The 47,681-nt window shown below is 72.0% G+C and carries 47 protein-coding genes, 2 tRNA genes and 1 riboswitch; of the genes, 20 read left to right on the top strand and 29 right to left on the bottom strand.

Annotated features, from left to right (window positions below; genetic code table 11):
* Positions 1-60 precede the first annotated feature (60 nt).
* From AC0AIB_RS12230 to AC0AIB_RS12245, 4 genes are all read left to right on the top strand, one after another.
* Positions 61-876, top strand: coding sequence for a hypothetical protein (locus AC0AIB_RS12230; protein WP_328341526.1), 816 nt, complete (start codon positions 61-63; stop codon positions 874-876).
* Between the two features lie 94 nt (positions 877-970).
* Complete coding sequence (locus tag AC0AIB_RS12235) at positions 971-1,855, top strand: transglycosylase SLT domain-containing protein (RefSeq protein ID WP_465096685.1); 885 nt, start codon at positions 971-973, stop codon at positions 1,853-1,855.
* A gap of 336 nt (positions 1,856-2,191) precedes the next feature.
* On the top strand, positions 2,192-2,545 hold the full coding sequence (locus tag AC0AIB_RS12240; RefSeq protein WP_328341530.1) for a nitroreductase/quinone reductase family protein: 354 nt from the start codon (positions 2,192-2,194) through the stop codon (positions 2,543-2,545).
* Between the two features lie 67 nt (positions 2,546-2,612).
* Positions 2,613-4,451 carry an NHL domain-containing thioredoxin family protein gene (locus AC0AIB_RS12245; protein ID WP_465096686.1) on the top strand — a complete coding sequence of 613 codons (1,839 nt, stop codon included), beginning with the start codon at positions 2,613-2,615 and terminating at the stop codon, positions 4,449-4,451.
* A gap of 36 nt (positions 4,452-4,487) precedes the next feature.
* Here the strand turns inward: AC0AIB_RS12245 and AC0AIB_RS12250 are convergent, their stop codons facing one another.
* From AC0AIB_RS12250 to AC0AIB_RS12260, 3 genes are read right to left on the bottom strand one after another with little or no spacing between them, the layout of a single operon-like run.
* Entirely contained in the window at positions 4,488-5,237 is a 750-nt protein-coding gene (locus AC0AIB_RS12250) for a LamB/YcsF family protein (RefSeq protein ID WP_328341533.1), read from the bottom strand.
* Positions 5,221-6,129 (bottom strand): 5-oxoprolinase subunit C family protein, encoded by a 909-nt coding sequence (locus AC0AIB_RS12255; RefSeq protein WP_465096687.1) that lies wholly within the window; start codon positions 6,127-6,129, stop codon positions 5,221-5,223. Before AC0AIB_RS12255 ends, AC0AIB_RS12250 begins: the two co-directional genes overlap by 17 nt.
* Entirely contained in the window at positions 6,126-6,737 is a 612-nt protein-coding gene (locus AC0AIB_RS12260) for a 5-oxoprolinase subunit B family protein (RefSeq protein ID WP_465096688.1), read from the bottom strand. Before AC0AIB_RS12260 ends, AC0AIB_RS12255 begins: the two co-directional genes overlap by 4 nt.
* A 107-nt stretch (positions 6,738-6,844) precedes the next feature.
* Here AC0AIB_RS12260 and trhA point away from each other — a divergent pair, with 107 nt between their 5' ends.
* A complete protein-coding gene (gene trhA / locus AC0AIB_RS12265; protein ID WP_328341539.1) occupies positions 6,845-7,522 on the top strand; it encodes a PAQR family membrane homeostasis protein TrhA in 678 nt (225 codons plus the stop codon).
* A 76-nt stretch (positions 7,523-7,598) separates the two neighbouring features.
* On the opposite strand, the gene AC0AIB_RS12270 is transcribed toward trhA, so the two are convergent.
* Positions 7,599-7,889, bottom strand: a complete 291-nt coding sequence (locus AC0AIB_RS12270; RefSeq protein ID WP_328341541.1) for a DUF6458 family protein — start codon at positions 7,887-7,889, stop codon at positions 7,599-7,601.
* A 124-nt stretch (positions 7,890-8,013) separates the two neighbouring features.
* Here AC0AIB_RS12270 and AC0AIB_RS12275 point away from each other — a divergent pair, with 124 nt between their 5' ends.
* The gene (locus tag AC0AIB_RS12275; protein WP_328341543.1) at positions 8,014-8,550 is read left to right on the top strand and encodes a SixA phosphatase family protein; all 537 of its coding nucleotides are present in this window, start codon (positions 8,014-8,016) and stop codon (positions 8,548-8,550) included.
* A 21-nt stretch (positions 8,551-8,571) separates the two neighbouring features.
* Here AC0AIB_RS12275 and AC0AIB_RS12280 read toward each other — a convergent pair whose 3' ends face one another.
* From AC0AIB_RS12280 to AC0AIB_RS12295, 4 genes are all read right to left on the bottom strand, one after another.
* The gene (locus AC0AIB_RS12280) at positions 8,572-8,841 is read right to left on the bottom strand and encodes a DUF6458 family protein (protein ID WP_067300694.1); all 270 of its coding nucleotides are present in this window, start codon (positions 8,839-8,841) and stop codon (positions 8,572-8,574) included.
* Between the two features lie 395 nt (positions 8,842-9,236).
* On the bottom strand, positions 9,237-11,093 hold the full coding sequence (locus AC0AIB_RS12285) for an acyl-CoA dehydrogenase (RefSeq protein WP_465096689.1): 1,857 nt from the start codon (positions 11,091-11,093) through the stop codon (positions 9,237-9,239).
* A gap of 115 nt (positions 11,094-11,208) precedes the next feature.
* Positions 11,209-12,336 (bottom strand): PP2C family protein-serine/threonine phosphatase, encoded by a 1,128-nt coding sequence (locus AC0AIB_RS12290; protein ID WP_328341548.1) that lies wholly within the window; start codon positions 12,334-12,336, stop codon positions 11,209-11,211.
* 87 nt (positions 12,337-12,423) lie between these two features.
* A complete protein-coding gene (locus tag AC0AIB_RS12295) occupies positions 12,424-13,077 on the bottom strand; it encodes a septal ring lytic transglycosylase RlpA family protein (protein ID WP_328341550.1) in 654 nt (217 codons plus the stop codon).
* A gap of 184 nt (positions 13,078-13,261) precedes the next feature.
* Here AC0AIB_RS12295 and AC0AIB_RS12300 point away from each other — a divergent pair, with 184 nt between their 5' ends.
* Entirely contained in the window at positions 13,262-13,813 is a 552-nt protein-coding gene (locus AC0AIB_RS12300) for a phosphoribosyltransferase (RefSeq protein ID WP_328341552.1), read from the top strand.
* Between the two features lie 17 nt (positions 13,814-13,830).
* On the opposite strand, the gene AC0AIB_RS12305 is transcribed toward AC0AIB_RS12300, so the two are convergent.
* Both AC0AIB_RS12305 and AC0AIB_RS12310 read right to left on the bottom strand, forming a co-directional pair.
* Complete coding sequence (locus tag AC0AIB_RS12305; protein WP_328341554.1) at positions 13,831-14,712, bottom strand: LLM class flavin-dependent oxidoreductase; 882 nt, start codon at positions 14,710-14,712, stop codon at positions 13,831-13,833.
* A gap of 425 nt (positions 14,713-15,137) precedes the next feature.
* Positions 15,138-15,211: transfer RNA gene (locus AC0AIB_RS12310), tRNA-Gly, on the bottom strand.
* Positions 15,212-15,445: 234 nt separating this feature from the next.
* On the opposite strand from AC0AIB_RS12310, the gene AC0AIB_RS12315 reads away from it, so the two are divergent.
* Positions 15,446-16,483: a zinc metalloprotease gene (locus AC0AIB_RS12315; RefSeq protein WP_465096690.1), complete on the top strand. Its 1,038-nt coding sequence runs from the start codon at positions 15,446-15,448 to the stop codon at positions 16,481-16,483.
* Positions 16,484-16,560: 77 nt separating this feature from the next.
* On the opposite strand, the gene AC0AIB_RS12320 is transcribed toward AC0AIB_RS12315, so the two are convergent.
* Positions 16,561-17,115, bottom strand: a complete 555-nt coding sequence (locus AC0AIB_RS12320) for a pyridoxamine 5'-phosphate oxidase family protein (protein WP_328341558.1) — start codon at positions 17,113-17,115, stop codon at positions 16,561-16,563.
* A gap of 416 nt (positions 17,116-17,531) precedes the next feature.
* Between AC0AIB_RS12320 and dcd the strand changes: the two genes are divergently transcribed.
* Positions 17,532-18,110 (top strand): dCTP deaminase, encoded by a 579-nt coding sequence (dcd, locus tag AC0AIB_RS12325; protein ID WP_328341560.1) that lies wholly within the window; start codon positions 17,532-17,534, stop codon positions 18,108-18,110.
* Between the two features lie 63 nt (positions 18,111-18,173).
* On the opposite strand, the gene AC0AIB_RS12330 is transcribed toward dcd, so the two are convergent.
* From AC0AIB_RS12330 to AC0AIB_RS12355, 6 genes are all read right to left on the bottom strand, one after another.
* Positions 18,174-19,214 (bottom strand): C40 family peptidase, encoded by a 1,041-nt coding sequence (locus AC0AIB_RS12330; protein WP_328341562.1) that lies wholly within the window; start codon positions 19,212-19,214, stop codon positions 18,174-18,176.
* A gap of 12 nt (positions 19,215-19,226) precedes the next feature.
* Positions 19,227-19,363, bottom strand: a riboswitch (cyclic di-AMP (ydaO/yuaA leader).
* A gap of 154 nt (positions 19,364-19,517) precedes the next feature.
* Positions 19,518-20,519: a C40 family peptidase gene (locus tag AC0AIB_RS12335; RefSeq protein ID WP_328341564.1), complete on the bottom strand. Its 1,002-nt coding sequence runs from the start codon at positions 20,517-20,519 to the stop codon at positions 19,518-19,520.
* A gap of 177 nt (positions 20,520-20,696) precedes the next feature.
* Positions 20,697-21,701, bottom strand: a complete 1,005-nt coding sequence (locus AC0AIB_RS12340; protein ID WP_328341566.1) for a hemolysin family protein — start codon at positions 21,699-21,701, stop codon at positions 20,697-20,699.
* Positions 21,694-23,034 carry a hemolysin family protein gene (locus AC0AIB_RS12345; protein ID WP_328341568.1) on the bottom strand — a complete coding sequence of 447 codons (1,341 nt, stop codon included), beginning with the start codon at positions 23,032-23,034 and terminating at the stop codon, positions 21,694-21,696. Before AC0AIB_RS12345 ends, AC0AIB_RS12340 begins: the two co-directional genes overlap by 8 nt.
* 127 nt (positions 23,035-23,161) lie before the next feature.
* Positions 23,162-25,378: a (Fe-S)-binding protein gene (locus AC0AIB_RS12350; protein ID WP_465096691.1), complete on the bottom strand. Its 2,217-nt coding sequence runs from the start codon at positions 25,376-25,378 to the stop codon at positions 23,162-23,164.
* Positions 25,379-25,674: 296 nt separating this feature from the next.
* On the bottom strand, positions 25,675-25,941 hold the full coding sequence (locus AC0AIB_RS12355) for a cell division protein CrgA (RefSeq protein WP_328341572.1): 267 nt from the start codon (positions 25,939-25,941) through the stop codon (positions 25,675-25,677).
* A gap of 229 nt (positions 25,942-26,170) precedes the next feature.
* Here AC0AIB_RS12355 and AC0AIB_RS12360 point away from each other — a divergent pair, with 229 nt between their 5' ends.
* From AC0AIB_RS12360 to AC0AIB_RS12375, 4 genes are read left to right on the top strand one after another with little or no spacing between them, the layout of a single operon-like run.
* Entirely contained in the window at positions 26,171-26,977 is an 807-nt protein-coding gene (locus AC0AIB_RS12360; RefSeq protein ID WP_328341574.1) for a DUF881 domain-containing protein, read from the top strand.
* Positions 26,974-28,485: a class E sortase gene (locus tag AC0AIB_RS12365; protein WP_465096692.1), complete on the top strand. Its 1,512-nt coding sequence runs from the start codon at positions 26,974-26,976 to the stop codon at positions 28,483-28,485. Before AC0AIB_RS12360 ends, AC0AIB_RS12365 begins: the two co-directional genes overlap by 4 nt.
* A 5-nt stretch (positions 28,486-28,490) precedes the next feature.
* Positions 28,491-28,769, top strand: a complete 279-nt coding sequence (locus tag AC0AIB_RS12370; RefSeq protein WP_328341579.1) for a hypothetical protein — start codon at positions 28,491-28,493, stop codon at positions 28,767-28,769.
* A 4-nt stretch (positions 28,770-28,773) separates the two neighbouring features.
* Positions 28,774-29,424 (top strand): aminodeoxychorismate/anthranilate synthase component II, encoded by a 651-nt coding sequence (locus AC0AIB_RS12375; protein ID WP_328341581.1) that lies wholly within the window; start codon positions 28,774-28,776, stop codon positions 29,422-29,424.
* Positions 29,425-29,491: 67 nt separating this feature from the next.
* Here the strand turns inward: AC0AIB_RS12375 and pknB are convergent, their stop codons facing one another.
* The 7 genes from pknB to AC0AIB_RS12410 all read right to left on the bottom strand — a co-directional run bounded on the left by pknB (position 29,492) and on the right by AC0AIB_RS12410 (position 38,551).
* Positions 29,492-31,303, bottom strand: a complete 1,812-nt coding sequence (gene pknB / locus AC0AIB_RS12380) for a Stk1 family PASTA domain-containing Ser/Thr kinase (protein WP_465096693.1) — start codon at positions 31,301-31,303, stop codon at positions 29,492-29,494.
* The gene (locus AC0AIB_RS12385; protein ID WP_465096701.1) at positions 31,300-32,787 is read right to left on the bottom strand and encodes a serine/threonine-protein kinase; all 1,488 of its coding nucleotides are present in this window, start codon (positions 32,785-32,787) and stop codon (positions 31,300-31,302) included. The genes pknB and AC0AIB_RS12385 overlap by 4 nt, the downstream gene beginning before the upstream one ends.
* A gap of 1 nt (position 32,788) precedes the next feature.
* Positions 32,789-34,294 (bottom strand): peptidoglycan D,D-transpeptidase FtsI family protein, encoded by a 1,506-nt coding sequence (locus AC0AIB_RS12390; protein WP_465096694.1) that lies wholly within the window; start codon positions 34,292-34,294, stop codon positions 32,789-32,791.
* Positions 34,291-35,670: an FtsW/RodA/SpoVE family cell cycle protein gene (locus tag AC0AIB_RS12395; protein ID WP_328348983.1), complete on the bottom strand. Its 1,380-nt coding sequence runs from the start codon at positions 35,668-35,670 to the stop codon at positions 34,291-34,293. The genes AC0AIB_RS12390 and AC0AIB_RS12395 overlap by 4 nt, the downstream gene beginning before the upstream one ends.
* A gap of 140 nt (positions 35,671-35,810) precedes the next feature.
* Positions 35,811-37,265, bottom strand: a complete 1,455-nt coding sequence (locus AC0AIB_RS12400) for a PP2C family protein-serine/threonine phosphatase (protein WP_328341587.1) — start codon at positions 37,263-37,265, stop codon at positions 35,811-35,813.
* Positions 37,262-37,750 carry an FHA domain-containing protein FhaB/FipA gene (locus AC0AIB_RS12405; protein WP_328341589.1) on the bottom strand — a complete coding sequence of 163 codons (489 nt, stop codon included), beginning with the start codon at positions 37,748-37,750 and terminating at the stop codon, positions 37,262-37,264. Before AC0AIB_RS12405 ends, AC0AIB_RS12400 begins: the two co-directional genes overlap by 4 nt.
* 6 nt (positions 37,751-37,756) lie before the next feature.
* Positions 37,757-38,551 (bottom strand): DUF3662 and FHA domain-containing protein, encoded by a 795-nt coding sequence (locus AC0AIB_RS12410; protein WP_328341591.1) that lies wholly within the window; start codon positions 38,549-38,551, stop codon positions 37,757-37,759.
* Positions 38,552-38,779: 228 nt separating this feature from the next.
* On the opposite strand from AC0AIB_RS12410, the gene AC0AIB_RS12415 reads away from it, so the two are divergent.
* The 4 genes from AC0AIB_RS12415 to AC0AIB_RS12430 all read left to right on the top strand — a co-directional run bounded on the left by AC0AIB_RS12415 (position 38,780) and on the right by AC0AIB_RS12430 (position 41,648).
* Positions 38,780-38,865, top strand: a tRNA-Leu gene (locus tag AC0AIB_RS12415).
* A 112-nt stretch (positions 38,866-38,977) separates the two neighbouring features.
* Positions 38,978-40,051, top strand: coding sequence for an NAD-dependent epimerase/dehydratase family protein (locus tag AC0AIB_RS12420; protein ID WP_328341593.1), 1,074 nt, complete (start codon positions 38,978-38,980; stop codon positions 40,049-40,051).
* A complete protein-coding gene (locus AC0AIB_RS12425) occupies positions 40,048-40,854 on the top strand; it encodes a WecB/TagA/CpsF family glycosyltransferase (protein ID WP_328341595.1) in 807 nt (268 codons plus the stop codon). Before AC0AIB_RS12420 ends, AC0AIB_RS12425 begins: the two co-directional genes overlap by 4 nt.
* Before the next feature lie 173 nt (positions 40,855-41,027).
* A complete protein-coding gene (locus tag AC0AIB_RS12430) occupies positions 41,028-41,648 on the top strand; it encodes a hypothetical protein (protein WP_328341597.1) in 621 nt (206 codons plus the stop codon).
* Here the strand turns inward: AC0AIB_RS12430 and AC0AIB_RS12435 are convergent.
* The 3 genes from AC0AIB_RS12435 to AC0AIB_RS12445 all read right to left on the bottom strand — a co-directional run bounded on the left by AC0AIB_RS12435 (position 41,616) and on the right by AC0AIB_RS12445 (position 43,243).
* The gene (locus AC0AIB_RS12435; protein WP_328341599.1) at positions 41,616-42,017 is read right to left on the bottom strand and encodes a hypothetical protein; all 402 of its coding nucleotides are present in this window, start codon (positions 42,015-42,017) and stop codon (positions 41,616-41,618) included. The genes AC0AIB_RS12430 and AC0AIB_RS12435 overlap by 33 nt on opposite strands.
* A 153-nt stretch (positions 42,018-42,170) precedes the next feature.
* Positions 42,171-42,392: a DUF397 domain-containing protein gene (locus AC0AIB_RS12440; protein ID WP_328341601.1), complete on the bottom strand. Its 222-nt coding sequence runs from the start codon at positions 42,390-42,392 to the stop codon at positions 42,171-42,173.
* Entirely contained in the window at positions 42,362-43,243 is an 882-nt protein-coding gene (locus AC0AIB_RS12445) for a helix-turn-helix domain-containing protein (protein WP_328341603.1), read from the bottom strand. The genes AC0AIB_RS12440 and AC0AIB_RS12445 overlap by 31 nt, the downstream gene beginning before the upstream one ends.
* A gap of 638 nt (positions 43,244-43,881) precedes the next feature.
* Between AC0AIB_RS12445 and AC0AIB_RS12450 the strand changes: the two genes are divergently transcribed.
* Positions 43,882-44,166, top strand: a complete 285-nt coding sequence (locus AC0AIB_RS12450; protein WP_328341605.1) for a hypothetical protein — start codon at positions 43,882-43,884, stop codon at positions 44,164-44,166.
* A 101-nt stretch (positions 44,167-44,267) separates the two neighbouring features.
* Complete coding sequence (locus AC0AIB_RS12455; RefSeq protein WP_465096695.1) at positions 44,268-44,786, top strand: hypothetical protein; 519 nt, start codon at positions 44,268-44,270, stop codon at positions 44,784-44,786.
* A gap of 112 nt (positions 44,787-44,898) precedes the next feature.
* Here AC0AIB_RS12455 and AC0AIB_RS12460 read toward each other — a convergent pair whose 3' ends face one another.
* Both AC0AIB_RS12460 and AC0AIB_RS12465 read right to left on the bottom strand, forming a co-directional pair.
* A complete protein-coding gene (locus AC0AIB_RS12460; protein ID WP_465096696.1) occupies positions 44,899-45,678 on the bottom strand; it encodes a PASTA domain-containing protein in 780 nt (259 codons plus the stop codon).
* Between the two features lie 144 nt (positions 45,679-45,822).
* The gene (locus AC0AIB_RS12465) at positions 45,823-46,500 is read right to left on the bottom strand and encodes a PASTA domain-containing protein (protein WP_465096697.1); all 678 of its coding nucleotides are present in this window, start codon (positions 46,498-46,500) and stop codon (positions 45,823-45,825) included.
* A gap of 113 nt (positions 46,501-46,613) precedes the next feature.
* Here AC0AIB_RS12465 and AC0AIB_RS12470 point away from each other — a divergent pair.
* The coding region (locus AC0AIB_RS12470) for a hypothetical protein (RefSeq protein ID WP_465096698.1) at positions 46,614-47,681 on the top strand (1,068 nt) is incomplete at its 3' end.

Raw genomic sequence — 47,681 nt, forward strand, 5'->3', positions numbered from 1 at the left:
ATCCGGCGGCTACACCGCCCCGATCCCGGGGCGGTGCCGAACTCTCGACAGGAGAACCGCGTGTACCAGCCGAACGGTACGAACGCCCCGGGTGCGACGCCCCATCGAGGACGGTCGAGGCTCGTCGGCCGGGTCCTCGCCGCCTTCGCCGTCACCGCGTTGGTCCTGGTGGGCACGGCCTCGCCGTCGTTCGCCGGCATCAGCGGCTACAGCGTGGCCGGTACGGGCGGCGCCGGCCTGACGGTGCGCACCAGCCCGTACGACGCGAACGCCGGCTCGGTGGCGCTGCTCGGCGACGGCACCGGGTTCGTCGCCGAGTGCGCGGTACGCGGGCGCAACATCTCCGGCAACTCCGTCTGGCACAAGATCAGCTACCCGGCCAGCGGCTGGATCAGCGACTTCTACACCAACACGCCGGGGTTCAACCAGTACCTGCCCGGTGAGCCGGAGTGCTCCACCACCCCGCCGCCCACCGGCACCCGGGAAGACCGCGCGCTGGCCTGGGCGCGGTCGGTCATCGGCCAGGCGTACACCAACGGGGACCTGGGCGACTCCAACCACCAGTGGGACGGCTGGTGCGACAACTTCGTCGGGCACGCCTACGGCCGGGCCGCCAGCGGCTACGCGTCCGCCATCGTGCACTACAACTCGCTGAGCGCGCGCGGCCTGATCCGCACCACGGGCACCCCGCCGGCCGGCGCACTGGTCTTCTACGCCGCAGCGTCGATCAACGGGTACTACGGCCACGTGATGCTCTCCGAGGGCAACGGCAACTACATCACCTCGGCGGCCACCGTCCGCCGCGTCACGCAGAGCTGGCCCGGTGCGCCGTACCTCGGCTGGTCCTACGCCGACCCGGAGTGGACCGGGCGCTGACGCCCCCACCCGGCCCGACTCCCCCCGGTCGTCCGCCGAGAGGATCACGATGCGTCTCCCCCTTCCGCTCCCCGCACTCCGGCACGGTCGCCGGGTGCGACTGGCCCTCGGCCTGGCACTGGTCGCCGTCGTCGGCGTCAGCACCGTGCCCACCCCCGCCACCGCCGCACCCTCCACCGCCGCCCGCTCCGCCTCGGCGCAGCGCCCCACCGAGCAGGCTGCGCCGGCCCCCCGCCCCGCCGACCAGGCCAAGACCGCTACCCGGCCGGGTGACCAGGCTCAGCCCGCCAGCGTCGGCGGTCCGGCCACCGGCGCGAAGGCTGGCCGGGTCAGCCTGGCCGCCACCGGCATCGACCTGTGTGCGCAGGTCGGGTACGCCGCCGGGTTCCGGAACAACCCGCTGGTAACCGCCGTGGCGGTGGCGATGGCCGAGTCCTCCTGCAACCCGTCGGCGGTCGGCACCAACGGCCCCACCGCCGGCTGCCCCAGCGGCTCCCGGGACCGCGGGCTGTGGCAGATCAACAACTGCTACCACCCCACCGTCACCGACACCTGCGCCTACAACGCCCAGTGCAACGCCAACGCCGCGTACAGCATCTCCAGCGGCGGCAGCAACTGGCAGCCCTGGTCGACGTACAAGAACGGCGCGTACGCCGGTTACCTGTCCGCCGCGCAGGCCGCCGTGGCCCGCCTCGGCGGCGGCGATCCGCCGGCCGGCGTGACCGGCACGATCCTGGCCAACCCGTCACTCAACATCCGTACCGGGCCGGGCACCACCTACGGCGTCGCCGGCTCCGTCAACTACGGCGCCACGGTGAACATCTCCTGCTACACCTTCGGCGAGTACGTCAGCGGCGGCTACTGGCCGTCGTCCACCTGGGACCGGATCACCAACCCGGCGACGGGCGTGACCGGCTACGTGGCCGACACCTGGGTCGACACCGCCTACGACGTGAAGACGATGGTCGGCCCCTGCTGACCAGCTGTTGAGGCCGCGCGGGCAGGGTCGGACCCCTCCCGCGCGGCTCCGTCGTGACCGCTGCCCCTCCCGCACGGCGGCGGCGACCCACACCATGTCCCTGGCGGGCGCGGCGGCGACCCACACCTCGCCCCTCGCAGCGCGGCGGCGGCCCACACCGTGTCCGGAGAGCGGTATGCCTGACAGGCATAAATATGACTGACAGGCATACCGATGTACGCCGGTATCACTCCCCGGCCCCATGTCGCCGGTAGTCGCGGCTCTCGCTCACGTTCCCGGGGACCGGTCGGTGTTACGGTCGGCGTAGAGCTTTCCTATCGACGACGGAGGGCCCGGATGGGTCATCGAGGATCGTTCCCCTCGGGGTTCGCGCGGACGTTCAACGCCCGGGTCATGGCGCTGCGGTCGTCGCCACGCTGGGGGCGGTTCCTCCGGCGGCACCTGGCCGTGGTTACCTACACCGGTCGCCGTTCCGGGCGGACGTTCAGCACGCCGGTCGCGTACCGACGGGCCGGCGATGCGGTGGTCATCCAGGTCGCGATGCCCGACGCCAAGCAGTGGTGGCGGAACTTCCTGGGCGCGGGCGGCCCGATCTCTGTGAACCTCGATGGGGTCGACCGGGCCGGGCACGCGGTGGCCCGCCGGGACGACCGGGGCCGGGTCACCGTCACCGTCGACCTGACCCACTGACGACGGCGACCGTCGTCCGGGTCACGATGCGCGGCCCGGCCACGAGCGACGTGGCAGGCTGACAGGCATGGGAACGACACCGCGCGTACGGGCCCCCGAACTGCGGGGCAGGCAGTGGCTCAACACGGGTGGGCGGGAGCTGAGGCTCGCCGACCTGCGGGGGAAGATCACCCTGCTCGACTTCTGGACCTTCTGCTGCATCAACTGCCTGCACGTCATCGACGAGTTGCGCCCGCTTGAGGAGAAGTACGCCGACGTGCTGGTCGTCGTCGGGGTGCACTCGCCGAAGTTCGAGCACGAGAAGGACCCGGATGCGTTGGCAGCCGCCGTCGAGCGGTACGGCGTGCACCACCCGGTGCTCGACGACCCCGAGCTGGACATGTGGCAGCAGTACGCGGCGAAGGCGTGGCCCACCCTGGCGGTGGTCGACCCGGAGGGGTACGTGGTCGCCACGATGGCCGGCGAGGGACACGCCGAGGGGCTGATCCGGCTGGTCGACGACCTGATCGCCACCCACCAGGCCAAGGGCACCCTGCACCGGGGCGACGGCCCGTACGTGCCGCCGACACATGCGGAGACGACGCTGCGCTTCCCCGGCAAGGCCGTGCTGCGCGACGGCGGAAGCCTGCTGGTCTCCGACTCGGCCCGGCACAGCCTGGTCGAGCTGGCCCCCGACGGCGAGACGCTGATCCGGCGGATCGGCTCCGGTGAGCGGGGTCGGGTCGACGGGCCGGCCGCCTCGGCGGGCTTCGCCGAGCCGCAGGGGCTCTGCCTGCTGCCCCCGCACGTCGCCGAGGTGGCCGGCTACGACCTGCTGGTCGCCGACACCGTCAACCACCTGCTGCGCGGCGTACGCCTGGACACCGGCGAGGTGACCACTGTCGCCGGCACCGGCAAGCAGTGGCGCTCCACTGTCGACGACCACGCCCACGACGCGCTCTCCGTCGACCTCTCCTCCCCCTGGGACCTGGCCTGGTACGACGACAAGGTCATCGTGGCGATGGCCGGCATCCACCAGCTCTGGTGGTTCGACCCGATCAAGCGGACCACCGGCATGTACGCGGGCACCACCGTCGAGGCCCTGCGCGACGGCCCGCTGCCCGAGGCGTGGCTGGCCCAGCCGTCCGGCCTGTCCGTCTCGGCCGACGGCGCGCGGCTCTGGGTGGCCGACAGCGAGACCAGCGCGATCCGTTTCGTGCAGGACGGCGTCCTCGGCACCGCCGTCGGGCAGGGGCTGTTCGACTTCGGGCACGTGGACGGGCCGGCCGACCGGGCGTTGCTCCAGCATCCGCTGGGGGTGTGCGCGCTGCCCGACGGTTCGGTGCTGATCGCCGACACCTACAACGGCGCGGTCCGCCGCTTCGACCCGGCGACCGGCCAGGTCGCCACGGTGGCCGACGGGCTGGCCGAGCCGAGCGACCTGGTGCTCACCGCCGACGGCGGGGTGCTGGTGGTGGAGTCGGCCGCGCACCGGTTGACCCGGCTCGCCCCGGGCGCGTTGACCGCCGCCGGGGCGGACACGGTGGACGGTCCCCGGCACCGGCTGGAACGCCGGCCCACCGAGGTCGCCGCCGGTGAGCTGACCCTCGACGTGATCTTCACGCCGGCCCCGGGGCAGAAGCTGGACGAGACGTACGGACCGTCGACCCGGCTGGTCGTCTCGGCCTCGCCGCCGGAGCTGCTGGTCGAGGGGGCCGGCACCGGCACCGAACTGTCCCGTCGACTGGTGGTCGACCCGGCCGTACCCCAGGGGGTGCTCCAGGTGACCGCCCAGGCCGCCACCTGCGACGCCGACGTCGAACACGCCGCCTGCCACCTGACCCGGCAGGACTGGGGCGTCCCGGTGCGGGTCGTCGACCACGGCGCGACCCGCGTGCCGCTGGTGCTGCGCGGCCTGGACACCTGAGGCCCGGTCACCCGCGCAGGCAGCGGCCGGCAGCGGTCAGGCGAACGGGATGGGGGTGACCCCGGCGTCGATCAGCGCGGCCCGCACCAGGGCGGCCGAGGCGACCGCGCCGGGGCTGTCCCCGTGCAGGCAGATCGAGCTGACCGGGCACGGCACCACGGTCCCGTCGACCGCCACCACCGTCCGCTCGGTGGCCATCCGCACCGCCCGGACGGCCACCTCCTCCGGGTCGGTGACCAGCGCGCCCGGTGCGGTACGCGGCACCAGCGCGCCGTTGGGCAGGTAACCCCGGTCGGCGAAGCCCTCGGCGACCACCCGCAGTCCCGCGCCGACGGCGAGCTGGGCGAGGGTGGAGCCGGGGGCGCACAGGATCGGCAGCTCGTGGTCGTACCCGCTGACCGCCGCGACCAGGGCGGCGGCCTGCACCTCGTCGGTGGCCGCCGCGTGGTAGAGCGCGCCGTGCGGTTTAAGGTAGCGGACCCGGGTGCGGGACGGCCGGCAGAACGCGTCGAGCGCTCCGAGCTGGTAGGTGACGTCGTCGCGTAGCTCGTCGAAGCCGTACGCGATGTGCCGGCGGCCGAAGCCGGCCAGGTCGCGGTAGCCGACCTGCGCGCCGACCGCGACGCCGCGTTCGACGGCGGCGGCGCAGACCCGCCGCATGGTCGACGGGTCGCCGCCGTGGAAGCCGCAGGCCACGTTGGCGGAGGTGACCAGGTCGAGCAGCGCCTCGTCGTCGCCGAGCCGCCAGATGCCGAATCCCTCGCCGAGGTCAGCGTTGAGGTCCATGGAACCTCACCGTAGTCCCCGGTCGGGCCTGCGCGAGCCCGGTCACGTCGTCCACCACCCCGATCACCGGGTAGCCGCCGGTGGTCGGGTGGTCGGCCAGGAAGATCAACGGTTGGCCGTCGGCAGGCACCTGCACCGCGCCGAGCACCACGCCCTCACTGGGCAGCTCACCGGCCACCGCACGGGGCAGCGCCGCGCCGACCAGTCGCGCACCGACCCGGTCACTCACCGGACTCACCGTGTACGCCGTGCCGCGCAGCAACGTCAGCGCGTCGTCGGTGAACCAGTCGGCGCGCGGGCCGGGGCGCAGGGTCAGCCACAGCTCGTCCGGCACCGGCCGGGCGACGGTGAAGTCCACCGGCGCGGGTGGACCGGCCGACGGGCCGAGCGGGAGCAGGTCGCCGTCGCGTACCGGAGGCGGACCGAGGCCGGAGAGGGTGTCGGTGGACCGGCTGCCGAGCACCGGCGCGACGGCGATCCCGCCGTCGACCGCGAGCCAGTTGCGCAACCCGTGCCGGGGCGGCCCGATCCGCAGCACCGCCCCCGCCGGCACCGCCAGCGGCCGACCCACGTCACCGGGGCGGTGGTCCACCCGTAGGTCGACGTCGGCCCCGGTCACCGTCACCGTGCCGGCCCGGTTCAGCCGCAGCTCACACCCACCGAGGGTCAGCTCCAATCCGGCGGCGTCCGCCGGATTGCCGACCAGCCGGTTGGCCAGCGCCAGCGCCGCCGGATCGAGCGCCCCCGACCGGGGTACGCCGAGGTGCGCCCATCCGGACCGCCCCAGATCCTGCACCGTGGTAAGCGGTCCCGCCCGCCGCACCTCGATCACCCCACCGGTCGGCCCAGGTGGCTGCCCCGCCCGGCGGGTCCCGGTCCCCTCCCCGGTCACCCGGTCACCAGCCGGACCCGGGTGCCGGGGGTGAGGGTTGCCGGCGGGTCGGCGGCCACGTCGAAGAGGGTCAGCGTGGTCCGCCCCACCAGCAGCCAACCGCCCGGCGAGGCGGTCGGGTAGATCCCCGCGTACGGCCCGGCCAGGGCCACCGAGCCGGCCGGCACCCGGGGGCGCGGGGTGGGCAGCCGGGGCACCGCGTACTGCGGGGGCAGACCGGTCAGATAGCCGAAACCGGGGGCGAAGCCGCAGAACGCCACCCGGAACTCGGTGCTTTCCAGGCGCTGCACCACCTGGGGCACGGTCAGCCGCCAGTGGTCGGCGACCAGGGGGAGGTCTTCCCCGTCGTACACGGTGGGGACGTCGACGGTGGCGACGGTGGCCGTGGTGGTGACCGGCTCGGGGGTCCAGCCGGTGATCCGGGCGGCCGTCGACTCCGGGTCGGGCACCCCGTCGAGCAGGACGGTGCCGGCGGCCGGGACGATCTCGGCGGCGCTCAGCTCACCGACCTCCCGGCGACGCCACAGCTCGGCCCGCCACTGCTCCACCTGGCCGGGGTCGTCACAGTCCAGCAGCAGGGCGTGCCGGCCCACGGGTCGCATCCGCATCCCGCCATACTCCCCGATCGATGCGCCGTCCAGGGGCGATGGACTCGACAGGTGTGGTGACGGGTCGCACTACCTGAAAGTAACCTACGGTGCCGTAACCTGATTGCGTGACCACCTCCGCACCGCTTCGACTCAAGCCGGTCGACATCGGTAAGCCCCGGATGCGCGGCTGGCTGCACACCTACGCGTTCTTCGTGGCGCTCGTCTGCGGCATCGTGCTCTGCGCCGTCGCGGCCACCCGCCCCGGCTGGGCCCCCCTGGTGAGCTGCCTGATCTACAGCGTGACCGTGTGCGGTCTCTTCGGCACCAGCGCCCTCTACCACCGCCGGGTGTGGTCGGAGCGCGGCTACCAGATCATGCGCCGGATGGACCACTCGATGATCTTCGTGTTCATCGCCGGCTCGTACACCCCGCTCTGTGTGCTCCTGCTCGACAGGCGGACGGCCGCCCTGATGCTCGGCCTGGTCTGGGGCGGGGCGCTGGCCGGCGTGGCCGTCAAGCTGATCTGGCCGCACGCCCCGCGCTGGGTCTCCGCCCCGCTCTACCTGGCCCTCGGCTGGGTGTCGGTGGCGATCCTCCCGCAGATCCTGCACCGGGGCGGGGTCACCGTGCTGGTGCTGCTCGCCGCCGGTGGAGCGATCTACAGCATCGGCGCGGTCTGCTACGCGCTGCGTCGACCGAACCCGTGGCCCACCGTCTTCGGCCACCACGAGTTCTTCCACGCCTGCACCCTGGTCGCCGCCCTCTGCCACCACATCGCGATCTACTTCGCCGTCTTCTCCTGAATCCCGGCGCGGCCCCCGGCAGGAGAGGTTCGGGGGCCCCGCGCCGTTGCGGGGCCCCCGAGTTCCTGGGTCGCGGTCAGACCGGGTAACCCGGGCCGCGCGACTCGCGGTACTCCTCACGCACCACCCGGTCGCCCTGCACCGGCACGACCCGGTCGGCGACGACCTGGTCCTGACGCACTCCGGTGGTGACCACGGCGCGGCGGCGGCTGTTCCAGAAGTAGAGGGTGGTCAGCAGCCCGACGAGACCGGCGAGCATCAGCACCCAGCCGACCACGTCGAGGTTGAGCCATCCCAGATCGGCGTCGACGGCGAACGCGAAGATCGCACCCACCGCGATGAGGAAGATGCTGGCACCGATGCCCATGACGTAGCCTCCTTGGCTGTCAGCTGGCGTTACCCACCCGCCACGGCCATCGAGGGCATCGATGGGCGAGTGGCCCCATCGACATACCCAGGCGACACGCGCGCCAATCAGGCAAGCTGTGGGAATGACGGACGGTGGGGCCGAGACACGGACACTGGTGCTGCTGCGACACGCCAAGGCCGAACAACCCGGGACCGGCCCCGACGTCGAGCGGCGGCTGACCGCACGAGGGCACGCCGACGCCGCTGCCGCCGGTGCCTGGCTGGCCCGGCAGGCCCTGCTCCCCGACGTGGTGGTCTGTTCGGCGGCCCGCCGGACCAGGCAGACCTGGCACGACGTGGCGCTGGGTCTGACCGGGTCCGCGCCGGAGGGTGGCCCGGCGGGGACGGCTCCGGTGGTGCGGTACGCCGCCGCCGCGTACGAGGCGCACCCGGACGACCTGCTCGACCTGGTACGGACGGTCGAACCGGAGGCCCGCACGGTGCTGCTCGTCGCCCACAATCCGGGCATCTCGCTGCTCTCGGCGCTCCTCGACCCGGAACGGGCCGACCGGGAGGGGCTGCGTACCACCGATCTCGTGGTGCACCGGGCGGCGGTGCCGTGGGCGGAACTGGCCCCCGGCGGCACCCCGATCGTCGACCGGCACACCGCACGCGGCTGACCCCGGCGGCCAGCGAGCCGGTCAGGACGGGGGTGCGGTGGGCGGCGGCGGGTCGGGCGGCGGGGGCATCATCGCGGTCGGGTGGGAGAGCCGGTTCTCCTCCACGATGAGCGTGCGCGCGCGCTTGCGCCGGTCCTGCCAGAACCACAGCGTGGTGAGCAGCACGGCCAGCCCGGCCAGGATGAACACCCAGCCGACCGCGCGCAGGTCGATCCACCAGACGTTGGCCCGGATGGCGAACGTCATGATCGCGCCGAGCGCGATGAGAAAGATGCCGCTACCAATACCCATGTGCGCTGCACTCCCCCGTGCGATGGCCGTTGGGCGTGCCCGTGGTCCGCGCGGGTTACCCGCCCAGCGGCCCGCCTACCGGATCGGACCCGGCGAATCCCGCTCCGTCCGGCCTCCCGCGCCGGCCTACGCCGCCACGACCCGCCGGTCGTCGGCCATCGGCTCGGCGGCAGTGGGAGGCCATCCCAGCGGCGCGCGGCGGCCGGCCACCGGACAGCCACGACCAGCTCAACGGGGCGGACGCCTCGGCATCAGCGCACATGAACAACGCTGTGGGGCCGATACCGTGGCATCAAGCGCAGGGTGATCAACTCAACGGGGCCGATACCGCGGCATCCGGACGATCGGACAGCGCGGTATCGGCCCCATTGCGGGTCACACCCTCGGGCTGCGGATCAGAACGCCTCCTCCGGGAGGTCCATGATGTCCAGGTCGGCGCCCTCGATGATCCGCCGGTCGGCGCCGATGCGGGGCAGCACCTCGCGGGCGAAGAACCGGGCGGCGGCCACCTTGCCGGTGTAGAACGCCCGGTCGGCAGGGGACACCTCGCCGGCCAGCGCCTTCAGCGCCACGTCGGCCTGCTTCTGGAGCAGCCAGCCGACGACCAGGTCGCCGAGGGCGAGCAGGAAACGACGGCTGCTCAGGCCGACCTTGTAGAGGCTGCGGGCGTCACCGGCCTGGGCCTCGCCGAGCCAGCCGGTCAGCACGCCGAGGATGTGCTGGATCTCGGCGAGCGCCCGGCCGAGCGCCTGCCGCTCCTCCTTGAGCTGCCCGTTACCGGCCTCGGTGCTGATGAACTCCTGGATCTCACCGGCGACGGTGGTCAGGGCCTTGCCGTTGTCCCGGACGATCTTCCGGAAGATCAGGTCGAGGCTCTGGATCGCGGTGGTGCCCTCGTACAGGGTGTCGATCTTGGCGTCCCGGACGTACTGCTCCAGCGGGTAGTCCTGGAGGAAGCCGGAGCCACCGTACGTCTGGAGCGCCTCGTGACCGAGCAGTTCGTACGCCCGCTCCGACCCGACGCCCTTGACCAGCGGCAGGAGCAGGTCGTTGACCCGCTTGGCCAGCTTGGTGGCCGGTTCGTCGCCGGCCGCCCCGGTGATCGCGATCCTGTCCTGCCAGGTGGCGGTGTAGCAGACCAGCGCCCGCAGCCCCTCGGCGTACGACTTCTGCATCAGCAGCGAACGACGGACGTCCGGGTGGTGGGTGATGGTGACCCGGGGCGCGGTCTTGTCGGCCTGCTGGATCAGGTCGGCGCCCTGCACCCGGTTCTTCGCGTAGTCCAGGGCGTTGAGGTAGCCGGTGGAGAGGGTGGCGATCGCCTTCGTGCCGACCATCATCCGGGCGTACTCGATGATCATGAACATCTGCCGGATGCCGTCGTGCTTCCCGCCCAGCAGCCAGCCCTTGGCCGGTACGCCGTGCTCGCCGAAGGTCAGCTCGCAGGTGTTGGAGACCTTGATGCCCATCTTGTGCTCGACGTTGGTGGCGTAGACGCCGTTGCGCTCGCCCAGCTCACCGGTCTCGGCGTCGAAGTGGAACTTCGGCACGACGAAGAGGGACAGCCCCTTGGTGCCCGGACCACCGACCCCCTCGACGCCGACCGGTCGGGCCAGCACGTAGTGCACGATGTTGTCGCTCAGGTCGTGCTCACCGGAGGTGATGAAGCGCTTCACGCCCTCGATGTGCCAGGAGCCGTCCGGCTGCTGGACCGCGCGGGTGCGGCCGGCGCCGACGTCCGAGCCGGCATCCGGCTCGGTGAGCACCATCGTGGAGCCCCACTGCTTGTCGATGAAGAGCTTGGCCCACTTCTTCTGGTCCTCGGTGCCCTCGACGTGCAGCACGTGGGCGAAGGAGGGGCCGGAGGAGTACATCCAGACCGGCGCGTTGGCGCCGAGGACCAGTTCGGCGAGCGACCACCAGAGGGCGCGCGGGGCGTTGGTGCCGCCCAGGTCCTCGGGGAGGTCCAGCCGCCAGAACTCGGAGTCCATGAACGCCTGGTACGACCTCTTGAACGACTCCGGCAGCGGCGCGGTGTGCGTCGCCGGGTCGAAGACCGGGGGATTGCGGTCGCTGTCCAGGTAGCTGGCCGCGAGGTCCTCGCGGGCCAGGCGGTCGACCTCGGAGAGGAAGCTGCGGGCGGTGTCGACGTCCAGGTCCGTGTACGGCTCCTGGCCGAACGCCCGGTCCGCCCCGAAGACCTCGAACAGGTTGAACTCAAGATCCCGAAGGTTGCTCTTGTAGTGGGTCATGTTCGCTGGCCCCGCTTCCGGACAGGTGTTACCGATCAGTAACTCCCACTGTATTACTCACGGGTAGGTAGCGACAACCCATTCATCGGAGTGACGGGGATCACGCACCTGTGCTTCAGCCCTCCGCCGCACCGACCTCCCACGAGGGCACCGCCACCGTCACCCCGCTGCGCGGGCCGGTGTACTCCATCAGGACCAGCGCGATGTCGTCGTCGAGCCGACCGTGCACCCACTCGACCAGGGCGGTCTCCAGCGAGGCCAGGCCATCGCCGACGGTGCCGTGACCGAGCAGCCGCCAGGCACGGTCGGCGGTCGGGAAGAACTCGCCGTCCCGCCGTGCCTCGCCGAGCCCGTCGGTGAAGAGCAGCAGCCGGTCCCCCGGCTCCAACCGCTCGACCCGGGGCCGGACCACCGGCATGAACCCCAGCGGGGGTGCCGGGGCGGGCGGCTCCAACGGGATCACCGCGCCCCGGCGCAGCAGCAGCGGTGCCGGATGGCCGCAGTTGACGATGGTAAGCGTTCCGCCGCGCTCCTCGACCACGGCCGCGGTGACGAAGTCCTCGTCACCCACGTTGCGGGCCACCGCCCGGTCCAGGTCGGCCACCACCGCCCGCAGGTCGGGCCGCTCGTAGGCGACGTGCCGGTAGGAGCCGAGCACGATGCTGGCGAGCCGGACCGCGTCCAGCCCCTTGCCCCGCACGTCCCCGATGATCATGCGGACGCCGTACGGGGTGTCGATCGCCTCGTACAGGTCGCCACCGATCTCGGCGGTGGCCGTGGGAGAGATGTACCGGGCGGCCACCGCCAGGGTGCCGACCTGCGGGCCGAGCGGACGCAGCACTGCCTGCTGGGCCACCGAGGCCAACTTGGACAACTCGCCGATCCGCTCGGCCTGCCCCTGCCGGACCGCCGCCACCCCGGCCGCCACCACCGTGGCGAAGGCGATCCCGACCAGGGCGACCGCCGTGGTCAGCGCCATCTCCGAGTCGGTGAGCGCGAAACCGGACCCGACCACCAGGGCGAGGAAGCCCACAGCGGTCACCGCCCGCCACGAGGCGAACCCGGCGGCCAGGATCGGCGCCACCGTCATCAGCGCCACGTAGTGGACCGCCCAGCCGTCGGCCGCCTCGATCGCCGAGACGACCGCGAGCAGCCCGACGGCCGCGCCGACGCCGGCGCGGGACCCGGGGCTCAGCGGGCCGCGGCCCGACTGGAAGGCATGTTTACGTACGTGGGACAGCATGCCTGATGGAACCGGACCGGAGAATGAACCTAGCCCCACGATTGAGGATGTTCTGCCCGGCCGGACGGCCCGTGCCGCCGTTCGCCGTCAGCCGAGCACCTCGTACCTGACGGTCAGCTCACCCAGGTCGACCGAGGCGATCGCGGCGAAGGCGGCCCGGGACAGGTCGATGCAACGCCCGTCGATGTACGGACCACGGTCGTTGATCCGTACGGTGACGGACTTGCCGTTGGCCGGGTTGGTGACCCGGACCCGGGTGTCGAACGGCAGGGTCTTGTGCGCGGCGGTCAACGCGTTCGGGTTGAAGCTCTCCCCGTTCGCGGTCAACTGGCCCTCGTCATAGAAGGACGCACCGCAGGAACCACTGTCGACGACGTTGCTCTTCGGAGCTGCGGCCTTCTTGGTGGTGGCGGAGGGCTTGGGGGCGGCCGTACGCGGCTTGTTCCGGGACGCCGCCTGGGTCCGGGTCGCCCTCGGACTGGCGGTGACGGTCGGCGACGGGCTCGCGCTCGGGGAAGCGGTGGGACTCGGGCTCAGGCTCGGGGTCGGGGTCGGCGCGTCGGTGGTGACGGCGGCACTGGGCGTGACCGTGTCCACGACCACCGGGGCCGGCGCGTCGTCGGCGGTCAGCTGGACCGCGCCGACGGTGCCCCCGACGGCGAGCGCGACGCCGACCGCGGCGGTGGCGGCGATGCCGGCGGGCGAGGAGAAGATCCGGGTACGGGAATGCCTGCCAACCACCGGCTCGGTCCTTTCGTATGCCTTCATAACGGCTCGGACGGTAACGAGAGAAGCACTTCCGAAGTCAACGTGATCATGGTGTTATGGTGCGAATTGCAGTGATACGTCTGACCGATCGGCCGAGGTCCGCTGGACCGCACGGGCCAGAATGCCACCGTTGGCATTCAGCACCGAGGATGAGGGCATGACCACCGAGCTGTGCAAGCGTCTGGTCGAGCTGTTCAACTGGGTCGATCCGGGGCCGGGCAGCAGCCACCTGGTCAGCGACACCTCCGGCTGGTGGCGGGCCCCCGACGTGCTCGCCGGGCTCGGTCCGGCGCTGGTCACGCCGTTCCGCGCCGCCCGCCCGACGGTCGTCGTCGCCCCCGCGGTGACCGGGCTGATGCTCGGGCCGCTCGCCGCGACCGCCCTCGGGGTCGGCTTCGTCCCGGCCCACAAACCCGGCGACGGAAGGCTCCCCGCCGCCCCGCTGACCTGGGCGCGGAGCCCGCCCGACTTCCGGGGCCGGCGGGTCGACCTGGCGGTACGCGACGACCGGCTCGGCGCGGGCGACCGGGTGCTCATGGTGGACGACTGGGTGGCCACCGGCGCCCAGGTGCGGGCCGTGCGGGACCTCTGCGTCGCCCGGGGCGCCCGCTGGATCGGCGTCGCCGCCGTGGTCGTCGACCTGCCCACCCCGGTCGCCACCGAACTGGGCGTACGCGGCCTGCTCACCACCGACGACCTGCCCACCTGACGGCGGGTGCCGGTCGGTCAGGGGGTGCGCAGCTCCGGCAGCAACCGGGTGGCGACGTCCGCCAGCACCGCCTCGTCACCGGCGTACCAGCTGCTGGCCCGGGGCCAGTGGGTGATCACGTCGGTGAACCCGAGCGCCGCCGCCCGCGCCACCTGCTCGGCGAAGAAGTCCGCGCTGCTCAGCGAGAAGACCGGCGCCGCGTCCAGGGAGAGGTAGCGGGGCAGGGTGGCCGGGTCACGACCGGCCTCGTCGAGGGTACGGTCCATCCGGGCGCAGAGCGTCGACACCCCGTCCCACCAGGCCGTCAGCTCCTCCTCACCGGTGCCGGTGGTGACCCAGCCCTGACCGAACCGGGAGACCAGCCGCATCGACCGGGGCCCGTTGGCGGCCACCACGAACGGCACCCGGGGCCGCTGCACGCAGCCGGGATTGTTACGGGCGTCGACGGCGCTGAACCAGTCGCCCCGCCAGGTCGTGCCGTCCTCACGCAGGATCAGGTCCAGCAGCTCGGTGAACTCGCCGAACCGGTCCACCCTCGGCCGGGGCGGCAGGGTCTCCCCGCCCAGCACGGCGGAGTCGAAGCCGATCCCACCCGCGCCGAGGCCCAGCAGCAGCCGCCCGTCGGAGACGTCGTCGAGGGTGGTGACCTGCCTGGCGAACGCCGCCGGATGCCGGAAGTTGGGCGAGGCGACCAGGGTGCCGAGCCGAATCCGGTCGGTCACCGTGGCGGCGGCGGTCAGCGTCGCCATCGAGTCGAACCAGGGACCGTCGACCAGGTCCCGCCAGCCCAGATGGTCGTACGTCCAGGCGTGGTCGAAGCCCCACTCGTCCACCTGCTGCCAGCGCCGACGCGACTCCGACCAGCGCTGGTCGGGAAGGATCACGATGCCAATCCGCATGATCACCAGCGTACGTCGCAGGGGCTGCCCCGCGGCCGGTCGATCCCGCGCGGCGGTTTCCCGTTGGTAGGTAGCGGCGCCTTCCGTCGGGTAGGTGGAGGTTCCCCGCGTCAATCACGCCGAAGCTGGTCGTCGGCCGACGACAGGGCCTCCACGCGTTCGTCCTGTACCTGGATCTCCTGCCTGGACCGGTGTGCACCAGGGTTGTAGATCTCGTCGATGGGGCCCATCAACCTCGCGCCCACGCCGCTACGCCGGACACAAGGCCAGCAGGCGAAGATGACTACCGGCCCTGCCGACCAGGGGGCGTCACCCGCCCCGCTCGCCGGTCCGTACTGGCACACCAATGCCTCGATGCGCCCTGGTTGACCTCGGAACATCGAAGGCCCTGCCCAGGATTCGGGTCCTGATCAGGGCCTTCGTGGTGGAGCGGGTGACGGGAATCGAACCCGCACTGTCAGCTTGGGAAGCTGATGTTCTGCCATTGAACTACACCCGCGAGCGGCATCACTGTACCTGAAGTGACCGGACCCGCGCACCCTGGCACCCCCGCGCGTCTCCGGCGACGGAGTGTCATCGCATCGCCACCACCTGCACGAACGAAACGGTCAGATGTTTCACAGAAGCAACTTAGGGACGTTCTCAAACGTGTCGATCAGTTGTAACGTCACCCCCACGTTCACGACCTCGGTGCGACATACCCCCTGTCACACCGCCAGAAAGAGGTGGGCCCATGGGACTGCGTCCCAACCTGCTGACCCGGCGTGCCGCCGGTGTCGCATCGACGACCTTCGCGCTGCTGTTGAGCACCGCTGCGGTGGGCGTCGTACCTGCGGCTTCCGCGTACTCCGCAGCTCCCGGCAGCGCCTCCTGCGCAGAGCCGACCGACGTCCACGCGGACGTCCACTCCGACGCGCGTGTCCGCGGTGGTGGCAAGAAGGCCGCCCACAAGCGGCACGACCCGAACGAGCTGACCGCCGAGCAGGTCCAGACGCGGGAGGCGGACTTCACCGCGGCCCTGCGTACCAGCACGCTGCGGTCGAAGTCCAGCATCCGCACCGGCTCCACCGAGGGCAGGACGGTCGCGCTGGCCCCGATCTCCGTTCCGGTGGTCGTGCACGTGATCCAGCGGGACAGCACCCGGGCCGGCGGCAACATCCCCGACTCGCTGATCAACGCGCAGATCAACGTGCTCAACCAGGCGTACGGCGGTGCCACCGGCGGGGTGGCCACCGGCTTCACGTTCCAGCTCCAGAAGATCAACCGGGTCACCAACGCCTCCTGGTACCCGATCGTGCAGGGCTCCACGGCCGAGCGGCAGATGAAGACCAACCTGCGCACCGGCGGCAAGAACACCCTCAACATCTACCTGGGCGAGCTGAGCGACGACCTGCTCGGCTGGGCGACCTTCCCCAAGCGCACCCTGGACGTGATGGACGGCGTCGTGGTGCTCGGCGAGTCGCTGCCGAACGGTGCGGCCACCAACTACAACCAGGGTGACACCGGCACCCACGAGGTCGGCCACTGGCTGAACCTCTACCACACCTTCCAGGGTGGCTGCTCCGGCTCGGGCGACAGCGTGTCGGACACCCCGGCCGAGCGCGAGCCGGCCTTCGAGTGCCCGACCGGCCGGGACACCTGCACCGCGACCGGCAAGGACCCGATCACCAACTTCATGGACTACACCTACGACTCGTGCATGTACCAGTTCACGGCCGGCCAGGCCAGCCGCATGGTGAACGCCTGGACCGCCTACCGGGCAGCCGCCTGACCGGCACCCGGTACACACGACACGACGGTGCCGGCTCCGTCCTTTCCCGGACGGGGCCGGCACCGTCGTTTGCAGGCTCAGGCAGCGGTACGGCGGGTGTCGAACCCGTGCCGTCCGTGGCGGGACGGCCGCTGGTCGGGTACGCCCGTGACGGCGGGCCGACCCGCCGCAGGATCCAGCCAGACCTGCACGGTGGAGGGCTTTCCGTCGGGGCTCGACAGACCACCGTGGTCACGGCGGGTGAGCATGGCGACGTCCACGCTGAACTCGAAGAGCCGCCAGTCGACCCGGGGTGCGGCCCGGCCGATCGCGGCCACCAGCTCCACCCGCGCCGGGTCGGTCACCGGCTCGGCCCGGCCTGTCACGTACGCCTCGTCGTCGGTCTCCTCCGACGGGAACGAGTGGAGCGCGTAGCGGCCGTCGCGTTCGAGGTCACGACGCTTGGGCGAGTCGACGACGAAGCAGAAGAGCCCGCCGTCGGTGACCAGCGGGCAGACCGGGTGGACCCGGGGGCCGCCGTCGGCACGGACAGTGGCCAGGTAGCCGAAGCCCGGCCCGTACTGCTGGAGGAGAAGGCGGATCCCGTCGGCGAGTCGGGGCTCGTCGGCGGCGAATGCGGACCAGGATGCCATGCCGCAACCCTATCGAACAGGCGTTCTAAAATCAGTCCGACACGCAGGTGGAACGGCCCCTCTTTGGCCGGGCTGCCGGTCCCGCCCGGACCGCACCGGGCCGAGGGCACGGGCGACGCGACCATCCCCGGGCCGGGGTAGACGGGCGACCACGCTGGGTCACCAGTTCGCCCTCAGGCCGCGGTACGCGGCAGCCTTGGTGAATCGTCTACGTCATCAGTTCGACAGCGGCCGGACCAGTATCTCGTCCCGCCCCGACGATCCGGGCGAGCAGCACCCTGGACACCTCCAGCCCACCCCACCGCCGCGCCTCGGCCCCGACGAGCCCGCCCCGCCCTCGTACCCCCTCGGCAGCCGGGGCGGGCGTCGACGGCCCGGCCGGCGGGTCGGGCCGGGACGCTCGATATGGTGGTCCGATGCTGCTCTCCGACCGGGACCTGGTCTCCGAGATCAAGGCGGGCGCGCTGGCGCTGGCGCCGTTCGAGCCGAGTCTGGTGCAGCCGTCCAGCATCGACGTGCGTCTCGACAAGCTGTTCCGGGTCTTCAACAACCACCTCTACACCCACATCGACCCGGCCGTGCAACAGGACGACCTGACGTCGATGGTCGAGGTGCCGGCGGGCGAGCCGTTCGTGCTGCACCCGGGTGAGTTCGTGCTCGCCTCCACGCTCGAGGTCATCTCGCTCGGCGACCAGCTCGCCGGCCGGCTGGAGGGCAAGTCGAGCCTGGGTCGGCTGGGCCTGCTCACCCACTCGACCGCCGGTTTCATCGATCCGGGCTTCTCCGGCCACGTCACGCTGGAGCTGTCGAACGTGGCCAACCTGCCGATCACGCTCTGGCCGGGCATGAAGATCGGCCAGCTCTGCATCTTCCGACTCTCCTCGCCGGCCGAGCACCCCTACGGCTCCGAGGTCTACGGGTCGCGCTACCAGGGTCAGCGCGGGCCGACCCAGAGCCGGTCCTGGCAGAACTGGCGCACCTGGCCGACCCGCTGAGCGCACCCTGACCGGGGGCACGCCACGTCCGGGCCCCTGGCGGGGGCCCGGACGCGAGTGGGATCAGCCGGGGCGGCCGTAGCTGTGGACCGGTCCGTCGTCTACCCGCTTCATCTTGATCGGCTGACCTGACTGCGACGCGTGCACGACCCAGCCGTCCCCGACATACATCCCGACGTGGTGCAGGTCGGCGTAGTAGAAGACCAGGTCGCCGGGGCGCAGGTCGGCCCGGCTCACCCGGTCGGTCACCTGGCGCTGCTGCCGGGCGTTGTGCGGCAGCGACACCCCGGCCTTCGACCAGGCGGCCATGGTGAGCCCGGAGCAGTCGAAGTTGTTCGGGCCGGCCGCACCCCACACGTACAGCTTGCCGATCTGGGCGCAGGCGAACTTGACTGCTGTGCCGGCCGGGCCACCGGGGTAGCCGGCCGGGCACGGGGCCGGGCGCAGCGGCCCGCCGCCGCCGTTGCCGTAGACCGTGAGGCGCAGCTTCTGCAACCTGTCGATCTCGGTGTTGATCTGCTTCTTCTTCGCCGCCAGCTGGGCTTCGGTACGGGTCAGCTGGACGACCATCTCGTCCAACGGCGCCTTGGTCGCGGCCAGTTCGTCGCGCAGTTCGGCGACGGCCCGCACCTCGCGCTGCTGGCGGCTGGCGAAGCGGTCCAGCAACCCCAGCTGCTCGACCACCTGGCTCGGGTCGTGGCTGCCCAGCAGGGCGTTGACAGTGGACATGTTCTCGCCCTTGTACGCCTGGACGGCGAGTCCGCTGACCTGGTTCATCGCCTGGTCGACCCGGCGCTGCAACGGCGCGATCCGCTTGCCGAGCGCGTCGGCCTGGCGGCGCTTGGCGGCGAGGTCGGCGCGGGTGGCGTTGTGTTGCTCGATGACGGGTTCGAGCTTGTTCCAGTCCTGGTCGATCTGTCGTTCGATCTCGGCGACCGAGGGGTCGGCGTGGACGGGCGTGGCGCCACCGGTCAGCACGACCAGGGCAGCGGTCAGGGCGGTGAGAGTCGTGGTGAAGCGGGACCAGCGTGGGCGCGGCGCGACCGTCTCCCGGACGACCTGGGTCGACCGGCGCGACGGTGGCCGCGGGGCATGGTGTGCCACCGGGCTCGGGGCTCCTTCTTCCTCGACCGCCTACCGGGTTAGCTGACGGGTTCGGGCGGGAAGGGAGCGCCCTACCGCGGTGGTCGCGGATTCACCCCGGCGTACCTGGGTCCCCGGCTCGCCCGGAGGCGACTCGGCGGTGCCGGCCGACGCCACCCCGGGTGGGGCGGACCTGATGCCGACCGACGATTGACCAGAGTAGAGACGGTCGTTATCGATCCGCAACCCGCCGGGCCGGCACACTCTCCGTCCGGAAGCACGCAACCCCCGGCCCGTCGGGGCCGGGGGTTGCGTCTGCGCTGGTCAGCCCGGTCGGCGGAAGCCTGCCACCGGCATGTAGTTGATGCTGGTCACCTGGACCGGCTTACCGGTCCGTGGGGCGTGCACCATCATGTCGTTGCCCAGGTAGAGGCCGACGTGGTGCAGGTCGCTGAAGAAGAAGACCAGGTCGCCGGGGCGGGCCTCGGAGCGCGGGATGGCCTTGCCCTCGTTCCACTGGGCGCCGGTGAAGTGCGTGAGCGAGATGCCGGCCGCCTTGTAGGCGAACTGGGTGAGCCCGGAGCAGTCGAACGAGTTCGGCCCGGTGGCCCCCCAGACGTACGGGTCACCGACCTGCTGGCAGGCGACCTGGATCGCGGTACGGGCGGCGGAGCTGACCACGCCGTTGATCGTCGGGCAGCCGTTCACCTTGACCGTGGTCTTCGGCATAGACGCCTGGAGCCGCTTGATCTCAGCGTTGATCTTGGTCTTCTTGGTCGCGAGGTCCTTCTCCTGCTGCACCTCGGCGGCGATCAGGGTGTCGAGCTTCTGCTTCTCGGCGTCGTACTTGCGACGCACCACGAGCACGGCCTCGACCTCCTTGCGCTGCTCGGCGGCGAGGCGGTCCAGAATGGTCAGCTGCGCGGCGAGGGTGCCCGGCTTGCTGGTGGTGAGCAGCGCGCTCAACTCCTGCGAGGGGCCGGACTTGTAGTAGCGGGAGGCGAGGTCACCGACCCGGCCGAGGGCCAGCTCGCTCTGCAGGGCCAGCGGCTCGATCTTCTTCTGCAGTTCGGCCGACTTCTTGCGGTTGACCTTGAGCTGGGCCCGGACCTTGTTGTAGCTCTCGATGGTCGGTTCGAGCTGTTCCCACTGCTTGTCGAGGGCCGCCTCGATCTCCTCGGGTGTCGGCGCGGCATGCGCCGGCGCGACGAGCATCCCGGCACCGACGGCGACCGCCGCGACCACGGTGAGCAGGCGGCGGGCGACCCGCCCGAGGGCTGCCGGGCGGGCGGGCGACTGGCCCTGGACGTGACGGTGAGGGGGCATGGTTGCCACCGGCGTCGACTCCTTTGCAACCGACCGCCGGGTGTCTCGCTAAGGGGAAGAAGGAGACAGACATCCCACAGCGGCCGGTGCAACATTAGGGGCAGTAGCGGGATGGAATCAAGGCGGGTCGACACTCCATCACATGAGTGCAATCGCTTGCACACAAAGGGTGTTCGCTCAATTTCCAACTATCGCAGTCAATACATCGTCGAGGGTGACCACACCGAGGGGACGACGACCGTCGCTCACCAGCACCATGTGCCGCCGCTCGCGCCGCATCGCCAGCAGCAGATCGGCAAGCGTACGGTCCGGCGGCACCACCGCCAGCGGCCGGTAGACCTCGGCCGGCACCGGTGCCCGGCGGGACGCCCCGGCGTACCCGAGGACGTCCTTGACGTGCACGAAGCCCAACACCCGCCGGGAGGAACGCTGCACCACCGGGAACCGGGAACGGCCGGTGCTGGTCGCCAGCACCTCCAACGAGGCCGGTGAGACGTCCTCGGCCACCGTGGTCACCGTGGACCAGGGTTGCAGCGCGTCCGCCGCCGTCCGGTCGTGCAACGCCAACGCCCCGGTGATCCGGGCGTGCTCCTCGGCGTCGAGCAGCCCCTCGGTGCGGGCCTGGGCCACCAGACCGGCCAACTCCTCGGCGGTGAAGACCGTCTTGACCGCATCGGTGGCCTCCACCGCCCACAGCCGCAGCACCTGCCGGGCCGCCCACTTCATCGCCAGCAGCAACGGCTTGGTGGCCAGGCAGAACGCCAGCATCGCCGGCCCCAGCCAGAGCGCCGACGGCTCCGGGCCGGCCAGCGTGATGTTCTTCGGCACCATCTCGCCGACCACGGTGTGCAGGAAGACCACCACGCCCAGGGCGATCAGGAAGGAGACCGGATGCACCGCGCCCGCCGGCAGCAGCACCGCGTGGAAGACCGGTTCCAGCAGATGGGCCAGGGCCGGCTCGGCGATCGCGCCCAGCCCGAGCGAGCAGACCGTGATGCCGAGCTGCGCCCCGGCGATCATCAGCGGGATCTGGTTCATCGCCGACAACGCCCACCGGGCCCGCTTGGAGGTGGCGGCCAACGGCTCCACCACCGTACGACGGGACGCGATCAACGCGAACTCGCTGCCCACGAAGAACGCGTTGCCGAGCAGCAGCACCACCGCGACCAACAACTCAGTCATCGTCGTGCGGCTCCTCGGGGCGGACCACCCGGACCTGCTCGATCCGGTGCCGCTCCACCTCGACGACGGTGAACTCGTAACCGTCCGCCCGGGTCGTCTCACCGGGCAGCGGGATGTGCCCCAGCCTGGCCATCAGGAAGCCCGCCAGCGTCTCGTACGGCCCGTCGGGGAACCGGAAGCCGGTCTGCTCGAACAGTTCGTCCTCCCGCAGCACCCCGTCGACCAGGACGGTCCGTTCCCCGCCCGGCACGGTCAGCCCGGTGTCGTGGGCCTCGTCCACGGTGGCCGGATCGAACTCGTCAGCGATCTCCCCGACCAACTCCTCGACCAGGTCCTCGACGGTCACCACCCCGTCGGTGCCGCCGTACTCGTCGACCACGATGGCCAGGTCGGCCCCGGCGGCCTTGAGCGCGGCCAGCACGCCGTCGAGGTCCAGGCTCTCCGGGACGTACACCGGCTCGCGGGCGACCGAGGCGACTGTGGTGCCGGCCCGCGCGGCCAGCGGCACACCGAGCGCGTCGGGTACGGCCGCGACCCCGGTGACCAGGTCGAGGGTCTCCTCGTAGACGGGGAAGCGGGTCCGGCCGGTCCGGCGGGACAGGTCCAGCAGCTCGGCGACGGTGGCGGTGGCCCGCAGCGCGATCACGTCCACCCGGGGGGTCATCGCCTCGGCGGCCCGCTTGTCGCCGAAGCGGATGGTGCGGCGCAGCAGCATGGCAGTGTCCGGCGGCAGCGCGCCGGCACGGGCCGAGATGGCCGCGAGCAGGCCCAGCTCCTCCGGGGAGCGGGCGCTGGCCAACTCCTCCTGAGGCTCCACCCCGAGCTGGCGGACCAGCCGGTTCGCCGAGTTGTTCAGCCCTCTGATCAGCCAGCCGAAGGCCCGGGAGAAGGCCCGCATCGGCCCGGCGGTGGCCAGTGCCGCCGGCATCGGTCGGGCCAGCGCCAGGTTCTTCGGCACCAGTTCACCGAAGAGCATCGAGAGCAGGGTGGCCAACGCCAGGGCGAGCAGCGGGCCGAACCGGTCCGCGCCGCCCAGCGGGGCCAGCAGCGGGGTGAAGAGCCGGGACAGCGCAGGCTCGGCCAGGTAGCCGGTGAGCAGCGCGGTCAGGGTGATGCCGAGCTGCGCCCCGGAGAGCTGGAAGGAGAGTTCACGCACTGCACGGCGAACCGTGACGGCGGCGGCGTCGCCGGACTCCGCCCGCCTGTCGATCTCCGACCGGTCGACGGTGACCAGGGCGAACTCGGCCGCGACGAAGAACGCGTTGCCGGCGGTCAGCAGTACGAAGCCGACCAGGGGCAACAGCGTGCCGAGCAACACACCGTCGATGGGCATGATTGTTCCACGGCCGCGCCCGGCGGTCACCGGCGCGTGGCGCACGGTCACCACGGTCGCTGTCGGGCCGGCAACCGGATCCCGGCCGGGCCGGTGCCGGCCGGGATCGGGTCAGCGGGGCACGGTCTCAGCCGGCGGTCGGCGCGGTCTCCCTGGCACCCGGGGAGGCGTCCGGCCGGACCGAGCGGAGCAGCACGCTCGCCACGTCGACGACCTCGACCTGCTCGCCGGCCCCCTTGCCGTTGACCCCGTCGTTGAGCATCGTCGAGCAGAACGGGCAGCCGACGGCGACGGTCCGCGCCCCGGTGGACATGGCCTCCTCGACCCGGTCCACGTTGATCCGCTTGCCGATCTTCTCCTCCATCCACATCCGGGCGCCGCCGGCACCGCAGCAGAAGGAGCGCTCGCTGTTGCGCGGCATCTCGATCAGGCCGCTCCCGGCGGTGCCGCCGCCGTTGATGGCGCTGCCGAGCACCTCCCGCGGCGGAGCGAAGACCCGGTTGTGCCGGCCCAGGTAGCAGGGGTCGTGGTAGGTGACCCCACCGTCGACCGGCTGCACCGGGGTGAGCTTCCCGGTGCTGACCAGGTGGGCCAGGAGCTGGGTGTGGTGGACCACCTCGTAGTCGCCGCCGAGCTGGCCGTACTCGTTGCCCAGGGTGTTGAAGCAGTGCGGGCAGGTGGCGACGATCTTGCGGCGGGGCTGTTCCCGGCCCTCGAACGCCTCGTTCAGGGTCTCGACGTTCTGCTGGGCGAGCATCTGGAAGACGAACTCGTTGCCGATCCGGCGGGCCGGGTCACCGGTGCAGGTCTCGCCCTCGCCGAGGATGGCGAACTGCACGCCCGCCTCGTGGAGCAGGGTGGCGACCGCCCGGGTGGTCTTCTTGGCCCGGTCCTCGAACGCGCCGGCGCAGCCGACCCAGAACAGGTACTCGAAGTCGTCGACCTCGCCGACCCGGGGCACCTCGAAGTCCAGCCCCTTGGTCCAGTCCTCACGGGTGTTCTGCGGGGCACCCCACGGGTTGCCCTTGTTCTCCAGGTTGCGCAGCATGACCCCGGCCTCGGACGGGAAGCTCGACTCGATCAGCACCTGGTAGCGGCGCATGTCGACGATGTGGTCGACGTGCTCGATGTCGACCGGGCACTGCTCGACGCAGGCTCCGCAGGTGGTGCAGGACCACAGCACGTCCGGGTCGATCACGCCGCCTTCCTCGGCGGTGCCGATCAGCGGCTTGTCCGCCTCGGCGAGGGTGAGCACGTCGAGGTGTGCGAGCTGCGCCTGGGTGGCCTTCTCCTCGCCGGTGAGGTCCTTGCCACCACCGGCCAGCAGGTAGGGCGCCTTGGCGTACGCGTGGTCGCGGAGGCTGAGCACGAGCAGCTTGGGTGACAGGGGCTTGCCGGTGTTCCAGGCCGGGCACTGCGACTGGCAGCGACCGCACTCGGTGCAGGTGCTGAAGTCGAGCAGGCCCTTCCAGGAGAACTGCTCGACCTGCGCGACGCCGAACTGGTCTTTCTCCGGGTCGGCCTCCTCGAAGTCGAGCGGCTTGCCCTGGCTCGTCATCGGTCGCAGCGGGCCGAGCCCGGAGCCGGCGGGCCGGGCCGGCTCGCGCTTGAAGAAGATGTTGAAGAAGGCCAGGAAGCGGTGCCAGGCGACGCCCATCGTCACGTTCAGCGCGATGACGATCAGCCAGGTCATCGAGATGACGATCTTGACGAGGGCGGCGACGCTCACGCCGGCCGGCCAGGCCGGCAGCAGCGCGCCGACGGCGTGGCTGACCGGGGTGGCCCAGAGCGGGTACTCGAAGTGGTCGGTGGCGACCTTGAAGCCCCGGATCACGAAGCCCATGACCAGCACGGCGAGGACGACCGCCTCGACGAAGTAGCCCTGCCACATGGTCGAGCCGGTGAACCGGGAGCGCCCACCCGGACGGGTCGGCCGGTTGCGTACCCGGATCGCGATCAGCACCAGGATTCCGACCACGCCGAGCACCGCGATCACCTCGGTGACCAGGCCGTAGACGGCGAGGCCGCCGATCAGCGGCAGGCCACCGGTCGGCGAGACGACCTCGAAGTACGCCTCCAGCACGAGCAGCGACAGCACGATGAAGCCGACCATCACGAACCAGTGCGCGGCGCCCACCACGCCCCACCTGAGCATCCGGGTGTGGCCGGCCGTCTCGACCAGCATGGTCTTCGCCCGGGCGCCCTTGTCGGCGAACCGCTCCGGCGCGGGTTGCCCGAGCCGGATGACGGCCACCATCTTCCGCACCGCACGTACCGCGAGCCACACCGCCACGGCGGTGATGGCGGCGGCGAGGATCGTGGTGACGATCTGGACGCTGCCCATCGAGTCGGCCTCCCGGTCTGCTGCCTGTCGAGCGGCTCGGCGACCGGAGTGACCGGCTCAGGGCGGCGGGACCGGCGGGACGCCGCTGCCGCACCTGTGACCGGGCCGGTCGATGACCTCGCTCCGCTCGGTCATGCAGTGCAGCCTACCCGAAAGTTACTCAACGGTAACGTGAGTCTTCTCGCATCAGGCCACGCCGCCCTGCGGACACCATAGGTCCCCCCACGTCGAAGCGCCGGGCTGGGGCCGTACGGGGTGACCTGGGTCGTGTCGCGGAGCGCGCCGGAGCGCCCCGCTCAACGCCAGCGGGAAAGCAGGATCAGCGAGCCCACCATCGCGCCGAACCCGACCGCGAGGTTCCAGTAACCCCACGAGGCGACCGGGTACTCCTGCTCGGAGAGGTAGTAGACCACCAGCCAGCCGATGCCGCCGACGATCAACGCGACAGCGGTAGCCGGCAGCCACACCGGGCTAGGCTTGCGCGTCGCCGCCGTCGTCGTCGTCGGACGAACGTCCGTCGGCGGGGTGTACACCTTCTTCTTACGGACCTGAGACTTGGGCACGACGCTCTCCAGAGGGGTGACGACCTCGTCCGGCCTGACAACCGGGCGCGGGGGCGACGGTCCATGGCCAATAATGTTCGACAGTCAGCGTAGTCCGGAAGGCCGGTTCAGGCCATGAACGGGGTCGATCCGGTGCCCACGGTGACCGGAATCGGGCGGGTCGACGCGGTGTCGACGACCCGTTCCGCGTGGTGACGGGAGTCACCAGACGACGGGAGAGGAACGCGCGGTGGAGTACACATCCGGTGCGGCATCCTGGCAGAAGGCCCTGCGCCGGGCGGTCGCAGCCTTCCTGCCCCGACGCCCCCGGCAACGCCGGCCGGGCTGGTCGATCGGCGTACCGCTGATCGCCGCCGCGGCCGGACTGCTCTTCACCACCACGGCGAGCACGGCGGGCGGCACGGCCCTACGGGAGGACCGCCGGCCCCAGCTCACCCAGCTCATCGAGGACCGTCGGGAGCAGGTGGCCGCCAGTGAGCTGCGGGCCGCCCGGTTGCGGGCCGACGTGGAGGGCGAGACCGAGACCCTGGCCGACACCGACGCGCCGATCAAGGCGCAACGGGACCGCGCCCACGGCTTCCAGCAGTCCGCCGGCTTCACCGCGCTCACCGGCTCCGGGGTGACAGTCGAGCTGAACGACGCCCCCCGCCGCGGCGACGGCACCCTGCCCAAGGGCGCCACCAACGACGACCTCGTCGTCCATCAGGGTGACGTGCAGGCCGTGGTCAACGCGCTCTGGGCCGGCGGCGCGGAGGCCATGTCCATCATGAACGTCCGCGTGCTCTCCACCAGCGCGGTACGCTGCGTCGGTAACACCCTGCTGCTGCACGGCCGGGTGTACTCGCCACCTTTCAAGATCGTAGCAATCGGCGATCCCGCTGCCCTCCAGCAGGCCCTCGCCGGCTCGCAAGGAGTCGGGTTGTTCAAGCAGGCGGTCGATCACTACCAGCTCGGCTACTCCGAACACGTCGCCACGGTCACCGTGCCGGCGTTCGAGGACTCGACCGCGCTGCGATCGGCGACGGTGCCGCGATGACCGACCAGGGCGGGGACCCGCGCCGCAGCGACCCGGACGACGAACCGACCGCCTTCCTGCCCAGGATCGACCGGTCCACGTCGTCGTCGCCCCCCGCCCGCCCGGAGACCGCCCGCCCGGAGACCGCCCGCCCGGAGACCGCCCGCCCCGGGAGCGCCCGCCCGGGGCCGACCGGCCCCTGGCCCGCGCCGGCACTGCCGTCGCGTCAGCCGCCGCCCGTCTGGCCGGGCCGCCCCACACCGGCGACGACCGAACGTCAGCAACCGGAAACGCCCCATCGCCAGCAACCGGCGACCGCCGAGCGGCAGCCACCGCAGCCGCCGGTCCGCCCCACACCGGCGTCGGCCGCGCACCAGCACGGTCCCGATTCCCCCGGTGCCGCCCCGCGTCCGGTGCCACCCGTCGAGACGGGACGGCTCCGGGCCGCCGCGCCGGACGGGACGCCGCGCCCGTCCGGCGCCGGAGGCGACCGCCACCCGGGGTCCGCTCCCGGGCCGGAGGTTCCGCGCGGGGGCGTACCCGAGGTTTCCCGTCGGGACGTACCCGGGAACGGGCCGGTGGAGCACGGCCGGCCGGCGCCGGCCGGCTGGCCGGACCGGGCGGCCGACCCGGCGGCGACCACGGTGCTCCCGGTGCTGCCGGCCCGACCGACCAACCCGGTGTGGGACTCCACCGCCCTGATGGGTGCGGTGCCGCCCGCACCCGAGGACGCCGGGGCCGGCGGCCCGAGCGAGCCCCCGCCGCCGCCCCGGCGCGGCGAGCGGGTGGTGCAGCTGCGCCCGGAGCAGACCGGTGAGGGCTACAAGAGCGTCTACTCGGAGCTGACCCGGCCGACCTTCGGCTCCCGGCTGCGCACCGGCGTACGGGTCAGCGGCGAGCTGCTGATCACCTTCGGCCTGGTGGTGCTCCTCTTCGCCGGGTACGAGATCTGGGGCAAGTCCGCCCTCGTCGACGCCCATCAGAGCGACCTCAACCAGCAACTGGCCCAGGCGTGGGGCCCCACCGGCGACCCGACGGTCAGCCCGAGCGCGTCGGCCAGACCGGTGGCTCCGGCCGAGGGCAAGCCGATCGCCGGGCTCTACATCCCCAGCCTCGACAAGAACTGGGTCGTCGTCGAGGGCGTCACCCAGCAGGACATCAGGTACGCCCCCGGCCACTACCCGAAGAGCGCGCTCCCCGGCGAGGTGGGCAACTTCTCGGTGGCCGGTCACCGTAACCGGGCCACCTTCTGGCGGTTGGACGAGCTGGAGGTGGGCGACGCGATCATCCTGGAGGGCAAGCAGGACTGGTACGTCTACAAGGTGTACCAGTCCCGGATCGTCCGCCCCGACCAGGTCGAGGTGGTCGCGCCGGTGCCCGGCCAGCCGAACGCAAAGGCCACCCGCAAACTGCTCACCCTGACCACCTGCAACCCGAAGTTCGACAACTACCAGCGGCTGATCGTCCACGCCGAGTTCGACCGCGCGCAGCCCAAGTCCGAGGGCCCACCGCCGGAACTGCGAGGCTGACCACGGTGTACTCGTTCATCTGGCGAAAGCTGCCCTTCGGGCTGCCCGGCAAGCTGATCGGCTCGGTGCTGCTCGCCACCGCGACGGTGGCGCTGCTCTGGTACGTGGTCTTCCCCTGGGCCGAGCCGCTGCTGCCCTTCGACGACGTCCAGGTCACCCAGGACTCCGGCAACCCCGGCGGTGACTCCGCCGTCGACCCCGACGCGCCGGCCGGCGACGGACACGACCTGCCGTACGACACCGACCGGAACAACACCCCACCCGCCCCCTCCCCGGACCGGTGAGCCCATGCGTGTCCTCGTGATCGACAACTACGACTCCTTCGTCTTCAACCTCGTGCAGTACCTGGGTCAGCTCGGGGTCGAGTGCGAGGTCCGGCGCAACGACGAGATCGACGTCGCCGAGGTCGGCCGGGTCGGCGCGGCGGGTGTCCTGCTCTCGCCGGGGCCGGGCAGCCCGGACCGCGCCGGCATCTGCCTCGACGTCATCCGCCGGTACGCCGGCGAGCTGCCGATCTTCGGCGTCTGCCTCGGCCACCAGGCGATCGGCGAGGCGTTCGGTGCGACAGTCACCCGGGCGCCGGAGTTGCTGCACGGCAAGACCTCCGAGGTGCGCCACCACTCCGTCGGGGTGCTGGCCGGCCTGCCCGACCCGTTCACCGCCACCCGCTACCACTCGCTGGCGGTGCTGCCCGAGACGCTCCCCGACGAGCTGGAGGTCACCGGCTGGACGGAGTCCGGCGTGGTGATGGCGATGCGGCACCGGACCCTGCCGATCGAGGGGGTGCAGTTCCACCCGGAGTCGGTGCTCACCGAGGGCGGCCACCTGATGCTGGCGAACTGGGTAGCCGCCTGCGGCCACCGGGAAGCCCTGGAACGCGCCCCGGAGCTGGCCGCCGAGGTCGACGCCCGTCGCCGGGCCGCCTTCGCCACCGGCTGACCCCACCGCCGTACGACACAGGCCCGGTCCAGGTGGACCGGGCCTGCGCGTCACCTCGGGGTACGGGTCACTCGTCCTCGACCCGGAACGGCGGGGTGGGCAGCGGGAACCCGCCACCCGTACCGTCACCGGGCGGCGTGGTGGTCGGCACCGGCGTGGTCGGGGTCGGCGGGGTCGGTGACTCGGTGACCTCCGGCACGCTGACCACGATGGTGACCGTGGTGTTCTTCGCCTTCTTGGTGCCACCCTTCGGGTTCTGGCTCTGCACCTTGCCGGCCTCGTCCGCCGGCACCTCCGAACCGAGTTCGGCGTTCACCTTGAAGCCGGCGTTCTGCAGGGCCCGGGTGGCCTCCGTCTGGCTGAGGTCCTTGACGTTCGGCACCTCACGGACGTTGCCCTTGGAGACGGTCAGGGTCACCTCGGTGCCCTCCGGCACCTTCTCCCCCTCGGGCGGGGAGACGTCGAGGACGATGTCCTCGCTCTCCTCGCTGTCCTTCGTCACGACCTTGACGCGGAACTTGTCGTTCGTGAGGCGGGTCTCGGCGCTCTCGACCTTGCTGCCCTTGAGGCCGGTGGGGATGCTGACCTCGGGCTTGCCACCGCAGATGTTCACCGTCACCTGCCGGTTCTCCTCCAGCGCGGTGCCGGCCGGCGGGTCCTGCTTGGCGACCGTACCCACCTTGCAGGTGCTGTCGAAGACCTGGTCGCCGGTCGCCGGCACCAGACCGAGGTTGCGGATCTCGGTGAAGGCGGCGTCCTGCGTCTTGCCCGCCAGGTTGGGCACCGGGCTCGTCTTGGTCTCGTCTCCGGCACCGTTCATCAGCAGGGCCGCCACCAGGGCGATCACCGCCAGCACGCCGACCGCCGCGAACGCCGCGATCACCCAGGCCGAACTCCTGCGCCGCTGCGGGTCGCCGACCCGGGCCGGGATCTGCCGGGTCTGCTGACCGACCACCTGCGTCGGGTAGCCGGACGACGCCGCCGCCATCGGGGTCGTCTCGTCCTGGGTCATCACCGGGGTGGCCATCACCGGTCGACCGGCGGCGGCACGGAGCAGGTCGGCCCGCATCTCGCCGGCGCTCTGGTAGCGGTTGAGCGGGTTCTTCGACAGCGCCTTCAGCACGATCGCGTCGATAGCCGGGGTGACGTCCGGGTTGATGTCGCTCGGCGTCGGCGGGGCCTCCCGCACGTGCTGGTACGCCACGCTGACCGGGCTGTCGCCGACGAACGGCGGATGACCGCAGACCAGCTCGAACAGCACGCAACCGGCGGCGTACACGTCGGAGCGGGCGTCGACGGCCTCACCGCGCGCCTGCTCCGGGGAGAGGTACTGGGCCGTGCCGATCACCGCACTGGTCTGTGTCATCGTGGTGGCGCCGCTGGCCAGCGCGCGGGCGATGCCGAAGTCCATCACCTTGACCTGACCGGTCTGGGTGAGCATCACGTTGCCGGGCTTGATGTCCCGGTGGATGATCCCGTGCCGGTGGCTGAACTCCAGGGCCGCGCACATGTCGGCGCAGATCTCCAGCGCCCGGCGCGGCTGGAGCCGCCCCTCGACGCCGAGGACCTCCTTGAGGGTCCGCCCGTTCACGAACTCCATCACGATGAACGGGAGGGTCTCGCCGGTCGGGGCGGTCTCCTCGCCGGTGTCGTAGACGGCGACGATCGCCGGATGGTTGAGCGACGCGGCGTTCTGCGCCTCGCGGCGGAACCGCATCTGGAAGGTGGCGTCCCGGGCCAGGTCTGTCCGGAGCATCTTGATCGCGACGTCCCGACCGAGCCGGAGGTCCCGACCGCGGTGCACCTCGGCCATGCCGCCGTAACCGAGCAGCTCGCCGACCTGGTACCTGCCACCGAGCAGGCGGGCCTGGGCTGTCATCGCGTTCGTCGTCCTTCGCTCGTCGTCGTCTCGCCGGCACCTGGTCCGGGCCGTACCACCCGACGGTACGGTGTTCCGACCGGATCGTCGCGTCCGTGGGCACTCAGCGCGCCGGACGTCGTGCGCGGAGCCCCCGGATCACCGTTCAACAGGTTGTTCCGCGCACTGTAGGAGAGCACGCCCGAACAGACCAGGATCAGCACGGCCAGCAGGATGGCCAGGGTCACCATGCCGGACCGGGAACGGGGTGGCGGGGCGGGGGCCGGCAGCGGCTGCCGGGCGTACCCCATGGGTCGGTCGGACCGGAGCTGGGCCGGCGGGACGGACGCGGCACCCCGGGGCTGCTGGTAGGGGACCATCGGGGCGGCCTGGGCCGCCGGCCGCTGGACCTGCTGCGGATGCCGGGCCTGGACCGGTGGTCGGGCCTGACCGCTGGCCGGTGGTCGGGCCTGACCGCTGGCCGGTGGTCGGGCCTGACCGGCGGCCGATGGACGGGCCTGCCCACCGGCGGGCGGGCGGTGCTGGTGGGACAGGGCGGCGGGCTGCTGTCGGGACGCGGCGGGTACCTGCGCGCGGGCCATCGGGCCAGCCGGGGAGGCCGGCGCCCCGGAGACCGGACCGCCGGAGACCGGACCGGGGTGTCCACCACCGCCCCGGGCCTGCTGGGAGAGGGCGAGCTTGGCCTGCCGGGCGACGGCGGCCAGGGCGGCGGCGCTCGGCCAGCGGTGACCGGGCTCCTTGGCCATGGCCCGCTCCACTATCGCCTTGACCTGCGGCGGAATGTCACCGGGCAGCGCCCGGGGAGTGTCCCGGACGTGCTTCATCGCGATCTCGAGAGGATTGTCACCCTCGAAGGGCCGCCGCCCGGCCAGACACTGGTAAGCCACGACGCCGAGCGCGTACACGTCGGACGCGGGGGTGGCGACCGCACCGGTGGCCTGCTCGGGGGAGATGTACGAGGCGGTGCCGAGCACCGACCCGGCGGCGGTGAGCTGGCCGACCAGCTCGGACCGGGCGATGCCGAAATCGGTGAGCACGAGCGTCCCGTTCGGCCGGACGAGCAGGTTGCCCGGCTTGACGTCCCGGTGCACGATGCCCTTCTCGTGCGCGGCGTGCAACGCGTCGGCGGCCTGGGCGAGCAGCGCCATCGTCCGGGCCGGGGTGAGCCGGCCGACCCGGCTGAGCGTCGACGACAGGGCGTCGCCCTCGACGTACTCCATCACCAGGAAGGCGATCTGCTGGTCGCTGCCGAAGTCGTAGACGTCGACCACGCCGGGGTGGTTGATGGTGGCCATGGTGCGCGCCTCGCCCCGGAACCGTTCGGCGAAGCCGGGCTCGTCGAGCAGCGCCGGGAGCAGGCTCTTCACCGCCACCGTACGGCCCAGCACCTGGTCGGTGCCGCGCCACACGTCGCCCATGCCGCCGCTGGCGATCCGCTCGTCGAGGCGGTAGCGGTTGCCGAGCTGCACGCCGGGGCTGAGCATGTCAGCGGCCCCCCGCATCGGCGATGGCCGCCTGCATGATCTTGCCGCCGATCCGGGCGGCCTCGGCGCTGCCGCCGCTGCCCGCCTGCTCCAGCTCCACGCAGACCGCCGAGACGGCGTTGCCGTTCTTGTCCAGCGCGAAGCCGATGAACCAGCCGTGGTCGGGCCGGTCCGGAGCGGACTGCGCGGTGCCGGTCTTGCCACCGACGGTGTAGCCGTCGATGTCCGCCGAGCGGCCGGTGCCGTTCTTCACCACGCTGACCATCATGTCCCGCAGGTCGTCGGCGACCTGGCCGCTGACCGGCTGGCGCAGCTCCCGCGGCTGGGCGTTGTAGTAGCTGGTGGTGCGGTCCGGCCCGAGCAGCTGCTTGACCAGGTAAGGGCGCATCTGCCGGCCCTTGTTGGCCACCGAGCCGGCGATCAGCGCCCCCTGGAGCGGGGTCATCCGGACGTTGTTCTGGCCGATCGACGACTGCGCGAGCGCGGCGGGGTCGGTGCCGCCGTCGGGGTTCAGCATGTCGCCGGTCCGGCTGGCCGCCACCGGCAGGCCCCCCTCGCCGAGCTGCCCGACGGTGAGGTCGTCCTGCTCGAAGCCGAACTGCCGGGCCTTCTCCTTCACCGTGTCCGCCCCGAGCCGCACACCGAGCTGGGCGAAACCGGTGTTGCACGACTCGGTGACCGCGTCCATCAGGGTGACCTGTGCCTCCGGGCAGATCGACGCGGCGGCGTTCTTGATCGGCGTGCCCGACGTCGGCGGGGTCCAGCTCGCCCCGGCCGGGATCTCGGTGTCCTTGCCGACCCCGTTCTCCAGGGCGGCGGCGGCCACCACGATCTTGAAGGTGGAGCCGGGCGGCAGGGTCTCCGACAGCGCCCGGTTCTTCAGCGGGCCGTCCGGGTCCTGCTCGTACTTGTTGTAGGCGGCCGACGCCACGTTGGTGTCGTGGTCGGCAAGCGGGTTCGGGTCGAAGCCGGGCATCGAGACGAGCGCCTGCACCGCACCGGTACGCGGGTCGATGGCGATCGCCGCGCCCTTCTTCACCCCGCTGCGGTTGTTGCGCAACTGCTCGAAGGCGGTGTCCTGGGCCCGCTTCGAGATGCTCAGCAGCACGTTGCCGCCGCTGGTCTCGTCGCCGGTGAACATGTCCTTGATCCGGTTGCCGAGCAGCGCGTCGCTGGTGCCGGCGAGGAAGTCGTTCTCCAGCCGCTCGATGCCGGTGTCGCCCAGGTTGACCGGCTTGTAGCCGAGCACGTGCGCGTACTTCGACCCGCCGGGGTAGCTGCGCTGGAACTTCAGCTTGCCGCCGGTCTCCTTGCTGGTGGCCACTGCGGTGCCGCCGGCCTCGATGTTGCCCCGCCGACGCTCGTACTCGGCCACCTGGACCCGACCGTTGTAGTCGCTGTTGCGGTATTCGTCTGCCTTGTAGGCCTGGATCCAGTTCAGGTTGGCGAAGAGCAGCCCGAACAGGACCATGACGACGACGCCGACGCGGCGCAGAGGCGCGTTCACGGGCGGATCACCTCCGTGGGAGCACCGTGCAGCTGTTCCGGCGGACCGCCACCGGGTCGGGCCGCCGGGCCGCCGCCCTGGTTGACCGGCCGCCGGGCGGCGTCGGAGATGCGCAGCAGCACCGCGATGAGCAGCCAGTTCGCCATCAGCGACGAGCCACCGGCGGAGAGGAACGGGGTGGTCTGGCCGGTCAGCGGGATGAGCTTGCTGATCCCGCCGACGATCACGAAGACCTGGAGCCCCAGGGTGAAGGCGAGGCCACCGGCGACCAGCTTGCCGAACGAGTCCCGCACCGCCAGCCCGGCCCGCAGCCCCCGCTCCACGATGAGCAGATAGACCACCAGCAGCGCGGTCAGCCCGAACAGGCCGATCTCCTCGCCGATGCCGGCGAAGATGAAGTCGTTCTGCACCTCGGGGATCTCCAGCGGCTCCCCGGCACCCGGACCGGAGCCGAACAGACCACCGCTGCCCAGGCCGAGCAGCCCCTGCACCAGTTGGTAACCCCTGTCGTACGGCTCGGCGAACGGGTCGAGCCAGATCTCGGCGCGGGTGTAGAAGTTGGCGAACGGGCCACCCACGGTGCCGCCGAGCACGTACGCGAGGTAGGCGCCGCCGAAGAAGAGGACCAGACCGATCAGCAGCCAGCTGACCCGTTCGGTGGCGATGTAGAGCGTCACCACGAACATGCCGAAGTAGAGCAGCGAGGTGCCGAGGTCCTTCTCGAAGACCAGGACCAGCAGACTGATCAGCCAGACGCCGAGCACCGGACCGAGGTCCCGGCCGCGCGGGAAGTCGATGCCGAGGATGCGGCGGCTGGCCAGCGAGAGCACCTCGCGCTTGCGGACCAGGTAGTAGGCGAAGAAGACGAGCAGCGCCAGCTTGGCGAACTCACCGGGCTGGATGCTGAACCCGCCGACCCGGATCCACAGCTTGGCACCGTTGATCTCGGAGAACCGACCGGGCAGCACCGCCGGGATCATCACCAGCACGATGCCGGCCAGCCCCAGGGTGTACGCGTACCGCGAAACGGCCCGATGGTCGCGCATCACCACCAGCAGCCCGGCGGCCAGGATCACCGCGGCCAGCGTCCAGGCCAACTGGCGGCCACCGGTGCCGGCGAAGATGGCAAGCGTCTCCCGGTCGGCGGGGGCGGCCTTGGCCAGGTCGAGCCGGCGTAGGAAGCCCACCCCGACGCCGTTGAGCAGGGCCACCGCCGGCAGCAGGGCCGGATCGGCGAACGGCGCGAGCCAGCGGATCACCAGGTGCATGCCGAGGAAGACCAGCCCCAGCGCGGCGGCCGGCATCCAGAAGTCGCGGGTGACGGTGTCGAGCAGGTTGGCCTCGACGATCGCCCCGTACGCGGCCACCAGCACCATCGCCAGCAACAGCAGGGACAGTTCGGCGTTGCGCCGGGACCGCGCCAGGCGTATGCCGGGCCGCTCGCCCGTCGTGGCGGGCGAGACTACCGGGTTGGCCGCTGCGGTCAAGGAGGTGTCCCTCGGATCTCAGCCGACCGTCACTCGGGCGACCGGCAGCCCGCCGGGTCTCCGGCCGGCGGAACCGCGTCGGAGGCCGAGGCGTCGGGTGTGGTGGGCGGCGTGAGGGTCCCGGTGACACCGGGAACGCCGGTCGTGCCGGGACCGGGGTTGCCGGGGCCGGTCGCCCCGGGGCTGGGCGTGCCGGGGCTGGGTAGTACCGGGGACGTCGTCGACACCGGGGAGCCGGTGACGAGGGACGGCACCGGCGGGCAGACCGGCTTCAGGTTCGGGTTGGCCGGGTCGTCGCTGGTCAGCTCGGCCAACCTGCGCTGCGCGTCCGTCTGGCTCTTGGCCTGGATGCCCTGCTTGACCTGCTCCTGGGCGGCCAGGGTGAGGTCGTCGAGCTTGGCCTGGCTGATCGAGTGCACGTTGGACAGGTCGAGGCCGGCGACCTGTCCGGGGACCCCCCGGAAGACCGCGAGCTGCCCGCTGTCGGTGGCCCCGACGTAGTACTGCCGCTGGGTGTAGCTCCAGCCGGCGAAGAGGCCGCCACCGAGGATGACCAGCAGGGCCACCAGCATCGCCACGGTGCGTAGCGGCCGGCGGGGACGGTCCGGGTCGTCGTCCCGGTTGGCCGCCGGTTCCTCCGGGGCGGGTGGGCGCGGCGCGGAGAGCGCCGACGCGCGGGCCGCCGGGGTCGAGTCGTCGGCCGCGGTGGCCATCCCCCGGTCCCGGGCCGCGGCCCCGCCGACGATCGGACTCGCCTCGACGATGTCATGGTCGGTGGCGTCCGCGATGATCACGGTGATGTTGTCCGGGCCGCCACCGCGCAGGGCGAGCTGCACCAGCCGCTCGACACACTGCTGCGGGTCGGTGTACTCCCGGAGGCTGTCGCCGATGGTCTCCGCGCTGACCACGCCGGAGAGGCCGTCGCTGCAGATCAGGTAGCGGTCACCGGGCTGCACCTGCCGGACGCTGTATTCCGGGTCGATGTCCCGGCCGTCGAGGGCCCGGGTGAGCAGCGAACGCTGGGGGTGGCTGCTCGCCTCCTCCGCGCTGATCCGCCCCTCGTCGACGAGCATCTGGACGTAGGTGTCGTCCTTGGTGATCTGGGCGAACTCGCCGTTGCGCAGCAGGTAGGCCCGGGAATCGCCGATGTGGACCATGCCGAGCTTGCTGCCCGAGAAGAGGGTCGCGGTGAGCGTGGTGCCCATCCCCTCCAGCTGCGGGTTGGCGTCCACGGTGTCGCGGAGCTGCTGGTTGGCGGTGCCCACGGCCGATCGCAGCGCATCGACGAGCGCGTCCCCCGGGACGTCCTCGTCGAGCGGCGCCATGGCACCGATGACGATGTTGCTGGCGACGTCACCGGCGGCCATGCCGCCCATGCCGTCGGCGACGGCGAGGAGCCGCGGCCCGGCGTAGACGGAGTCCTGGTTTCCGTCTCGGATCAGACCGCGGTCGCTGTGGGCCGCATAGCGCAGGGTCAGAGTCATGGCCGTAATTCGAGAGAGGTGCGGCCGATTCGGATCGGCACGCCGAGGGGGACGGGGGTCGGTCCGGTGACCTTAGCGCGATCGAGGTACGTGCCGTTAGTCGAGCCGAGATCCTCGACGAACCACTGTCCGTCCCGGGGCACCAGCCGGGCGTGCCGGGCGGAGGCGTAGTCGTCGGTGATGACGAGGGTGGAGTCCTCCGCCCGACCGATGGTGATCTGCGCTTCGCCGAGGGTGATCCGGGTACCGGCGAGCTGGCCGGCGGTGACCACCAACTGGTGGGCCGCCCGGCCCCGCTTCACCTTCGCCGGCTTCGCCGTCTGCTGCTGGGTCGAGGCCCCGACCGCGCGGGGCGCGGCCACCAGCCGGCCCGACCGGGCGCCCGCGAAGAGATCCCGACGGATGACACCGACCACCGTGAACACGAAGATCCACAGCAGGATGAGGAACCCGAACCGGGCGACGGTGATGACGAGTTCCGGCAAGGCGGGTCAGCCGTCCACGCGGAAGGTCAGCGTCGTGGTCCCGAGCTGGATCATGTCGCCCGGGTTGAGGGCGACGGCCGAGACCCGCTGGCCGTTGACCATGGTGCCGTTGGTGGAACCGAGGTCGGTCAGCACGACCTGGCCGCCGTCGAAGTCCAGCCGGGCGTGTCGCCGGGAGATCCCGACGTCCGGCAGGCGCAGGTTGGCCTGGTCGCCCCGGCCGATCACGGTCGAGCCCATCTGCAACGGGTAGGTCCGACCGTCACCGGAGACCAGCCGGACGTTGCGGGTGCCACCACCGTGCCCCGGCGGGGGACCGTAGCCGCCACCCTGGTCGTACGACGGGTAGCCGGGCGGTCCGGGGTCGTAGCCGCCCGGCGAGGACACCGGGGCGACCTCACCGCCGGTGTAGACCTCGGCGGTGACCCGGAACATCCCGGTGTCCAGCCCCTCGCCGCGCTCGACCTCGACGATCACGTCGCCGTAGACAGTCCACGCCTGCTCGCCGATGAACTCCGCCTGCGACTGGGCCAGCTCCTGGGCCAGCGCGGCGGCGTACGGCGCCAACCGACTGTGGTCGTACGGGGAGAGATCGATCACGTAACGGTTCGGCACCAGGGTGCGGCCACCAGCGAGGATGGCCTTGTGCGCCTCGGCCTCCCGCTGCATGGCGTTGAGGATCTCCACGGGGTGGACCACCCCTTTGAAGACCTTGGCGAAGGCCCCTTCGACCAGGCCTTCCAGACGCTTCTCGAAGCGTTGCAGCACGCTCACCGGCTCCTCCTCGGGTCCCGAGGACATGATGGTATCTGGACGGCGCGCATGCAGCTCGCGCGCCGCTCGGCCACCGCGCGGCGGCCCGTTCGGAGCGGGCCCGGCGACCGTGCTACTCTTTCGTCCGCCACGAAGGGTGACCGCTCGCAAGAACGGTAACCGGTCGAGGCGAGACCGCAGGACCCGGTAGGATGTTCGGGTCCCGCCGGAGACGGCGGGACCGACGCGCACCACCGCGTTCGAGGGTCGTGCCACGGGGATGTGGCGGAATGGCAGACGCGCACGGTTCAGGTCCGTGTGTCCGAAAGGACGTGGGGGTTCAACTCCCCCCATCCCCACCAGATCGCCGAGGGCTCCGCAGAATGCGGGGCCCTCGCTTCGTATCGGGGCGCACCGGACGTCAGGCTATGCTCCGGTGGTTTTTCCAGCTCCCAACTTGACCAGGAGTGTCGTGTGAGCGTCGCGTTGGTGACCGGGTCGGGCGGTCTGATCGGTTCCGAGGCGGTCCGGCACTTCGCTGGGCTCGGCCTGGACGTGGTCGGCATCGACAACGACATGCGGCAGGAGTTCTTCGGCGCCGAGGCCTCTACCGCGTGGAACGTCCGGCGGCTGACCGACGAGCTGGGGTCGGCGTACGCGCACCACAGCATCGACATCCGGGACCGGGACACCCTCGGGAAGCTCTTCGCCCGGTACGGCCGGGACATCGCGGTGGTGATCCACACCGCCGCCCAGCCGTCGCACGACTGGGCGGTGCGGGACCCGTTCACCGACTTCGACGTCAACGCGGTCGGCACCCTCAACATCCTGCAGAACGTGCGGGAGCACTGCATCGAGGCGCCGCTGATCCACTGCTCGACCAACAAGGTCTACGGCGACCGCCCCAACAGCCTGCCGCTGGTGGAGCAGGAGACCCGGTGGGAGATCGCGCCGGGGCACCCGTACGAGCAGGGCATCCGCGAGGACATGTCGATCGACGCCTGCCTGCACTCGGTCTTCGGCGCCTCCAAGGTCGCCGCCGACGTGATGGTGCAGGAGTACGGCCGCTACTTCGACATGCGGACGGCCTGCTTCCGGGGCGGCACGCTGACCGGCCCGGCGCACTCGGCGACCGAGCTGCACGGCTTCCTCGGGTACGTGATGCGGGCCAACATGGAGCGCCGCACCTACAAGATCTTCGGCTACCAGGGCAAGCAGGTCCGGGACGCCATCCACAGCTCGGACGTGGTGTCGGCGTTCGAGGCGTTCTTCCGCGCCCCGCGCTCGGCGGCGGTCTACAACCTGGGTGGCGGCCGGCACTCCAACACCTCCAACCGGGAGGCGTTCGCGCTGGCCGAGCAGATCACCGGCCAGCAGATGATCACCGAGTACGTCGAGGCGAACCGGATCGGCGACCACAAGTGGTGGATCGGCTCGAACGAGGCGTTCCAGGCCGACTACCCGGACTGGAAACAGGTCTACGACGTACCGATGATCATGCGGGAGATCCACCAGGCCAACGTCGACAAGTGGGTGCCGGGAGCATGACCGCACAGGGCAAGCGGAACGTCCTCGGCGTCCTTGTCGACGCCACCGACTACGCCTCGGCGACCGAGCAGGTCGTCGCGGCAGCCCGGGACCGCCGACCGCTGGCGCTGACCGCGCTGGCCGTGCACGGGGTGATGACCGGCGTGCTCGACCCGGCGCACAACGCCCGGCTCAACTCCTTCGACGTGGTCACCCCGGACGGGCAACCGGTGCGCTGGGCGCTCAACCTGCTGCACCACGCCGGCCTGTCGGACCGGGTGTACGGCCCGACGCTGACCCTGCACGTGCTGCGCCGGTTCGCCGAGGAGGGCCTACCGGTCTACCTGTACGGCTCGACCGAGGAGACCCTGGCGAAGCTGATCCCGGCGCTGGAGCGGATGTTCCCCGCCCTGAAGATCGCCGGGGTGGAGCCGTCGAAGTTCCGTGCGGTCCAGCCCGGCGAGGACGTCGAGATCGCCGACCGGATCCGGGCCAGCGGTGCCCGGCTCGTCCTGGTCGGGCTGGGCTGCCCCCGCCAGGAGGTCTTCACGTACGCCATGCGGCCCCTGCTGGACATGCCGCTGATGGCCGTCGGCGCGGCCTTCGACTACCACGCCGGCCTGCTCCGGCAGCCGCCGCCGTGGATGCAACGGGCCGGGTTGGAGTGGTTCTGGCGACTCGGCCTGGAGCCGAAGCGGCTCTGGCGGCGGTACGTCATCCTCAACCCGGCCTACCTGGCCCGCCTCGCCGGCCAGAAGACCGGCCTGTGGAAGGCCCGGCCCCCGGCACCGGCCACCGAACGACCGGCCACCTTCGCGGTCTGAGACGTCCTGCGGACGACCGGCCGGTGACAGCGGGTCGGTGTGACAGCGGGCCGGTGACGACCGGCCGGCTGGCGTGCCGGGCGATGGACCGACCGCCCCCCTACGGGACGCTTCGGGGTGGATCAGGGGCCGTCCCGGATTCGCCGAACGCCGTTCTGGGCAAGGCTGTGTCCATGGATGGGCATCTCATCGTGCTGCTGTCGATCGCCGCCGTCTGGCTCGCTGCCGGTGTCGTGGCGGACGGGCTCCCCCGGCTCGACCGGGCCCGGGCCCTGCGCCGGCGTACCGGATGGTTGCTCGTTCTCTCCCTCGCCGGCCTCGGCCTGACCATGACGGTGCTGGCTGCCGGCCTGACCAGCGCCGGGGACACCCCGGTCGACCGGGCCGCCGGCCAACTTCCGCTGGTGGCCGTCCCGGCGCTCGTGGTGGCCACCAGCACGGTGCGCCGGGTCCGCCGGTTGCGGGCCGGCGCGGGCGCGTTCGCCGCCGCACCGGAGACCCCCGCGCCGTACGGTCTACGGGCCGCCGCCGGGCATCCGCTGGTCGGCCTGCCGCTGCAGGTGACCGCGCTGGCCACCGTGCCGGGCCTGCTCCGGGCCGCCGGGCTGGACCTGGGCGTCGACAACGGGGTCGCCGGGGTCGCGCTCACCGCCGGTGGGCTGGCCGTCCTCGCCATCGGGGTACGCCACGGCCTGCGGCACAACCGGCTCGCCGAGCGGACGCTGCCGACCGCCGCCCCTGCCCTGGCCGGGCTGCCCGCCTCACCGGCCGCGGCCGGCTCCCTGCACGTATAGCAGTTCCAGGATCGCCCGGGTCGCCTCGAACCACCTGTCCAGCCACCCGGGCGGCGGGACGCTCCCCTTCGGCGGCAACTCCAGCAGCAGGCCACGCAGCAGCGGATGGTCGACAAGCGACTCGGGCGGCTCTGCCGGCCAGCCGGCAGGCGGGAACGACGGCTCGGTGAGCGGGTTCGGGTCGAGCGAGGGCAGCGACAGCGGCGACCCGGCCTGCTCGGGTGCGGGGACACCGTCGCGGCCCAGTTCGGTGTCGGTGGCACCGACCTCGGTGAGCACGGTGTCGCGTCGCGCGCCGCGGTACTTGCCGCCGAAGCGTTCGGTCTTGCCCGGACCGTTGGTGAGGTTGTCTGAACCGATCGTCGTCATCTGCGTATCGCCTGCCTCGCTCGGTTGCCGCTGCGCGCGGCGGGTCGTCGACCAGCGCCGTACCGAGGGGTTCAACGAGGCGGGACGGAAGTGGCGACGGGCCGGCCGGGGAGTGTCCCCGACCGGCCCGCGGTCAACGCCACGCTGCGTTGGTCAGTGTTGGCCGAACGTGCCGTTTCGAGCATCGGCGACGAAGGCGTTCCATTCCCCGGGGGCGAAAACGAGGGCGGGACCTGTCTTGTCCTTCGAGTCCCGTACCCCGACCGCCCCGATCACGTAAGCCACCTCGACGCAGTTGTCACAGTTCGGCCCGCTTTTCGAGCTCTTGAACCAGGTTGCCTGCGTCAGGTCCTCGGGGAACCTCTTGGTCGCCATTTCCACAACGGCTCCTCTGCCAGTTCTGCGATGTGTGCGATGGACTCCTCCGGTCGCCTGGCCGTTGCTTGAATTTGATCGAAGATGGCTTTGTACTTCTGTAGTTCGTCGCTCTTCTCGAGGAAGAGCCCACCCGTGGCGTTCTCCGCGTACACGACATCCGGATCCACCGAGTCGGGGAAACCGAGAATCGTGAAGGGCCCGTCCATGCCGGCGTGCGCTCCCACCTCGAAGGGCAGGACCTGCAACGTCACGTTCGGCAGTTCGGCCACCTTCACCAGCCGCCGGAGCTGACCACGCATCACCGCGTCGCCGCCCACCGGCCTTCTCAACACCGCCTCGTCGAGCACCACCCACAGATCGACCGGATCGTCCTGGGTCAACAACGACTGACGGCCCAGTCGGACACGCACCCGCCGTTGCACCTGGTCGGCGGTCAGGTCCGGACGGGCCGCCTGGATCATCGCGGTGGCGTACTCCTCGGTCACCAGCAGACCGGGGACGACCTGCTGCTCGTACGTGCGGATGGAGCCGGCCGCCGCCTCCAGACCGACGTACGCCCCCACGAGCACCGAGCGGTGGGGGTGCCACCACCCCTTCTGCCGCGCCTCGCGGGCGATCTGCACCAACTCTTCGCTCTCCGTGCCCACCACCCCGTAGATGCGGAGCATGTCCCGGACGTCACGCGGGGTCGCCGAGGTGTGACCGGTCTCGATCCGGGAGACCTTGGAGGCGGAGCACTCCAACTGCTCGGCGACCGTCTCGATGGTGATGCCGGCACCGTCGCGCAACCGGCGCAGCTCGGCCCCGAGTCGGCGACGTCGGATGGTGGGGCTCCGCCGCTCGCTCATCGGGTCACCCCGGGTGTCGCTGACGGGGAAAGCTGGCGCCTCGCGCTCACCCGTTACCTCCGGTCGATCGCGCCTGCGTCCACACCCGCCGGGGGGCGCGACCGACGAGCGGCGGGCGATCGTTCGCGGCAGGGGTGGAGCCCGGTCGTCGACCGGCCGCGTCGGGCGGAACCGGCGTCCAGTGTGCAGCCCGGGGGACAGCGTGATCAAGCGCCCGATTCATGTGTCGGGGTTCCCGTATCGGCAAATTCGACGTGCAACTTGCATCCCGCACGACGCTGATGCAGGCTGTCCGCATGGTTCGAGTCACTCACCGTTTCCGGTCGATCTCCCGGTGTGATCGTCGCCCCGGCATCGGCCGGGTGGGCAGGTGCCCCGGCCCAGTTGCGTCATCGAAACCTGCCTCGGGTCGATGACCCCGCCGCTGCACGCCCGGTGGCTGCGGCGGTGGGAGCGATAGCACCCGTGAGCAGCGGGTGATGGTCGGGTGACGGTCCACCACCAGCGGATACGGCCCGATCATCGCCACACCGAGCACCGGCCCCGCGAGGCACGACCCCGTCGCCGGCCCCGGACCTCGTCCTCAGTTTCCGTACCGGTCGGCCCGCCACGCCGGCCATTCCCTCCCAGGAGCCCATGTGCTTCCCCGCTCCGGTGATGTTCTGCACGTCACCCGTGCCGCGAGTGTGCAGTTCCTCCGACCGATCACCTTCCGGGTGATCCGGGTGCTCGACTGGCCGACGTACGACGGCTGGCTCTGGCTCGACGGCTACCAGATGAACGCGTCGGGAGACGCGGTCAGCCGCAGGTCGATCTTCGTCCAGCAGGACGGGCTGATCCAGCTCCGGGCCGCGGCCGTGCCACGTCAGCACACGGCACGATCGCGACGGCCGGTCAACCGCGCTCGGATCGCGGTGGGCTGACTCCCCGATAACCCGGCCGAGGGGCGTGCCGCCGCCATAGAATCGGTACGCCCACCCCGGCGAAAGTCTCCACCCCGCGCGTACCGGCCCCTGAACCTGGGATGGCCATGGTCAATCTGCCCGCCGCGCGGCGGCACCACAGGTCCCGGGTCAGCTACGCCTTCGGGTTGCTGGCCCTGATCGGCGCGGTCGTCACCCTGGTGGTGGTGGCGCGCTACCCGGCCGAGTCGGCCACCCGGCTCGCCGAGCCGGTGCCGGCTCCCGAGATCACCGTGGTCGAACGGGGTGACGCCCCGACCGACGACCCCGACGGTACGCAGCTGGACCGGGCACTCCCCGGCCCGGACCGGGACGCGACGACCGACGACCACGGCGCAGCCGGCTACCCGGACACCGGGCGGTCGGGCCGGGAGGCGACGACCGACAGTCATGGCACCGCCGGCGACCCGAACACCGGGCAGGCGGGCGTCGGTGGTGGTGCGTCCGCGTTCGCCGGCCCCCGGCACCCGGCAGGCGACCCGCGGGCCGTCGCCCGGTCCCTCTTCTACTCCGGTCTGCTCGGCCTGGCCATCTCCCTGGCCGGTCTGGGCCTGGTCGGCACCAGACGCCGGATGTGGTGAGCCTCGGTGCGCCGTCCGGGGACCGGCCGGCGCGTGGCGACGACGGAGCAGGTCAGGGTCGGACCCCGACGAGGCGGTGACGGAATCCGTCACCGCTGGCCGTCGGCATCCGTCAGCCGGTGGGGCTGACCGCTGGCGTGGAGGTGCCGGCCCCGGTCGGCGACGCCGACGCCTCGGCGGCCACCACCAGGGTCACCTCGTCACCCGGCGAGACCAGTTCACCCCGGTCCGGATCGGTGGCCAGCACGGTGCCGGGCGGCCGGTCCGACTCCCGCGTCTGCACCCGGGAGGACAACCCGAGCCGACCGAGCAGGGTCTCGGCGGTCTCCTGGGAGAGCCCGACCAGTGGCGGTACCGGGATGCCGGCGGGGCCGGTCGTCGGGGCGGCGGTCGGCGGAGTCGTCGGGGGCACGGTGGTCGGGGCGGCGGTGGTCGGGGCGGCGGTCGTCGGGGCGGCACCCGTCGTCGGCACGGCGGTCGGCGGCGGGGTCGGTGTCCCGTCCGACGGGGAATCCGCCGCCCGCAGGGCCAGCCAGATTCCCACCCCGACCAGCCCGAGCAGCAGCAGCGCGAGCACGCCCAGCAGGATGGGCGTCCACCAGCGGCGGCCGCGCTGCTCGTCGCCGTACCACTCGGCCTGCTCCCCGGCGTCGTCCGAGCGTGGCGGTGGCACCCCGGCCCGGCCGGACCACACCGGCGAACCGACCGGTTCGGCCGGGGTCGTCCCGGCGGTCGGGGGCAACGGTCGGGTCGCGTCCACCGACTCCTGCCGGGCGGTGACGTCGGAGGGTGGCGGTGGGCCAGCGGCGGGTCGCCCCCCGCTACCGGGCCGGTCCGGCGGCAACGGGCGGGTCGCGTCGTCGGCGGGTGGCTCCTGGCGGTCGTCGCTCATCGCACGTCCTCTCGCCAGCCGACCGGCGTCGGGGCCTCGACCCACCACGTCGGGCCCTGCGCAGGCCAGGTGGTCGTGGCCTCGGCCCCCCAAAGGTAACTGTCGGGGTCCTCGTCCACCGGTACCGGAGCGACGACCCGCCCGTCACCCCGTCGGCGTCACCGCGGGAGCCGACGTCGCCGGGCCACCGCAGGAGATGGAGACCTGGTCGTTCCAGTGCGCGGTCGTGTCGGCGGCAGGCACCTGGGTGGTGACCTCACCACGGTTGCCGGTGGGGTAGCGGGGGAACAGCCCCAGGTCACCCAGTTCCTCGGCCGCGTCGTCGCAGTCCTCGCCGACCAGGTCCGGCACGTCGACCTCGGGGGCCGGGCCGCTGACCTCGACCCGCACGGTGGTGCCCGGCCGGACCGAGGTGTCCTGGGCGGGCACGGTACGGGTCACCGACCGGCCGGAGCCGGTGCCGAATACCAGCCGCCAGCCGAGCTTCCGGTCGTGCAGCTCGTCCCGCGCCTTCTCGAAGTCGAGGCCGACCAGCCGGGGCACGGTCAGGCCGCCGCCCGTGGTGGCGGGCGGGGGTGGCGTGGTGGTCCGCGCGGGCGCCGGCCGGGCGGTGGTCGGCACGTCGCGCGGGCTGGCCGATCCGGTGGGCGCCGCCGCCGGGGTGGTACCGGTCTGCGGGGCACCGGGGTCGGCCAGCACCCACCCGACGGTGCCACCGACGGCGGCCAGCAGGACCGTCGCCAGGGTGCCGCCGAGCACAAGTCGGCCCCGGCCCGGCCGGTCGCGCTCCGCGCGGTCCTGTTCGGTGTAGTCGTCGTCCATCGTGCTCCCGCCTCGTCCCCGAGACGGTACCGGCCGCTGCCCACCGGTCACCGGGCGTGCTCCGGTGGTCGTCCGACTCGCCGCCCCGACCAGGGGACGCTACAGTCCCCGGCATGGCGGGACGGGGCTGGGGAGGATCGGTGCTCACCGCGGTCGGCGTGGCCGCCGGGGTGGGCGCCGCACAACTGGGCTTCGGCTACGGCCTGGGCATCATCAACTGGGCTCCGGTCGACGCCGGGGCCACCGAGCCGTCCTGGTTCGCCAGTCTCGCCTGGGCGACCTGGATCGCCGCCGTGTCCACCGTCGCCGGGGCGGTCTGCGCCCAACGGCTGCACGAACGCGGGGGCGAGGACGTCGCCGACGGCACCCTGCACCGGGTGACCCTCGCGGTGGCGGGCGCGGTCGGTGCGTTGATCACGGTGCTGCTGGTCGCGGTGCCGTCCCGGGCCGCCTCCGTACCGGACACCTTCTCACCGCAGACCGTCGCGGCCGGTTACGCCGGGGTCGGCGTGCTGGTCGGGCTGGTGGTGGCGGTCTGGACGCTGCAATCCCGGGCCGCCGCGACGAACGTGATCGTCACCGTCGGCTGGCTCTGGCTGCTGGCCGTGGTCTCCGTCGTCGACGGGGTGCTCGCCGGTCGGGGGCTGACCAGCGCCCAACTCGGCATCTGGCAGATCGCCCAGGACAGCCCCCGGTTCTGGTTGCGGGACCACCTCTACTGGCCGGGCGCGCTGCTCGCCCTCGGCTCGGCGCTGCTGATCGGCGCGCTGGCCGCCCGGCGGGCCGCCCGGACGGCGGAGCTGCGACTCGGCGCGGTGGTCTCCGGCGCGGCCGGACCGCTGCTCGTCGCGGTCGCCTACTTCCTCGCCGTGCCCCGACTGGCCACGATCTCCCCGGCCCAGGTCTCGGCCCACCTCGTCGCGCCGTACGCGGTGATCGTCGGGGCGGCGGGGTCGGTGCTCGTCGCGGCGCGCGCCCCGCGGGCCGAGCGACGCGCCACCGCGCGGTCGTGCCAAAACCCCGGGGCCCCCCCCCCCCCCCGCGGCCCCCCCCCCCGGCGGGGGTGCCGTGCCCACCGGCGCGGGTCCGGCGTCGGCCGTCGTCGGCCCCACCGGGAGCGTCCCCGCCGGGGCCGACGGCCGGACCGACCAGACGGGCCAGGTGGACCAGGCGCAGGTGAC

The sequence above is a fragment of the Micromonospora sp. DSM 43699 genome (genome assembly GCF_055517075.1).

Bases quoted from the DNA above. Each gene is read 5' to 3' on its own strand.
- AC0AIB_RS12285 (WP_465096689.1), bottom strand. From the start codon at position 11,093: ATGACCCACTACAAGAGCAACCTTCGGGATCTTGAGTTCAACCTGTTC.
- AC0AIB_RS12315 (WP_465096690.1), top strand. From the start codon at position 15,446: ATGGGACTGCGTCCCAACCTGCTGACCCGGCGTGCCGCCGGTGTCGCA.
- AC0AIB_RS12445 (WP_328341603.1), bottom strand. From the start codon at position 43,243: ATGAGCGAGCGGCGGAGCCCCACCATCCGACGTCGCCGACTCGGGGCC.
- AC0AIB_RS12400 (WP_328341587.1), bottom strand. From the start codon at position 37,265: ATGACTCTGACCCTGCGCTATGCGGCCCACAGCGACCGCGGTCTGATC.
- AC0AIB_RS12365 (WP_465096692.1), top strand. From the start codon at position 26,974: ATGACCGACCAGGGCGGGGACCCGCGCCGCAGCGACCCGGACGACGAA.
- AC0AIB_RS12375 (WP_328341581.1), top strand. From the start codon at position 28,774: ATGCGTGTCCTCGTGATCGACAACTACGACTCCTTCGTCTTCAACCTC.
- AC0AIB_RS12425 (WP_328341595.1), top strand. From the start codon at position 40,048: ATGACCGCACAGGGCAAGCGGAACGTCCTCGGCGTCCTTGTCGACGCC.
- AC0AIB_RS12250 (WP_328341533.1), bottom strand. From the start codon at position 5,237: ATGGACCTCAACGCTGACCTCGGCGAGGGATTCGGCATCTGGCGGCTC.
- AC0AIB_RS12440 (WP_328341601.1), bottom strand. From the start codon at position 42,392: ATGGCGACCAAGAGGTTCCCCGAGGACCTGACGCAGGCAACCTGGTTC.
- pknB (WP_465096693.1), bottom strand. From the start codon at position 31,303: ATGACAGCCCAGGCCCGCCTGCTCGGTGGCAGGTACCAGGTCGGCGAG.
- AC0AIB_RS12245 (WP_465096686.1), top strand. From the start codon at position 2,613: ATGGGAACGACACCGCGCGTACGGGCCCCCGAACTGCGGGGCAGGCAG.
- AC0AIB_RS12460 (WP_465096696.1), bottom strand. From the start codon at position 45,678: ATGAGCGACGACCGCCAGGAGCCACCCGCCGACGACGCGACCCGCCCG.
- AC0AIB_RS12455 (WP_465096695.1), top strand. From the start codon at position 44,268: ATGGCCATGGTCAATCTGCCCGCCGCGCGGCGGCACCACAGGTCCCGG.
- AC0AIB_RS12395 (WP_328348983.1), bottom strand. From the start codon at position 35,670: ATGGTGCTGGTGGCCGCGTACGGGGCGATCGTCGAGGCCAACCTGCTC.
- AC0AIB_RS12320 (WP_328341558.1), bottom strand. From the start codon at position 17,115: ATGGCATCCTGGTCCGCATTCGCCGCCGACGAGCCCCGACTCGCCGAC.
- AC0AIB_RS12340 (WP_328341566.1), bottom strand. From the start codon at position 21,701: ATGACTGAGTTGTTGGTCGCGGTGGTGCTGCTGCTCGGCAACGCGTTC.
- AC0AIB_RS12435 (WP_328341599.1), bottom strand. From the start codon at position 42,017: ATGACGACGATCGGTTCAGACAACCTCACCAACGGTCCGGGCAAGACC.
- AC0AIB_RS12335 (WP_328341564.1), bottom strand. From the start codon at position 20,519: ATGCCCCCTCACCGTCACGTCCAGGGCCAGTCGCCCGCCCGCCCGGCA.
- dcd (WP_328341560.1), top strand. From the start codon at position 17,532: ATGCTGCTCTCCGACCGGGACCTGGTCTCCGAGATCAAGGCGGGCGCG.
- AC0AIB_RS12410 (WP_328341591.1), bottom strand. From the start codon at position 38,551: ATGTCCTCGGGACCCGAGGAGGAGCCGGTGAGCGTGCTGCAACGCTTC.
- AC0AIB_RS12290 (WP_328341548.1), bottom strand. From the start codon at position 12,336: ATGCTGTCCCACGTACGTAAACATGCCTTCCAGTCGGGCCGCGGCCCG.
- AC0AIB_RS12280 (WP_067300694.1), bottom strand. From the start codon at position 8,841: ATGGGTATTGGTAGCGGCATCTTTCTCATCGCGCTCGGCGCGATCATG.
- AC0AIB_RS12260 (WP_465096688.1), bottom strand. From the start codon at position 6,737: ATGCGGATGCGACCCGTGGGCCGGCACGCCCTGCTGCTGGACTGTGAC.
- AC0AIB_RS12275 (WP_328341543.1), top strand. From the start codon at position 8,014: ATGACGGACGGTGGGGCCGAGACACGGACACTGGTGCTGCTGCGACAC.
- AC0AIB_RS12385 (WP_465096701.1), bottom strand. From the start codon at position 32,787: ATGCTCAGCCCCGGCGTGCAGCTCGGCAACCGCTACCGCCTCGACGAG.
- AC0AIB_RS12430 (WP_328341597.1), top strand. From the start codon at position 41,028: ATGGATGGGCATCTCATCGTGCTGCTGTCGATCGCCGCCGTCTGGCTC.
- AC0AIB_RS12240 (WP_328341530.1), top strand. From the start codon at position 2,192: ATGGGTCATCGAGGATCGTTCCCCTCGGGGTTCGCGCGGACGTTCAAC.
- AC0AIB_RS12305 (WP_328341554.1), bottom strand. From the start codon at position 14,712: ATGCGGATTGGCATCGTGATCCTTCCCGACCAGCGCTGGTCGGAGTCG.
- AC0AIB_RS12300 (WP_328341552.1), top strand. From the start codon at position 13,262: ATGACCACCGAGCTGTGCAAGCGTCTGGTCGAGCTGTTCAACTGGGTC.
- AC0AIB_RS12345 (WP_328341568.1), bottom strand. From the start codon at position 23,034: ATGCCCATCGACGGTGTGTTGCTCGGCACGCTGTTGCCCCTGGTCGGC.
- AC0AIB_RS12270 (WP_328341541.1), bottom strand. From the start codon at position 7,889: ATGGGCATCGGTGCCAGCATCTTCCTCATCGCGGTGGGTGCGATCTTC.
- AC0AIB_RS12465 (WP_465096697.1), bottom strand. From the start codon at position 46,500: ATGGACGACGACTACACCGAACAGGACCGCGCGGAGCGCGACCGGCCG.
- AC0AIB_RS12350 (WP_465096691.1), bottom strand. From the start codon at position 25,378: ATGGGCAGCGTCCAGATCGTCACCACGATCCTCGCCGCCGCCATCACC.